This is a genomic window from Streptomyces jumonjinensis, assembly GCF_009600885.1.
In the GTDB taxonomy this organism is placed as follows: domain Bacteria; phylum Actinomycetota; class Actinomycetes; order Streptomycetales; family Streptomycetaceae; genus Streptomyces; species Streptomyces jumonjinensis.
In genome coordinates, this window is sequence record NZ_VCLA01000011.1 from 1 (window position 1) to 52,825 (window position 52,825).

Genomic DNA, 52,825 nt, shown 5'->3' on the forward strand with positions numbered 1-52,825 from the left:
CTCCGCGAGGCCGCGTACGGTCGGCAGCCGGTAGCCCACCGGCAGCGCACCTGAGCGCGCCTCCCCGGAGATCTGCGCTCGGAGCTGTTCGAAGGGGGCGGCGGCCGATGCGGCGTCGATGGCGATCTTCAGAGTCACCCTCCGATTCTCCCCCGGCCGCGGCCCGCCCCGGCGGGAAATGGGGAGGCGACACGGCGGGGTGGGCCGTATCGTCCGGGCCGTGAGGGATTCCATGGAGATACAGCTGGTCAAAGCGGGTGCGACCAAGATCCGCTATCCGGCGTCGCCGCTGGCGGACGACGGCGTCCACATCGTGGTGCGCGCCCCCTGGGCGGGGGCCGGGGTCCGCGACTTCGGCTTCGTACGGTTCGAGCCGGGCGATGTGTTCACCGAGCACTACTGGCGCGACCGGTGGTACGCGGTGAAGGAGGTACGGACCGGGGACGGGACGCTCAAGGGCTGGTACTGCGACATCACCCGCCCGGCCCGGCTGGAGGGGGGCGCGCTGCGCGTCGAGGATCTGGATCTCGATCTCTGGGTGTCGGCGGACGGATCGTCCGTGCTCCGTCTCGACGAGGACGAATTCGCCGCGAGCGGGCTCGCGGAGCGCGATCCCGAGGCGGCGGAGCGGGCCCTGGAGGCGCTGGACGAGCTGGACGCGCTCGCCCGTGCGTCCGGCCTCGGCGGGCTGCTCGCCCACTGACGCCGGCGGGCCCGGGGCCGGTCTTCCCCGTCGGCCCGGGGGGATGAGCACGATGACTCCGCGCACCGGGTCCCCCGTGACGAACACCCTCCCCGCGGCTGCGTCGGCGGGCAGCGCGGGGAGGATGTCATGGATCACGCGGATGCGTTACGGCGGCGCGTGATCAGCTTCTTCAGCAGGGGCCAGGCCAGCAGGATCACGATCACGGTGTACACCGTCACCGAGAACGGGGTGTTGACCAGGCCGCTGACGCTGCCGTCGCTGATCTGGAGCGCGCGGCGCAGCTGCTGTTCGGCGGCCGGGCCGAGGATCACTCCGATGACGGCGGGCAGCACGGGCAGACCGTACCGTCGCATCCCGAATCCGAGCAGGCCGATGATCAGCAGGATGATCAGGTCGAGGGCGTCGCCGCCGACCGCGTAGGCGCCGACCCCGGCGAAGAAGAGGATTCCCGCGTAGAGGTAGGGCCGAGGGATGCGCAGCAGCTTGGCCCAGACCGGGGCGAGCGGCAGATTCAGTACGAGCAGCAGCACCATGCCGACGAAGAGCGAGGCGATCAGGCCCCACACCAGGTCGGGCTCGCGTTCGAAGAGCAGCGGTCCGGGCTGGATTCCGTACTGCTGGAAGGCGGCGAGCATCACGGCCGCGACCGCGGTGGTCGGCAGTCCGAGGGTGAGCATGGAGACCAGGGTGCCCGCGGCGGAGGCGGAGGCCGCCGACTCGGGGCCCGCGACCCCCTCGATCGCGCCCTTGCCGAACTCCTTCTTGTGCTTGGAGAGCCGCTTCTCGGTGACATAGGAGAGGAAGGTCGGTATCTCCGCGCCGCCCGCGGGGATCGCGCCGAACGGGAAGCCGATGAACGGTCCGCGCAGCCAGGGCTTCCAGGTGCGCTTCACATCGGCCTTGTCGAGCCAGGGCCGGCCGACGGGGACCGGCTCCGCGCTGTGGCGGCGGAGATGGGCGGCGACCCAGAGCGCCTCGCCGATGGCGAAGAGTCCGACCGCGACGATGACGACGTCGACGCCGTCGGCGAGCTGGAGCGAGCCGAAGGTGAGCCGCTGCTGTCCGGTCATCTGGTCCAGGCCGATCAGCCCGATGGTGAGGCCGATCAGCAGGGAGGCCAGTCCGCGGATCCGGGAGGAGCCGAGGACGGAGGTGACGGCGATGAAGGCCAGCACCATGATGGCGAAGTAGTCGGGCGCACCGATGTTCACGGCCAGGTCGGCGATGGTCGGGGCGAGCGCGACCAGCAGCATCGTACCGATCAGTCCGCCCGCGAAGTGGCCCACGGCCGCCGCGGCGAGCGCTTGGGCGCCACGGCCGGACTTGGCCATGGGGTTGCCTTCGATGGCGGCGACGACGGCCGCGCTCTCACCTGGGGTGTTCAGCAGGATCGAGGTGGTGGAGCCGCCGAACATCGCGCCGTAGTAGATGCCGGCGAACATGATGAACGCGCCGGTCGGCTCAAGGCCGTAGGTGACCGGCAGCAGCAGGGCGACCGCCATCGCGGGCCCGATGCCGGGCAGCACTCCGATCGCGGTGCCCAGCAGTACGCCGATCACCGCCCAGAGCAGATTGATCGGGGTCAGCGCGGTGCCGAAGCCGTCGATCAGGGAATTGAGAGAGTCCATCTGCTAGAGCACCCCCATCAGCGGGCCACCGGGGAGCGGAACGCCGAGCAGATTGTCGAAGACGTAGTAGGTGATCAGTGAGAGGACCGCGGCGATCAGCGGATCGCGGTGGTAGTGCCTGCTGCCGAGGGCGAACGCGGCTCCCCAGAAGAGCAGCGCTCCGGAGACGGGGAAGCCGAGCGGGCCGATGAGCACGGCGAAGCCGAGGAAGACTCCGGCGAGCAGCAGCACGGTGCGCCAGTCGCTGGGCTCGCTCAGATCGATGTCCTCGCCGCCCTCGGCCTCGCCCCGGCCGCCGCGCAGCACGTCGACGGCGAGGAGCAGGGCGATCAGGAGGAGTCCGACGCCGACCGTGATGGGGACGGTCTTGGGGCCGATGGGGCCGCGCTGGGAGATGTCGACTTCCATGGTGAGCGCGTCGGTGAGGACGAGCACGCCGATGGCGAACAGCAGGACGCTGACGCCGAGTTCGGAGTGCTCGCGCAGCCAGGAGCGGGTTCCGGCGGGCCGGTCCGAGGTCTCCGCCGACTGTGTCGCGGGTGTCTCCTGTGAGTTCACAGCCCCAGCTCCTTCAGCACCGTGTCCACGCGCTTGTCCTGTGCGTCCAGGAAGTCGCCGAATGCGTCGCCGGTGAGGAAGGCGTCGCTCCAGCCGTTGACCTTCATCGACTCCTGCCATTCCTTCGAGGCGTGCAGCTCCTCGAAGAGGGTGATGAGCTTGTCGCGCTCATCGTCCGAGAGTCCGGGCGGGGCGACGATGCCGCGCCAGTTGGTGAACTCGGTGTCGAGTCCCGCCTCACGGAGGGTGGGGGCGTCCAGGCCGGGGACCCTCTTGGGCCCGGTGACGGCGAGCAGCCGCAGTTCGCCCGATTTGATCTGGTCCAGGTATTCGCCGACACCGGAGACCCCGAAGGCGACGTTCTCTCCGAGGATGGAGGCAAGGAGTTCGCCGCCGCCGTCGAAAGGGATGTAGTTGACGGACTTGGGCGCGATCCCGGCGGCCTTGGCCATCAGCATGGGGGCGAGATGGTCGGGGCCGCCCGGGGAGGAGCCGCCGCCGACCGGGAGCTTGCCGGGGTTCTTCTTCCAGGCGGTCAGCAGATCGTCGATGGTCTTGTAGGGGGAGTCCTTGGACACGACCACGATGTCCTGCTCTTCGGTGAGCCGGGCTATCGGGGTGGTGTCGGCGAGAGTCTTGGGCGACTTGTTGGTGTGGACGGCTCCGACGACGCCGAGGCCCATGGACATGGCGAGCTTGCCGTTGCCGTGGTTCTCGACGAGCTGGGTCAGTCCGACGGTGCCGCCGGCTCCGGGAAGGTTGAAGACCTCGGTGTTGGAGGTGAGCTCGGCGTCCTGGGCGTTTCTGGCCGCGGTGCGGGCGGTGATGTCGTAGCCGCCGCCGGGGGTGTTGGGGACCATGATCCGCAAGCCGAGGATCTGCGTGCCGTCGTCGGAGCCCTTGCCTGCGTTGAGCAGTGGCGGCCCCACGAACACCAGCAGCGCCGCCCCGAGCAGGGCGAGGGGAGTGCGCAATCGCACGTGAGCCGCCTTTCGATGGGGTTACTGTGAAGTGGCCCACATGTTGCCTGCGCGTTAAGAAAGTGTCTCTCTTCCGGAATCAACGGACGTTGTGGTCATTGTGGTCACCGCTTAGCGTGTGCCCGTGATGAAAGTGCTGGTGGTGGACGACGACTTCATGGTCGCCAAGCTGCACAGCCGCTATGTGTCCGCGACGGAGGGGTTCCGGGTCGTCGGGGTGGCGCACAGCGGTGCCGAGGCGCTGCGTGCGGCGGAGCGGCTTTGGCCTGATCTGGTCTTGCTGGATATCTATCTTCCCGATATGGACGGGATCGCTGTGTTGCGGGAGCTGCGGGCTGCGGAGGAGCGCGACGAGTCGCGGGCCAGCGTGGACGCGCTCTTCATCACGGCGGCGCGGGACGCCGGTGTGGTGCGCGCGGCGCTGCGGGCGGGGGCGCTGCACTATCTGATCAAGCCGTTCAACCAGGCGTCGCTTCAGGAGCAGTTGAGGCATGTGGCGGCGCTGCGGTCGCGTTTCGAGCGGCTGGGCGAGGCACGGCAGGAGGATGTGGATCAGATCTTCGGCACCCGGCCGCCGGGGTCGCGCGAGCTGCCGAAGGGGCTGGCGGCGCATACCGCGGAGCTGGTGGAGCGGATTCTGCGGGAGCACCGGACGGATCTGTCGGCGACGGAGTGCGCGGAGGCGGGGTCGCTGTCGCGGGTGAGCGCGCGGCGGTATCTGGAGTACTTCGTGGAGACGGGCCGGGTGGAGGTGACCCTGCGGTACGGGGGCACGGGCCGCCCGGAGCGGCGGTACCGCCTGGTGGGCGGGGCATAGCCGGGGGTCACGGTGAGGGCGGCGCGGCCACAGGGGCGTAGCCGGGGGTCATGGTGAGGGGGCGGTACGGCCGGGGGTCGCGGTAGGGGCGATACGGCCCGGGGGCGCGGTAGGGGCGGTACGGCCCGGGGGGCACGGCAGGGAGGCGGCGCGGCCAGCCGGGGCCGACCGGTCCTGCGGGGTGCGTCCGGCGGCGGTATTCGCGATCGCATACGCCTACGGCGGGGCGACGAGCAGGGTCAGATCGGTCCGAGCTCCGCGCTGTTCCAGCGCTGGGGTCGCATATGGATGACGACCTGCTCGCCCAGCTCCTTCTCCGCGAACTCGACGTAGGAGGCGACCTTGCGGGCCGGGAGATAGCGCGCGGTGATCTCCACCAGCTGCTGCCGGGTCGCGGGGGCGGCGCTGACGACGGGCCCTTCGACGGACACGTACCGCACACTGGGCTCCACCCGGTCCACCAGCAGGGAGAAACGGCCCGCGCGGGCGATCAGCCGCTCCTTGCGGGAGCCCAGCCCGGTCATGATCCAGACGTCCCTCCCGGGTGCGTACTGGTACCAGACCGGCACGGCGAGGGGCGCCCGTCCCTCGTCTCCCGTCTCCACCGCCAGGGCCGCGATATGGGGTTCGGCCAGAAATTGCTGGCGCTCTTCACGGGTCAGGGTCACGGATGACTCCTTCGCTCGGTCCGCCGGTTGTGCCGGTCCGCGGCCGGGTCTGATCGTCGGCCGGAAAGTGGTCGGCACGATAGGACAAAGCTACAGGTCCCGGACGGGCGTCGAGTCCTGATTGACCATGCATCAGCCGTTTGGTTGACCGCTGTCATACCGCGTGGAACGAGAGCGTCCACGCGGTGGGCCGATGTCCGGCCGGGGGTGCGGACGGCGTGCGGCGCCGGCGGCGGCCGGGCTCCCGGGGGCCGGGCCGGAGCGTGCGGCCCCTCTCGTGAGGGACGGCCCGGCGCTGACACCCGGCGGGGCCGCCCTCGGCCCCCGCGAGCTCTCCGCTCTCCCGTGCCGGATCGGCCGGCCGTCGGCGTCCGCGCCGGGTTCCCTTACCGGCACCGGGGAGTGACGCCCCGTCAAGAGCCGGGCCGGACGGATTCATCCGCACGGGTGAGGGGCTCCCCTGTCGCCGCTGACGCGGGCGCGACCGTTCCGGAGGGCCTGAAGTACGGGGATCCGGGGAGGAGTCCGGGGATCAGGGGAGGTCCGGGGAGCCGCGCCCGGCGACGCGGTGCGGTGCGGGCGGCTCCGCGAAGTCCCGGACGCTCAGGTCCGCTTCACCCGCGCCGCCCTGCGGCTCGCGGCGATCGGGGCGGGGCGGGGCAGGGCGCACCGCCCCCGGCGGCCCCGGACCGTACCGCCGTACCGCCGAGGCACTGAGGCACTGAGGCACTGAGGCACTGAGGCACCGGACATCGCCTTCGCGAACACTCCGGAACCGGTCGCGAATCCCTCGGTCCGGCCGCCCGCCCCGGTTGCCACGGCCTCCGCCGGCGACGCCCGCGCACCACCCCTTCGGCGCGCGGTCCGGGTCCGTACTCCCGGCAGTGAGGGTCGCTTCGCCCCGGCTTCTCCCGGTGGATCCGCTCTCGTCCTCAGCCGGTTCTTAGCGCCTCCTTAAAGCAAGGATAAGGATCACGATCATCGCCGTCCGGGTGCGGACTTCGGGCTTCCGAGCGGCTAACTTGCTGCTCACCGGGGCCGGTTCGACCACCCACACCATCGGCGGCAGCGAGCCGCAGCCGCCGTTTCGGCCGGCCCCGGATCCCCCACCTGTACGCCGCATTGAGGAGAACTCCGATATGACCGCTCGACGTAAGGTCTCCCTGGTCGCCGCTCTCGGCATCGTGCCGCTCGCACTGACCACGCTGACCGCCGCGCCGGCCGTCGCCCACGGTTCGATGCTGGACCCGGTCAGCCGGATCTCCGCCTGTTTCGCCGAGGGCCCGGAGAGCCCGGACTCCGCCGCGTGCAAGGCGCTGGTCGCCGCGGGCGGCACCCAGCCGCTGTACGACTGGAACGAGGTCAACATCGGCGACGCCGCCGGCCGCCACCAGCAGATCATCCCGGACGGCAAGCTGTGCAGCGTGGGCCGTGAGAAGTACAAGGGTCTCGACGCGCCCCGCGCCGACTGGCCGTCCTCCAAGCTGGCCGCGGGCAACCACACCTTCCGCTGGCGGGCCACCGCCCCCCACCGGGGCACGCTGGAGCTGTACATCACCAAGGACGGCTACGACGCGACCAAGCCGCTGAAGTGGTCGGACCTTGAGGCCCAGCCGTTCGTCAAGGTGACCGACCCCCGGCTGGAGAACGGCTCCTACGTCTTCGACGGCAAGGTGCCGGCCAAGTCCGGCCGCCATCTGGTGTTCTCCATACTCCAGCGCTCGGACTCCCCCGAGGCCTTCTACACCTGCTCCGATGTGGTCTTCGGCGGGGCCGGCGGCGGCACGGGCTCCGCTCCGGTCGCCGAGGCCCCCTCCGATCAGGAGATCAAGCAGGGCGCCGGGAGCTCCACCGTCGACCACGGCGGCCACGGCGGCGACTCGCCCACCGAGCAGAAGGCGAACGCCGAGCACATCGCCCAGCAGACCTCCGCCGACTCGGACGGCGGCAGCGCCCCCGAGGCGCAGAACGCCGCCGCCCCCCAGGAGATCGCGGGCGAGAAGCTCGCCGCGACCGGCGGCGACAGCACCACCTCGTACATCGCGATCGGCGGCGCGGCGGCGCTCGCCCTCGGTGCGGCGGCCATGTTCGGCACCGCCCGCCGCCGGGCGACGGCCGGCGGTCGGAGCGCCCGCTGACGCACGGGCCCCGCTGAGACCCCGCCGCACCGGCCCCGCTGAGCCGATGACCAGACCTGCGCGTCCGTCAGTCGATGACGGACGCGCAGGTCGTCGGCTTCGCGTTCGCCGGGTCGAGGGCGTTCGCCACCTCGTGATAGGCGATCCGGTCGGTCGTGCCGACCGTGACATGCGCGGAGAGATCGAGCGGGCAGAGGTCCTGGACCGTGACGTTCCGTACCCCCGGTCCTGCCAGGAACTGGCTGCGGTACGGGGTGACGACCTGGTCGTAGCGGGTGGCGATCACCGTGTAGCGGACTCCGGGGACCGTGTCCCCGCCCGCGTTCAGCCGGGTCATGAACGGGGATCCGACGACCTGGTCGGTGAGGGCCGGGGTGTGCGAGCTGATCAGATCCTCGGCCCCGGGGAAGTACGGCAGCAGCCCGGTGAAGCCCGACAGCGTGGTGCCGTGATTGCTGGGCGCGATCCCGATCAGGGCGTTCACCTTCCGCGCGCCGCCGAGGAACTTGAGGTAGTGGCGCGGCATCATGCCGCCCTGCGAGTGGCCGACGAGATCCGCCTCGGCCGCGCCGGTCGCGGCGAGCACCTTGTCGACATAGACGTCGAGCTGTTCGGCGGACTTCGCGACGGGGCCGAGCCCGTGGAAGACGGGCACGCCGGGCAGCTGCCCGTAGTCGAGCGAGAAGACGCAGTAGCCGCGCCGGACCAGATAGGGCGCGAGGACGAGCCAGTTGTCGATCGAGTTCCCGAGGGTGCCGTGAACCAGGATCACCGGGCGCGGATGGGCGGCGGAGGGCTTGCAGGAGTAGTCGTTCCAGCCGCTGCCGGCCGCTGCCGCCGGGGCCGCGACGGCGGCGGCCGGGGTGACCGAGAAGGCGATCGCCAGCAGTAGCGCGATCAGCGGCCCGAGCGCTCGCTTCCAGCGCGGCGGCGCACTCTTCCAGGGCGTCATGGAGCGGTCTCCTCGCGGCTCAGGGCGAGAGGTGCTCGCCCGATGTCGAATACTTGTGGTGCTCACGCCAAGTGAGCCATGAGCCGCCACCGGCTGGGAAGTTACGCGTCGGTAAAATAACCGGCTTCCGGGAACGCGGGGCACGGCGCACGCCCCCCGCTCCCGAAGCCCGGCACCCGGGCGCGCACACCCGCCTGCGCCGAGCGCACATCTGTCCACGCCGAGCGCACGTCCGCGTACGCCTGCGCACGCCCGCCGCCTCAGCCATTCGGCCGCGTACCGCCTGCGTGAACACCGTTCGGCACGGAGCGTGGGGCCATGACGCGGACAACGGACGGTTCCCCCGAGGCCCCTCCCCCGGCGGGCGGCGGCGGTCCCCAGGGCTTCGCCGCCGAGGTGCGGGACGCGGTGAGTCTGCGGGCCGCGCTGCTGCTCTTCGGGGTGCTGGCGCTTCAGATCGCCTTCATCACCTCGTACATCGGGGCCTTCCACAAGCCCGAGCCGCATGAGATCCCACTGGCCGTCGTCACCCCGTCGGCCCCGCTCACCGAGGAGACGGTGACCCGGCTCGCCGCGCTGCCGGGCGATCCGCTCGACCCGCGCGCCACGGCTGACGAGGCCGTCGCCCGCGAGCGGATCGAGAACCGGGAGATCGACGGCGCGCTGGTGGTCGCTCCCCGGGGGACGACGGACCGGCTGCTGGTCGCCAGCGCGTCCGGCGCCTCGCTCTCCCAGGCGCTCACCGAGGTCGTCGCGGCGGCGGAGCGGGCCCAGGGGCGCTCCCTGGACGTGGTGGACGTGGTCCCCGGCTCACCCGGCGACGCGCGCGGGCTCTCCTCCTTCTATCTGGTGGTGGGCTGGTGCGTGGGCGGCTATCTCTGTGCGGCGATCCTCGCGATCAGCGCCGGAGCGCGGCCCGCCAACGGCCATCGGGCCCTGATCCGGCTGGGTGCGCTGCTGCTGTACTCCATCGCCGCCGGGCTGCTCGGCGCGGTGATCGCGGGCCCGGTGCTGGACGCGCTGCCCGGCGGCGTGCCCGCGCTCTGGGGGCTGGGGGCGCTGGTGGTCTTCACGGTCGGCGCGCTCACCCTCGCCTGCCAGGGCCTGGCGGGGATCGTCGGCATCGGTCTCGCGATCCTGCTGGTGGTGGTCCTCGGCAATCCGAGCGCGGGCGGGGCGTATCCGTATCCGCTGCTGCCCCCGTTCTGGCGGGCGATCGGACCCGCGCTGCCGCCGGGGGCGGGCACCTTCGCGGCCCGTTCGATCTCGTACTTCCGGGGCAATGGCGCGGGCGGTCCGATGCTGGTCCTGGCGGCGTGGGCGGCGGCGGGCTCGCTGATCACCGTGGTCTGCGCGCTGCGGCGCACCACCGGGACCACCGGGACCGCCGGGCGCTGACACGGGCCCTTGACCCTTGACCCTTGAACCGCAGCCCGCCGGCCCCGGTCCCAGCGGTCCGCAGCGGCGCAGAGGGCCGGTTCCGGACCGGGCGTCCGGCATTCGGCGGCCGTTCACGGCTCGTTCACCGCATATGTACGCCGGTTCGGCGGTAATCCACCGATGACGGCAAACGCAGGCCCGTTCGGAGCCGCCGATGGGTAGACCTCATGGGGGTGGGGAATGCCTCAGGCTCATGGGATCCCATCGATCTCATGGAAGCTTCCACGGGGCGCATACGGCGAAGGGGGCGGGTGTGCGACGTCGGGTGCACGCGGCGGACGGGCGGCATCTGATGGTGGAGCGGCTGGGGGACCCCCGGGGCAGACCGGTCTTTCTGCTGCACGGCACCCCCGGCAGCAGACTGGGCCCGGCTCCGCGCGGCATGGTGCTCTACCAGCGGCACACCCAGCTGATCGCGTACGACCGCCCCGGCTACGGCGGCTCGGACCGGCTGGCCGGGCGGACCGTCGCCGATGTGGCGCAGGATGTCCGGGCGATCGCGGATGAGCTGGAGCTCGAACGATTCGCGGTGGTGGGCCGCTCGGGCGGCGCACCGCACGCGCTGGCCTGCGCGGCGCTGATGCCGGAGCGGGTCACCCGCACCGCCGCGCTGGTCACGCTCGCGCCGAGGGACGCGGACGGTCTCGACTGGTTCGAGGGCATGGCGGCCTCCAATGTCATGGAGTTCACCTTCGCCTCGGACAATCCGGCCGTGCTCACCGAGCGGTTCATTCTGCGGTCGGCCGAGATCCGGAAGGATCCGATCAAGCTCCTTAACGATCTGCGCAGAGAGCTAACCGACTCCGATCTGATGGTGGTGCAGGACGCAGGCGTGCGCTTGATGCTGCTGCGTAATTATCAGGAGGCGCTGCGGACATCGGCGTACGGCTGGATCGACGACGCGCTCGCCTTCTGCAGCCCCTGGGGGTTCGACCCCGCGGACATCAAGGGGCCGGTGATGCTCTGGCACGGCGAGAAGGACGTCTTCTCACCGGTGGGGCACTCGCGGTGGCTCGCGCAGCGGATCCCCGGCGCGACGGCGGTCCTGGAGCCGACGGCGGCCCATTTCGACGCGCTGCACGCGCTGCCGCGCATTCTGACCTGGCTCCTGGACGAATAGCGACGAACAGGGACGAACAGCCCGGTGTCCGCGTCCCGGGACCTCCTGAGGTCCCGGGACGCGGACCTCAGGACGCCCCGGGACGCCCCGCCGTCAGACCGCGAGCGGCTCCAGATCCCGGTGCACCCGGCGCTCGTCCCGGGAGATCCTCGTCAGCGCGTGATCGTCGCCGAGCTGCCTGCCCAGCTCGTCCACCGTCTCCGTACGGAGCTGCGCCGCCTCGTTCTTGCGCCCCAGCATCCCGAGCGTCACCGACAGATTGGACGCGACGCCCAGCACCTCGGGGTGGTGCGCCCCCAGCACCTCGCGCAGCCGGGCCACCGCGCGCTCCTCGATCTCCAGGGCCTCCTCCAGACCGCCCAGGTCCGCCGTCGCGTTGGCGAGGTTGATGGTGCTGTAGAGGTAGTGCGGATGGCTGTCCCCGAGGACGTCGCGCATCCTGGAGCTCACCTTCAGCAGCAGTTGCTCGGCCGACTCCGGGTCACCGCACGCCCACTGGAAGATGCCCAGATTGTTGATCGCGGCGAGCGTGTAGGGATGCCGCTCCCCCGGCACCAGCATGTACTGGTCGACGACCTCCTGTGCCAGATCGCGCGCCGCGACCGGCTCCCCGGACGCGAACAGGTCCGCCGCCAGATTGAGATCGCAGGCGAGCGAGTCCGGGTTGGCCGAGTTGTAGCGGGCCCGGTAGCGGTTGCGGGTGGCCGTGGTCAGCCGCCGCGCCTCCTCCAGCCGACCCGCCCTGCGCAGCGAGACCGCCAGGCTCTTGCCCGCGGCCAGGGTGCCCGGGAAGGTCCGCCCCAGCCGCTCCTTGTAGAGCTCGTACGTCCGGCTGAGCAGGGTCACCGAATCCTCGTACCGCCCCACTTCGCGCAGATCGCGGGCGAGCGACGCGGCGGAGGAGAGGGTGTACGGATGGTCCGGGCCGTGCACCTCGGTACGCCGGTCGAAGACGTCCTGGTCGATCTCGCGGGCCCGGGAGTACTGGCCGACCATCCGCAGATTGAGCGCCAGGTTGTTGGCGGCGGCCAGCGTGCGCGGATGCGACTCGTGGAAGATCTGGCTGAATCCCTCGTGCGCCTCCCGCGCCAGCTCCATCGCCCTGCCGTACTGGCCGAGGGTGCCCAGGTCCATGGCGAGACCGCTGGTGGTCATATACGTATGCGGATGGGTGGCGCCGAGCACCAGCCGCTGGCGCTCCAGGGTCTCCTCGTCCAGCGTCTTGGCCTCTTGGTAACGGCCCTGGGAGCGGTAGAGGTTGGAGATGTGGAAGCAGAGGTAGAGGTACTGGAGGTCATCGGTGCCCAGCATGGTGCGCCAGGTCTCGCGCACCTCGTCGGCGAGGGTCCGCGCGGTGACCCAGTCGCCGCGCTTCCAGAGATAGCGCACCCGGTCGATGAGGAGCCTGCGGGTCTCCGGCTCCTTGCAGCGACGCGCCTCCGATGTGGCCAGATGCGGCCAGATGGTGGAGAACTGCGCCCAGGTGGCGGGGTTGTCGATCGGCTCGTCGTCATCGGGCCGGGCGCCCGCGAGAACCCGGTGCACGGCGTGCCGGGCATCGCGCTGCTCCTGCTCGCTGAGCTGGGCCCGGATGACGGCCTGCACCAGCCGGTGCACCTGGATGCTGTTGTTGACCTGGTCGACCTTGGCCAGCGCGAACCGGCCGATCTCCCGGATGACCCGGCCGAGCACCAGCTTCTCCTGGAGCGAGGCGTCGTACGGCTTGAGCGCGTCGATCATCTCCTTGCTGTAGAGGAGGTTCGCCGAGATCGGCTCGGGCGCGAAGAAGGCGCAGAGCTGGAGGAGGCGCACCGCGGCGGGCGAGCGCTCCTTGAGCTTCTCGATGGAGACGTTCCAGGTCGCGGCGACCGGCTCGGGGTAGCCCGCGGGCTGGTTGAGCGCGAGGACGCTGGTGGCCTGTTCCCTGAGCCGTTCCAGATAGTCCGCGACCGGGGTCGCGGTCTCGGCGATCCAGGCGGCGGCCTGCTCGACGGCGAGGGGGAGATCGCCGACCGCGGTGGCGACCTGGTCGGCGTCGGTGACGGTCAGTCCGCGGGCGCGGCGCTGGAGGTGCTCGATGGACTCCTCGCGGGTGAACACGTCGATGGCCAGCGCGTCCCCGTACTGGGACCAGGTCTGGTTCCTGGAGGTCACCAGGATGTGCCCGGGGCCCTGGGGCGGGAAGAACCGCTTGAGCTGCTCGGGGTCGTCGGCGTTGTCGAAGACCAGCAGCCAGCGGGAGTGGGGGATGCCGCGCCGCAGCAGATCGATGGCCTCCTTGGAGGCGGCGCCCATGTCCTCGCCGCCCTGGGCCCCGAGCCGGGCGGCCAGTTCGGCGAGGCCCGCGATGACGTCGTCGGGCTGTTCCGCCGAGATCCACCAGACCAGGTCGTAGTCGGCCATGAAGCGGTGTACGTACTCGATGGCGACCTGGGTCTTGCCGACGCCGCCGAGTCCGTACAGGGTCTGCGGCTGTGGCAGCACGGCGGCCACCGACATGCCGCCGCCGAGCCGGTCGCGCATCTGCTCCAGGGCGATGGAGCGGCCGGTGAAGCCGGGGTTGCGGGGCGGCGCGTTCCAGATCTTGGGGACGGTGCCGGGGAAGCGGGGCCCCGGGGACTGTCCGTCCGGCGGCTGTACGGGGCGTTCCAGCGCGCGCAGCAGGGCGCTGGTGGCCTGGACCTCGTCCAGGCGGAAGAGATCGACCGGGTTGCGGTCGATATAGGGGGTGGTGAGCCGGACGTCGCCGACCCGGATCGGCAGCAGATGGTTCCGGGCCCCCTGGGCGTCCTCGGCCGAGGCCCGCTGCCACAGGCTCACCGCCCGGGGCGATTTGAGATACGCGCTGGAGAGCAGCACCACGGTGCGTGCGGCGTGGCCGGTGGCGAGGTCGTCGTCGCCGGGTTCGCGCTCCATGGAGGCGTCGCGCGGGACGACCCGGAAGCCGGCCTGGGTGAGGAGGGATTCGATCCAGTCGGCCCACATCCGGTTCTCGGCGACATAGCTGAGGAAGAGGTCGGCGGGGAGGGAGGGCCGGCGCCGGGTGAAGGCGTCCTTGATCCGGAGGCGGGTCTCGTCGGCCACCGCGGGCATGGCGGTGATCTGCTGCTCGGTGATGACGGATGTGAGCCGTTCGAAGGCGGAGAGCAGCGAGTTGGTCAGCCCGGTCTCGTCGCCGAAGGTGGCGAGGGTCTCCTCGTAGGCGTAGTAGGGCCGGTAGGGGATCTCGACCGCGCCCCAGTAGGCGGTCAGCTCCTCGCCGGTGAGCCCGGTGGGGAAGCGGTCGAACTTCACCCGGGCCAGCGCCCGTCCGGCGTCGGCCTTCTCCTTCTCCCCCTCGTCGATCCGCATGGGCACCGGGTAGATCCTGATGCCCCGCCCGCCGTAGCGCTCGTCGATCTGCCGGGCGACGGAGGCCGCGCCGTCGATGGACTGGTCGCTGAGGGTGAAGCAGTCCACCAGGACGTCGGGCAGATGGACGGTGCAGATGTCGGCGATGTCGCTCAGTCCGGTGCGGCTGTCGATGAGGACGTAGTCGTAGTTGGCCTTCATGTCGTCGCGGAGCGCGTCGAAGAAGAGGCCGCCGCCGAGGCGGTCGTAGAAGTTGTCCCAGTCGAAGGTGGAGACGGTCGCGGAGTACTCGCGGTTCTGCCGTCCGGCGGAGACGAAGTCGAGGGTGCCGCCGCCGGGGAACTCCCAGCCGAGGCTCTCCGGGGAGAGGGAGACGGCGTGCGGCTGGATACGGGCGTAGTCGAGATGCCAGTCGTCGCGGCGGGCGGTGTCGGGGGTGATGGCGGCCCAGGCGTACTCGGTGATCAGATCGATGACCCCGGTGGTGGCTCCGAGCGTGGAGGGATCGAGGAAGGGGTGGAAGAAGCGGTGCAGTCCGGGGGCCTCCAGGTCCCAGTCGACCGCGAGCACCTGCTTTCCGTTGGCGGCGAGAATCCAGGCCGTGTTGGCCAGGGCCATGGTGCGGCCGGTGCCGCCCTTGTACGAGTAGAAGGTGACGATGCGTCCGTCACGACTGGCCGTCATCCGTGTCCTCCGCATCGGGTTCCGTATGGCTCGGGTTCGGGGCAGGGCGGGGGGTTCCGCCGCCGGCCATGGGGCCGGTGAGCCGGAACCGGGTGGGGCGGGACGCCCCGGAGGGCGGTGCGGGCGGGAAGACCGCGGCGTTCTTCAGATACTCCTGGGCCGCCGATTCGACGACCTCCGGGAGGATCTGTCCGAAGGACTCCATGGTGAACACGCCCCGGGCCGCGATCCGGCAGGCGGGGCGGCCCTGGCGCATCTGGTGCGGCATGGTCCGTTCGAGCCGCTCGATCAGCTGGGCCTCGGACATCCGGCTCTGGGGGTCCTCTCGGTTCCAGGCGACGACGAGACCGACCCAGGGGCGCGCTTCGGCGTCGAAGGCGGCGAGGCGGGCGCAGCGCTCGTCGTCCGCGAGGGCCCAGCGGTCCACCAGGAGTATCTCGGGCCGGGCGGGCGGCGCTCCCGGGTCGGGGGGCGCCTCGTGGTCGAAGGAGGAGATGGTGGCCTGGTAGTCGAGCGAGCGGACCAGGTCCTGGGCGGTATAGGCCAGGGGTCTGGCCGAGTCGGGGTAGTAGGGGTTCCAGTCCTGGGACTGTTTGCCGTAGTAGTCGGGCGCCCGGCCCTCGGGGAGGTCGTGGCGGGTGGGGGCGGCGATGGTGAGATGCATGGGGCGGGGGCCGCCGGGCCGGCCGAAGGCGCTGGGGGCGTGCCGGTAGTCGACCGGGCTGCCGGAGGCGATGCGGGTGCTGTCGGCGACGCTGACGATGCGTTTGGCCAGTTCGTAGACGGCCGTCTCGTACTCCTCGCCGAAGATCCGGAGTTTGATCAGACCGTAGAGCCCGTCCGTGACATAACGGTCGCCGAAGGCCTGGTGGTTGAATTGGAGCCGCTCGGCGGGGCCCGGCAGCTGTTCGAGCGGCACCGGGAACCAGAGCGCGGGCACGATCGCCTCCGCGAGCCGGTTGCTCTTCGCCTGGTGGTAGATCGCGCGCTGGGCGAAGGCGTACCACTCCTTGCCGCACATCTCACTGGCGAAGTAGCGCGGCGAGAAGAGCGGCACGAAGACACGGCAGTTGGCCAGCGCGTCGCCGAGCCGCTCCGACCAGCCCTCTCCCGAATGGATCTCCCGGTCCATGAATCCCGCCGGGGCGCCGGCCGGCAGATCCGTCATGGCCATCACATGGTCGCAGAGATCCCGGAACAGCTTCTCCACCCACATATCCGGGTCCGGGCCCCCCGCCCCGTACCTCGGTGTGTGCGCGTAACTCAGAAAGAAGTACGGCCGATGGTCCGCCGTACGTTGCGCTGAATCCGACACACGACCCCCGTCCTGTGTGAACACCCGCCTGCGCACCTGGCATCGATCAGAGATGCGAGTAAATCACTCTGGAGCCCGACATGCTCCATACCTCACGTCCTTTGGTCGGTCAGCGCCTCTTCTCGGTCATCCACGCCACCGCGTGATCAACTGCGGCTCTGACCGAGAACAGCCTTGCGGGCCTTCCGCCGAGCAGGCCCTTCCGCTCCATCCCCCAGGTGAACGCGGCACCGATGGCGCCGAAATCGCTCTCGTCCAGCCGGACGTCCTCGTACTCCGTCCATTTCTTACCCCCGTCGGGCAGCAGAACCACACAACGATACGTCCGAACGGGAGCATTGGTCCGGTACTCGGCGAGATGAAAGGCGGTGCAGACGTCGAAATCCACATTGATCATCAAAACCTTTGCCCCGACCCGGTAGAGAGCACCGAGAGGGGAGTTCTCACCGAGGTGGGAGGAGAGGGTGTGATCGGAGAGCAATTCCTCCGCCCGGCCGCCCACCGCCGCGAACGAGGTCTGCGGATGGGCGCTGCGCACCGCCCCTTCGGCGGCGCGAATGGACTCGGCCAGCCGGCCCATTCCCTGGCTCGGCGTGGCCGCGGGATCGAAGGCGGGCATGCTCAGCCGGAAGGTCTCCGCCTGCTCGGGCGTCATCGTCGCCACCAGGGCGCGATAGGCGTCGGAGGTGTCGGAGTTGGCCTCGGTGAAGGCGGGCGTCACCAGGGTGCCGCGCTCGCCCAGCGCCTCGATCAGGGCGTCGCGCAGGGCGTCCGAGTGGATTCCGGTGGCCCGCAGGGCGGCGTGCACCAGCAGGGTCATGCCCTCCTGGACGCCCAGCTTCCGCAGGGACCTCACCAGCCGCGCGTGGTCCCCCGGCTCAGTCATGGTCACGCTCCTCGACCCGGGCGGCGTCCTCCCGCCCCAGCCCGGCCACCAGCCGTCTTCCTGCGGCCGTCAGCTCCGGCGCGCTCGCGAGAGCGGTCAGCGCGCGCCTGGCGCGATCGGCTCCCTCGGGGTCGAAGGCGGTGAGACCGGCTCTCTCCCAGAGACCTGCCAGCAGTCCGGACACCGGGACCTCCCCCTCCTGCCAGGGCGCCGGATGGCGCCACCAGCCGTCCTGTGCGTAGAGATCGCTGACTTCGAGCAGCGCGTTCAGCTTCGCGCGCCGGAATCCGCGCAGCAGCAGCATCGCCAACTCCCGGGGGGCGGGCGGCAGGGCGATGCCCAGCGCTCCATAACCGTGCCCGCGTACGCCCGGCGCATGGGTGGGCGGCCGGCCGGAGAGCGGCGGTTCGGCCGGGTCCCGGGGTGCCGGTGTCCCGGCCGGGTGCCGGAGCGCCAGTGGGTCGGCCGGGTCCCGGGGCAGTGGTGTCCCGGCCGGGTCCGGGAGCATCGGCGTCCCGGCCGGGTCCCGGGGCGGTTCGGGCGCCAGCGGGGTCAGCGTCGTCAGCGCGCCCGCCGCCTCCGCCGCCTGGTCCGGGGCGTAGCGGCGCAGCAGGGCCCAGGCCGCGGTGAACCGCCGGTCCCATTCGGCGCTCTCGCGCTCCGAGAGCCGTGGCCGCACGGGCACGCCGAAGCAGTCCCGGTGGGGGTCGAGGTCGTCCAGGCGCAGCGGGGGCGCCCCGTCCCGGCCGCCCACCAGGCGTACGGGCCGCCAGCCTTCGGCCGGCCGGCCGTCCAGGGCCACCCGGCGCGGCGCACGGCCCGCCGCCGTCACGGCGAATCCGCCCGCCACGGCCCGCACCTCGGCCTCGCCGCTCTCGGCGGGCCCGCCGACGTCCAGTTCGCCCAGCGTGGGCAGCCGGAGCAGACCGTGTGCGTATCCCACGGCGACGGGGGTGCGCTCGCCGGCGGTGACGAGCGCGGCGGCGAGATACGACGGCAGGGCGAGCGCCCCGGCGACGGCCCCGGGCCGTCCTTCGGCGAGGGCGGCGAGGGTGTGGTGGAGCCAGGTGCGGGTGTAGGGGTGGGCGAGGATCCCGTCGAGCGGTCCGCCGTCCAGGGCGACGGCCAGCCGCCAGGCCCGCTCCCAGACCGCGCCGCCCCGCCCGTCCAGTTCGCGGTGGAGGGAGGCGAGGAGGGCTCTGGTGAGCTCGTGCTGCTCGGCGAGGAGCGCGCCCGGGTCGGTCACCGCGGGCGGTACGAGCGCTCCGGCGGCGCGCTTCTCCACGCCGTGGATCAGGGCTTCGAGGTCGGCGCAGTAGACGGAGGGGTTGTCGAAGCCGTCCGGGGCCCGGTAGCGGTGGGTGTAGAGCCCGCCGCCGCAGGAGCGTACGACCGGACAGCGGCGGCAGGTCCCGCTGACGCCGGCGAGCCCGCGCTGCCGCGCCCGGACGCCGGGGTGGGCGGCCACCTCGTCGAGGGTGTGGGTGAACACGTCGAAACCGGTGGCCGCGGCCCCGTCGTAGGCGCTCTTGAGGGAGTCGACCTGCTCCAGGGCGCCGTCGGTCTCCACCACGACCAGATCGGCGGGGGCGAGGCCCAGCGACTCGGTGAGGCTGGGGCCGCCCGCGAGGGTGGAGAGCACGGATTCGAAGAGCCGTACCGGAACGGTCCCGCCGCCCGCGCTCCAGCGGTCGAAGACGGCGAGCAGCCAGTCGGCGTAGGCGGTGGGCGAGCTGTCCGGCCGGGCGGGCGGGGTGTCCCAGGTGGCGTGCGGCAGCAGGAAGTCGATGCGCGGGGGGGCCAGTGCGACGAGCGCGTCATGGACGGCGACGGGGTCGTTGGCCAGGTCGACCGTGCAGAGCAGGCCGAGATAGAGATGGCGGTAGCGCTCCTCGCGGAGCAGTTCCACGGCTCTGAGGACCAGTGGGTGGCTGGTGCGGCCGTCCGCGAAGCGGCGGTGCCGGTCGTTGGCGGCGCGGTCCCCGTCGAGGGAGATCCCGACCCTGACGCCGAACTCGTCGAAGAGGTCGAGATAGCGGGGGCTGAGCTGGAGTCCGTTGGTGTGGACGCGGAGATCGAGTTCCGCGACGCCGTCGAGGGCGGCGGTCAGCTCCTCGCAGACGCGGCGCAGCCGCGCCGGCCCGGCGAGCAGAGGCTCCCCTCCGTGCAGGATCACTGACACGGAGGGCAGAGCGTGGCTCTTGGCGTGCTCGGCCAGTCGCAGAGCTGTCCAGGAAATCGCTTCGTCGGTGATCGCTTTAGGGCGGGTACGCCAGCTGTGATCAGCGTGTTCATAGATATAACAGTGGTCACAGGCAAGATCACATCTGCTGTGAACCTTCAGCACGATCTCGCGGAAGGGGACCAGTGGTCCTGTCATTCCGCCAGTCTAGGGCCCGGCCGGGGCACCGCGGGCGGCCCGGACGCCGAAGACACGACCTAGGACACCGCAGGCGGACGGGGCTGTGAAGACACGCCCTAGAGGGCGGAGTTGAACGTCGAGTCGCGCAGGGTGCGTCCGGCCGTGCGGGGAAGGATCCGCGCGAGCTTTTCGGCGGTTTCCCCGGAACGGACGTCGAGCTGGGCGAGAGGCACTCGATTCTTCTTCGCGACAGCGAAGGATGCGGTGGTCTGAAGCGTCATAGGGGCCGTCCTTGATCTTGTTTCCAGCGCTGTTCACCACGCACCATTGCGATGGCGGCGGCTCGACTTTACTCTCATGGCCACTCGCGGCAACGCGGCATGTGGACAGGTGAAGCGCTACTTCGTCACATTCTCGCAGCCGAGTACGGAACGAACTATTCCGCCTAACGAGTGAAGGCATAACCGCAGTCAGGGGGTTAAATGACCGGGATTGCCGAACCATCGGGCAGCATCGTGTTCCGAAACAGTGATCTGCCCGACCTCTTCCACCACACGGACACGATCGCCATCGCCCGCCAGCGGGAGTCCGTCACCGCCACCCGCGGACAACTGCTGCTGCTGGTCGCGGGAGCGGCGGCGGCGGTTCTGCCCGCGTCCCTGGAATGGGGCGGCGCCGTCCAACCGGCGGGCGCGCTCTCCGCATTGTCGTACGCCGGAGTGCTCCTGCTGGGCTATCGCGCATCCAAGCGCGGCGCAAAGTCGCAATGGCAACTGAATCGTTCGGCAGCCGAGTTCATCAAGTCGATGTGCTGGCGCTATTCCGTGCATGCGACACCTTTCGATACCCGCTCCGTCGACGCGGACCGACTCTTCACCACACGGCTTGAGGAAGGCTTGCGCGAACTCCGGAAAGTGGGCTGGGAGGATCCACGCCCCGCGCTGCCCGCGCTGGCCTCCCGGGAACTGGTGACCCCGGCCATGCGAAGGCTGTACGCGGAACCGTTCAGCATCCGCAAAGAGACCTACATCAGGGACCGGCTGATCGAACAGCGCAATTGGTACCACCGCAGTGCGGACAACTCCCGCAGGGCGACCCGGCTCTGGTCCTCCTCGATCGGTCTGCTCACCCTGCTGGCGCTGTTCTTCTCGCTGCTGCGGGCCTTCTCGCTCACCGGGTCGCTCGATGTGGCGGGGCTGCTGTCGGCCGCGGCGGCCGGCGCGCTGGCCTGGAGCGAGATCCGCCGCCATCAGCCGCTGATCGCCGCGCACTCGCTGGTGGAGGAGGATCTGGCGGCGATGCACAAGGCGATGGAGACCTCGGTCACCGAGACCCAGTGGCCTTCGGCGGTCTACGAGACCGAGCGCATCGTCTCCCCGCAGCACACGGACTGGCTGGCGAGACACCGCAGCTGACGGCGGGGACGGGCGGGGACTGCTGTGGCGGCAGATCGGCTGTGGCGCAGGACTGCTGTGGCGACAGGTCGGCTGTCGCACGGGGATCAGGGGCCCGGGAGCGGGGCGGCACGGCGCGGAACGCCGCCCCGCCCGGAGCCGGGTCAGAGCCGGCGCAGTCCCTCGCGCCAGACGACGGTCACCGGAGTGCCCCGGTCACGGGCGTAGCGGACGATGTCGGCCGTGCCCCCGAGCCCGCGCGCCGGACAGCCGTCCCAGACCGCGATCAGCCGGTTGCAGCTGTCGGCGATATACGCACCGGCCGCGTAGTACGCCTCGTCCGTGGCGTGCGGAAAACCCAGCCGCACCTCGCGGGCGGCCCGCCCCCTCAGCTCCTCGAAGCGCGCCAGCTCCCCCGGCTCGGTGAAATCGTCCGCGTAGTCGTCGCTCGGGATCACCGCCGTCAGCTCGGCCCCGCAGTCCAGCGCCACGTCCGCGAAGAGCTGGTCCGCGCCGACCGCGAGACTGGAGAACGCCTCCAGCCCTCCCCCGTGCGCGCTCAGCGCCGCGCGCAGCCCGGAGCGGATATGGCCGTGGGCCTCCAGGGGAATGAACCGGTGACCGGTGATGCCGATGCGTTTCACGTGCCCATGACCCCCACCTCCACCGGTCCGCCTCCGGCACCATGGTCCCAGACCGCGCCGGGGCGCCGAAGCCCCGTCCGGATGGAGGACGGAGGCGCACCGCGGGCGGATGCGTACGCCAGGCGCGCTCGGGCCCGGCCCGGCGACCCGAAGGCTCTGGCTCAGCCGCCGATGAGCCGGCGCTCCCCGGCGGGCACGGCGAAGCCGAGGGTGTTGCCGGGCGGCGGGAAGGGGCAGATGAAGTGACCGGCGAAGGCGCACGGCGGCAGCAGCGCCCGGTTGAGGTCCACGGTCACCGTCCCGTCCGCGGCGGGCGCGAAGGGCCGCAGAAAGCGGAAGCGGTAGCTGGTGTCACCGCTGGTGGCGTCCGCGAAGACGATGCCGAGCGAGCCGTCGCCCTCGACGACGGCGCGCAGCGTGCGCTCCGCGCCGTCGTACGCGAAGACGACCTCGCCGGAGAGACCGAGCCCCCGCTCCCGGCCGTCGGCGCTCCGCACCCGGACGCTGAGCTGCTCCGGATAGGGGCGGAAGCGCCCCGGCAGCGCCCAGCGGGGGTCGTACGGGGTGGCCTCGATGCCCTGGAACGCCGAGCGCGCGGCGGCGTGCGGGTCGAAGTCGCGTACCGCCCGGAGCCCTTCCCGGCGCAGGACCACCAGCCGCCGGTCGCCGTGGGCGAGCGGGGATTCGGGGATGGGGCCGTGGTGGGCGGTGAGCCGTACGGAGCCGCTGAGGAGCTCGCCGTCGTGGGTGAGCCCGTCCGCGGCGGCGGCGGTGAGGACGATCTCCTCGCCGTCCTGGACCCAGACGCCCGGCACTGCCGGGATGCGGCCGTCCGGATGGTCGTCCAGCCAGTGGGTGCCGGTGAGGGAGAGCGGACCGTACGGCGCGGTGATGGTCTCCAGCCGCCGTGCGTGCCAGCTCCGCCACTCCGTGTCCGGTGCGCGTCCCCGGCCGCTCTGAGCGCCCTCGGGGGTGGGGTGTGCGTCCGTACTCATACGGTCAACCATTCCACACCGGCTCGGGCAGACCGAGATGCGAGCGGAGGGTGGCGCCGGTGTACCGGGGGCGGAAGACGCCGCGTTCCTGGAGCAGCGGCACCACCTGCGCCACGAAGTCGTCGAGCCCGCCCGGCGCCGGGCTGGGCGTGAGGACGAACCCGTCGGCCGCCCCCCGGGCGACGGAGTCCGCCATCGCGTCGGCGACGGCGCGCGGGGTGCCGATGAAGGACTGACGGCCGCTGGTCTCGATGACGGTCTGCCGGATGGACAGGCCCTTGGCCTCGGCGAGCGCCCGCCAGCGGGCCGCGGTCCCGGAGGGGCCGCCCGCGCCGGGGGCGGCTGCGGGGCCGGGGTCGATCGCGGGCAGCGGCCCGTCGGGGTCGTAGGCGGACAGGTCCCGGCCCCAGATCCGCTCCAGGGCGCGGATCGCGCACTGCGGGGATATCCGCTGCCGCCGGATCTCGGCGGCGCGCTCCTGGGCCTCGGCGTCGCCGGACCCGAGGACGAAGGCCGCCTTCCGCAGGACCCTGAGACCGCCGGGGCTCCGGTCCTGGGCGGCCCGGCTCCGGTCCGGACCGGGGGCGCGGGCGTCCGGACCGGAGGCGCGGGAGATGCGGGAGGTGCCCGCGGCCGGGGGCCCGTGCCGGGTGACGAGCACATCCGCCGCCGACGCGGCGAACTCGCGGGCGTCGGCGGAGTCCCCGGCGTGGATGACGACCGGGTGCCCCTGGGGTGAGCGGGGCACGGTGAACTCGCCCGCGATGGTGAAGTGGCGGCCGGAGTGGGCGAGGCGGCGGGGGACGCCGTCCGGCGTCCAGGAGTCCCACAGCCGCCGGGCCGCGCGGACGAACTCCTCGGCGTGGGCGTAGCGGTCGGCCCGGCCGGAAGGGCCGTCGCGCCGGAAGTTCTCCCCGGCCCGGGGGTCGGCGGCGGTGGCCACATGCCAGGCGGCCCGTCCGCCGCTGAGATGGTCCAGCGAGGCGAGTCTGCGGGCGAGTTCATAGGGCTCGTTGACGGCGGGAGCGGCGGTCGCGGCGAGACCGAGCCGTTCGGTGACCGCCGCGAGCGCGCTCAGTAAGGTGATCGGCTCCGGCCGGCCGACCGGATCGGGGCTGTCGCCGCGCTCCCCGTGCTCGGGCGGACACAGCCCTTCGCCGCCGGTCAGGAGTTCGCCTCCGGTCAGGAGGAGGAAGTCGAACAGTCCTCGCTCGGCGGTGCGGGCGAGCCGCTCGAAGAAGGCGAAGTCGATCCGGCCCGCGGAGCGGGGGTCCGCCGGGACGGCGGCGTCGTCCGCCCCCGGGCAGAGGACGGCCAGATGCATCGGGCGGGGCACGGCGGTCATACGGAGACTCCCCGGGTGGGTGCGGTGGTGTACCGGTTGGCGGGCCGGGCGAGCCCCAGATGCTCACGGAGGGTGCCGCCGGGGTGGAAGGTGCGGAAGAGGCCGCGGTGCTGGAGCAGGGCGACGGTGCCGTTGACGATCCGCTCCAGGTCGCGGTGGGGTGCGATGGGCGCGAGATGGAAGCCGTCCACGGCTCCGCCCCGGTGCCAGCGGGCGAGCTGCTCGGCGAGCCGGACCGGGCCGCCGCTGTAGTACGAGGCGGGGCCGCGTCTGCGGCGTCCGGCGTCCAGCCCCGGGCCGGGGGCCGACTCGCGCCCGCCGAGGTCGACGGCGAGCGAGAGCAGCACCCGGAGGGACTCCGGGTCACGGCCCCGGGCGGCGGCCTCCCGGCGGAGGGCGGTGCGCAGGGCCGACGCCTCCTCCGGGTCGCGGGCCCGGACGAGGACGACATCGGCATGGCGCCCGGCGACCCGGCGGCCCGCGTCGCCCGCCCCGGTGAGGTCCACGACGGTGACGGGGCGGCCCTGGGGCGGTCTGGGCACGGTCGAGGGGCCGCGCACCCGGAAGGCCGCGCCCTGGAAGTCGATCCGGTGCAGTCCGCTCCGGCCGCCTGCGCGGTCCGGCGCGGGGGTACGGGCCCCGGTGGCGTCCTCCCGGCTGTCCCAGAGCCGGGCGACGGCGTCGGCGACCTCGCCCGCCTCGCGCCACAGCGCCTGACAGGGGGCGGCGGGCCGGCGGCCGAAGAGCCTGGCCTCCGCATCGGTCGCGGAGACCCCGACCGACCAGCCGGCCCGGCCCTGACTCACCCAGTCGAGGGTGGCGACGGCGGTGGAGACATGGAAGGGCTCGGTGTGGGTGGTGGTGACGGTCGGCACCAGACCGATCCGGTGTGTGGTCGGCGCGACGCACGCGAGCACGGCGAGCGCGTCGGGCCCCGGGCGGGCGAAGGAGTCCCCGAGGGTGACGAAGTCGAGGGCCCCGCGCTCGGCGAGACCGGTGAGACGGGCGTAGTGCTGGGCGTCGTACCGCGCCGGACCGTCGAGCGCGACGGCCAGATGGAGCGGGCGGGTGGGGGACATGATGGCCTCTCCGGGGGGTGGGGCGGCTTCGGCACGAGCTGCTCGTACGAGTACGAGTACGGGTACGGGTACGGGTACGGGTACGGGACCGGGTACGGGTACGGGTACGGGACCGGCGGCTGTCGCGAGCCCGGTCGTCGGCGGGCTCCGGGCTGGCGGGCTCCGGACCGATGGACCTGTTGGACTCGGGGTCCCTGCGCGGCCGTGTACGGCGGGGGCGTACGGGCGGGCCGGCGGCGGTCCATGGATGCCGCGCGGCCGGGAGAGCCGGGAAGGCCGCCGGGAGGCGTCTCGTCGCGGAGACGCCGGGGCATCACCGGGGGATTCGCGGTGTGGCCGGATCCCGTTGTCGTGCTCGGGCCGGGCGGCGGGGACGCGTGGCGGAGATCTGCGGGCACAGCCATGGGAAGGCTCCGTGGATGCTGAGATCCCACACGGGCCTGTCTTCACCGGGGCGCCGGAGGGCGCCGCACGGTCGCGAGCGGACCGTGCCCCTCAGCACGACCCACGCTGCGAGGCTAGGCCGTGAACACGGCCCGCTGTCAAGGGTGTCCATACTGTGAACGCCGCGTCTCGGGACGGTTGACGCCGCCGCGGATGCCTGCTCCACTTGGGCCATGCATTCACAGCAGCCGCTGGTCAGGCGCTCCCACATCGACTTCGGTCGCGTGTGGTCCTCGTCCTGTTGAGCCGCCCCGGCCGCTGCCCCGCGTCCGCGCTCCCCCTGTCCGGGAGCGCTGTACGCGTCTGACGGGCGCGAGAAGCCGTCATCGTGACCTCCGAAGCGGCGTCAGCCTCTTTCCCGCTGACTCCCCCTTCGCCCCGCCCGTTCACCCCGTTCGCCCCGTTCACCACCGGAACGTCCTGCGCACCGCCTGTCCTCATCACGCATCGCGATACGCACCCCTCCCCTCACCGCACACGCCGCCGGAACGCCGCCGGAACCACCGGAGCCCGACCCGCTCCCCGACGTCCCGGAGAACGGGTGCGCCCCCGCCTTCGAGCACACGCGGGCCGCCGATCAGTCGCAGGGACAGCAGCAGCCGTCCCCGCAGCCGCAGTCGGGGCAGTCGCAGTTGCGGCAGCACCCCTCGCGCTTCTTGCGCGACCAGGGGCCCTCGTACTCCTTGGCACAGCAGATCCGGCAGGTGCAGCAGAGCAGGGTGAAGGCGGCGCAGCCGGCGAGGAAGCCGCGCGGCTGGGGTCCTTGGGGGACAGCGGGCCCGCCGGAGCCGCCATGACCCCCGGGTCCGCCGTGTCCACCGTGTCCGCCATGGCCCCCGGGGCCACCCGGCCCGCCGGAGCCGTCATGCCCGCCGCCGGGCCGACCGTGGTCTCCGGCTCCCCGGGCCGGGCCGCCCGGGGCCGAGTCGCCTCCGTACGGATGATCACCGTGGGGACCGTGTCCCCCGTACGGGTTCGTCCCCGAAGCGTGCGCACGAGCCGCGCAGCCCGTGGCGCCGAACGCCCGGTTCACCGAGACGGCCAGCTCATGGGCGAGCAGCACATGCACCAGCCTGCCGTCGGTGAAGTGCGCGTCGCGCAGCGCCAGACGCACCCCGTGGACGGCGTCGTCCGCAAGTCTGCGGGCCTCCTCCCGTGAGGTGCCGGTGGCGGTCAGCGGGTTCCAGGCGCCGCGGGCCGCGTCGGCCGTCTGGTCCTCCACGGCGTCCAGCAGATGGGCGAGCCGCCCGAAGAGCCGTCCGGCCTCCGCGAGCGGAGCCGCGTTCCCGGGGCGTCCGGCGAGACGGGCGGTGTGCGCGAAGGCGGCGGCGGTGGCGGTCTCGGTGGGCTCGGTGATCGTCAGCAGCGAGGTGCCCGGCCCGGCGACGGCCTCGATCCCCGGCTGTCTGTCGACCGCGTCGAGCAGTACGGCGGTGTCGAAGCCCAGCTCCGCACCGGCTCGCGCGCCCGCCCGGTCCCAGCCCGCGGCGACCCTGCGCGCGGCGGCGGCGACCGGTCTGCGGGCCAGCGCCCCGTCCCGGTCGGCGACATGGTCGCGCACCTTCGCCGACGCCAGCACGAGCGAGACGGCCGCCGCCAGCCGCGCCCCTTCACCTTGGGCGACCGGTGCGGTGCGCAGGGCGCGGAGGGGGCAGGGGCCGGCGGTGCGGCGGGCGGCGGGGTCCCGTTCGGACTGAGCTTCCGTCAGGACCGATACGATCAGGCCGTCATAATTGGTGACCACCCGGGCGAACTGACCATGGCCGGATCGAAGCGCCAGACAGAGACCGCAGAGATGAGCCAGCCATTCGGCTTTCAGACCGTCGGTGAGCCGATGGCCGCAAGGCCGGACTATTCCGAACACTATGATCCCCCGTGATGTCGATCAGCTGTGCGGCAGGCATCGTATCGAGCCATTCGCTCACCAGTACGTCTCCGACATCACCCATCTGGGCCGACTTTCATATTTTGTGCAGATCATCCTCCAGGTACGGGAAGAAAGCTGACGAACCAACACATCTTCTGCACCAGTCCCGTCACGAAACCCCGATGCGACCGCTATCCACTTGGCGCGCGATCCGCATGATGGACCACGATAGGGACAGGAAAGACGAAAGACCGCTAGTGAGCGGACCACAGTGGAAGGAGGCGTCCATGGGATCTGTGCGCAAGGCGAGCGCCTGGCTGGGACTCGTCGAGGACAATGACGAGCGCTACTACGCCGACGAGTACGCCGAGTACTCCGAGGGTGCCGAGACGGGCGACGCCTGGGTGACCGACCCCCGGGTCCGCGTGGCCTCCGACACCGCCCAGGAGGTCGGCCGCAGGATCGCGACCGTCTCGCCCACCTGCTTCCGCGACGCCCGCGGCATCGGCGAGCTGTTCCGGGAAGGCATCCCGGTCATCGTCAACCTCACCGCGCTGGAGTCCCCTGACGCCAAGCGGGTGGTGGACTTCGCGGCCGGGCTGACCTTCGGGCTGCGGGGCTCCATCGAGCGCGTGGCGACCCGCGTCTTCCTGCTGAGCCCCGCGCATACGCAGGTCGTCAGCGGCGAGGGCGCGGGCCGCCCCCAGGACGGCTTCTACAACCAGAGCTGAGCAGGGCGCTCGCCGGTCACCGCCGGCGCACGAGCCGCCGGAGTACGAGCCACTGGCGCACGAGCCGCCGAAGCACGTCACCGCTTGCGCACGAGCCGCCGGAGCACGTCACCGCCGGCGCGCGAGCCGCCCGGACCACGAGCCGCCCGGACCACGAGCCGCCGGAGCAGATCACCGGAACGCGTCGAGACCGGTGAGCGCCTTGCCCAGCACGAGCTGGTGCATCTCGACGGTGCCCTCGTAGGTCAGCACCGATTCCAGGTTGGTCGCATGGCGCATCACGGGGTACTCCAGTGAGATCCCGTTCGCGCCGAGGATGGTGCGCGCGGTGCGGCAGATGCCGATCGCCTCGCGCACATTGTTCAGCTTCCCGAAGCTGACCTGCTCGGGGCGGAGCCCGCCCGCCTCCATCCGCCGCCCCAGATGGTGCGCGAGCAGAATGCCCTTGTGCAGCTCCACCGCCATGTCGGCCAGCTTGGCCTGGGTGAGCTGGAAGCCGCCGATGGGCCTGCCGAACTGCTCGCGGGTACGCGCGTACTCCAGCGCGGCGGCGAAACTCGCCCGCGCGGCCCCCATGGCGCCCCAGACGATTCCGTACCGCGCGTGGTTCAGACAGCTCAGCGGGCCGCGCAGCCCGGTCACCTCCGGAAGCACCGCGTCGGCGGGCAGCCGGACCTCGTCCAGGACGAGTTCGCTGGTGACACTGGCCCGCAGAGACCACTTGTGCCGGATCTCGGGCGCGGTGAAGCCGGGGGCGCCGGCCGGGACCAGAAAGCCCCGGATGCCGTCGTCGGTGCGGGCCCAGACGACCGCGACCCCGGCCACCGAGCCATTGGTGATCCACATCTTGCGGCCCGTCAGCACCCAGTCGGAGCCGTCCCGCCGGGCGCGGGTGCGCATGCCCGCCGGGTCGGAGCCGTGGTCGGGCTCGGTCAGCCCGAAGCAGCCGATGACCTCGCCCGCCGCCATATCGGGCAGCCACCGCAGCTTCTGCTCCTCGGAGCCGAAGCGGTGGATCGCGTACATGGCGAGCGAGCCCTGGACGGAGACCAGCGAGCGGACGCCGGAGTCGGCCGCCTCCAGCTCCAGACAGGTCAGTCCGTACTGGACCGGGGTCGCGCCCGCGCAGCCGTATCCCGTCAGCGGCATGCCGAGCGCACCGAGCGCGCCCAGCTCACGGGTGAGCTCACGGATCTGCGGCAGCTCGCCGCGCTCGTACCAGTCGGCGATGTACGGCAGCACACGATCGGCCGCCCAGGCGCGTACGGAGTCACGGATCGCCAGATCCTCCGGATCGAGGAGATCGTCGACGCCGAGCGGGTCCATGGGGTCGAAGGCGGTGTACTCCGAGGGCTTGGGCTGGGACATGGGGCGGCCTCCGCGAACGTACGGAAAACTAGCAGCGCTAGTCGTGGTTTCCGACGTTACGGTTCAGTGTGCCGCCCGTCCAGACCCGCTCGCCTCGGCGTGCTCGCGGCTCGCCGGGCCGTTCACCGCGCCGTTCACCGCGCCGTTCACCGCGCCGTCCGTGTCGCGGCCGGTGTCGCGGCTCGTGCCGCCGTCCGTCTCGTCCGGCAGCGGATACGGGGACCGGGCCCGTCCGGCGGTCTCGGGGCGCCGGGGCTGCGGGCACTTCTCGTCCAGCGCGACGGCCCGCCGTCCCGCCGGGCTCCCGCCCCGCTCCCCGTCCGGCCGTGCCCCCGGTCCGTCCTGCGTGCAGTCCATGATGGTCGGCAGTTTCAGCGCGGCGAGCGCGCCGAGCAGCAGCAGCCCGGCGCTGACCAGCAGCGTGACATGGAGGCCGTGGACGAAGGAGTCGCGCGCCGTGGTGCGCAGCAGGTCCCCCGTGCCGCCGCCGAGCCGCTCCGCCACCTGGTACGCCTCGCCCAGCGAGTGGGCGGCGGCGGAGCCGGCGGACCGGGGCACCTCGTCCAGCGACTGAAGGGCGGGCGCGTAGGCCGCGTTCATGACACTGCCGAGGAGGGCGATGCCCATGCCCGCGCCCAGCTGGTAGGAGGTCTCGCCGATCGCCGCCGCCCCGCCCGCGTGCTCGGGCGGAGCCTCGCTGAGCATCGACTCGTACGCCGCGAAGAGCGTGGTCTGGAGCCCGAAGCCGAGCAGGACGAATCCCGCGGTGAGCAGCAGGGGCCGGTCCTGCTGGCCCATCAGGGTCAGCAGCAGCACGGCCGCTGCGGTCAGCACGAAGCCCCAGCCGACCATCCGGCGCGGTCCGACCCGGCGCAGGGTGTACGAGCCGGTCGCGCCCGCCGCCATCGCGGCGAAGGTCAGGGGCAGCAGCCGCAGTCCAGTCTCCAGCGGGCTGAGTCCGAGGATCAGCTGAAGGTACTGAACCGCGATCAGCTCCAGGCCGACCAGCGCCAGCATGGCGAGGACGATGCAGCCGACGGAGGTGGAGAAGGCCGGCACGGCGAACATCCGGATGTCGATCAGCGGATGCTCGCGGCGTCTCTGCCGGCGGACGAAGAGGATCAGCAGCGCCGCCCCGGCCAGCAGCGGGCCGGCCGTCGCCGGTTCGAACGGATGGTGTCCCACGCCGAGCCGCTTCACCCCGAGGACGACGCCGAGCACTCCGGCCGCGGCCATCAGCGCGCCGAGCACATCCCAGGGGCCGTCGAAGTCGCCTCTGGACTCGGGCAGCAGCCAGCGGCCCAGCGGCAGGATCACCGCCATCAGCGGGATGTTGATCAGGAAGACCGAGCCCCACCAGAAGTTCTCGACGAGGAAGCCGCCGACGACCGGTCCGGTCGCCGCGCCCACGGCCGCGACCGCGGTCCAGATGCCGATCGCCATGGCCCGTTCCCGGCGGTCGGGGAAGACCGTACGCAGGATCGAGAGGGTGGCGGGCATGATCATCGCACCGCCGACGCCGAGCAGGGCGCGGGCCGCGATCAGCACTTCGGGGGTGGTGGCGAACGCGGCCAGAGCCGAGGCCGCGCCGAAGATGCCGTAGCCGAGGAGCAGCACCCGGCGGCGGCCGACGCGGTCGCCGAGGGTGCCGAAGAGGATGAGCAGCGCGGCGCAGATCAGCGGATAGGCGTCCACGATCCACAGCAGCTGTACGCCGCTGGGGTTCAGATCCTCGGTGACGGCGGGCACCGCGACATGGAGGACGGTCGCGTCCAGGGCGACCAGCAGCAGACTGACGCAGAGGACGAGAAGAACGACCCAGCGGTTGCCACCGCCGGCCGCCGCACGCAGTCGCGCCGCGGCCGTGGCCGTCCCTGACATGCACCTACCTCCAGTGATCCCCTCGCGCTCGGCGGGCCAGCCGGGGACGGGGGACAGTCCCTCAGGGCGGTCCGGCATCGACGGGCGAGGAGCCGTCAGAGTACGCGAGTTCCAGCCGTTGGCGCGTGGTGCAGCTCTCACCACTTCGCGCCGGAAGGTGTGGCGTACGCCACGCGACTGACCGGCCGGTAACAGCGCTCCGGGGCCCGGGAACCGCTCTCAAGGATGAGAAAGAATTCATACAGTCAGGCGGTGAACGGTAATTTGCGCAACAGAAAGGGTCCTTCGGCAGGAGAGTCAACGCAATAGGGCAGATTCCCTCCGTGATTTCCGAGTCGGCTCAAAACAATCGTCGCTGGCCTGAGACATACTCCACATCACATCGTCATCACAAAGACGCTGGATCGGTCTGGCTCCACACTCACTCGCTGTAACGTCGATAGGGTGCGTACCGACATCTTCGCCCGCTTGGACCGAGAGCCGGAACCGCCGAAGATAGAGATCCCGCGGATGAGCCGCACACGACTCGTCCTCTTCGGCGGGACGTCTGCGTTCTATCTCGCCATCGTCGTCGCCGTGCTGGCGTCGACCTGGCTGGTGGTGATCGACTGGAAGGTCATGCTGTTCCGGCCCTATCAGCAGTGGCCCGAGTTGCATGCCTTTCTCGACTACTTCGTGGTGCTCGGCCAGCGCGGCCCCACGGCCGTGATGGTCGCCGCCTGGCTGGGCTGGCGCTCCTGGCGTCAGCACACCCTGCGGCCCCTGCTGGTGCTCGGCGTGTCGCTGTTGCTGCTCAACTCGACCGTCGGCGCGGTCAAGATCGGCCTCGGCCGGCTCGGCCCTCACTACGCGACCCAGATCGGTTCCGCCGAACTGTTCGCCGGCGGCGATATATTTCCGTCCGGGCATACCGCCAACGCGGTGGTGACCTGGGGGATCCTGGCGTATCTGGCCACCACTCCGAAGACCCGGCGCTATCTGTCGGCGCTCTCCGCGACGGTCTCGCTCGGGGTCGGCCTCACCACCGTGTATCTCGGCACGCACTGGCTGAGCGATGTACTGCTCGGCTGGGCGGCCGGGTTGCTGATCCTGCTGGCGCTGCCGTGGTGCGAGCCGCTGATCGGACGGACGGAAGCCTGGATCTTCGAGCGGCGCGAGCGGTGGCGCGCGCGTCGCAGGCTCGCTCCCTCGCTGCCGGTGGCGGCGGGCGGCCCGAGGCCGGCGCTGGTCACCCAGCGCGCGCCCGCGGAGGAGACCGCCTCCTGTGCGCCGGGGGCCGTCGGCGGCCGGACGGCCCTGCCGGGATCGTCGGCCGGGGCCGGCGGCCGGGTCAGCCGGCCCAGAAAGCATCCGGTGCGCCCGGAGCGGCCGTCGGTCGCCCCGGGCGGCGGGGGGCGGGCGACCGCCTCGCGGCAGACGACCGGCGGCTGAAGACCGCGCGCGGCACCGGAGAGCACAGAGACCAGGGCCCCGGCCGATTCGGCCGGGGCCCTGGTCATGGCCGGTTCACCACGGCGGACAGCGGACCCGGGCCACCGTCGCCACGGCCGGCGATCGTCACCCCGGCCAGGAGCGGATCCGGGCCCGTCACCCCGACCAGCAGCGGATCCGGGCCCTGGTCATCGCCCGGCCGCTCCGGCCGGGAACAGATCCGGGCCCCGTCACCGCCTCATCACCCCGACCAGCAGCGGATCACGGTGCCGCTCTCGACCTCGAAGTTCAGCCGGCCCGCCAGATACTCCAGGGTGACGATCGCGCCCGGCGGCAGGGACCGGACCGTGGTCCAGCCGCGCCGCCTCGCGCGTTGCTCCGCGCTCTCCTCGGAGAGGCCGACATAGGCGGACGTGGCGTCGTCCGGGTGCGCCGCCGAGCTCGGTGTGGGTGCCATGGCCACCACGGTAGGCGGCAGCGGACGGTGACGGAAGCGGAGCGGCCGTACCCCTCAGCGCCCCCATGTACCCCATCGGTCACGCTTCTGTCACAGGTCCTCGACACGCGTTCGGCTCAATCCCCGTCACTCGAACGAGCACTTCGACACCCACTCCCCGGTCATTCCACCGGGCCTTCGGATCATGCAGAATTCCGGAGTGGAATTGAACAGGGGAGAGCGTCGCAGGGCGAATGGGCGAACCGTCCGGTGAGTGTTTCCCATACCCCTGGGGAATTCATGGGCTGCTGGCGGGAACTCCCCGCCCGTGCGGGTCCCGCCCGCGGAGCCCATCCCGTGCACGGCAAGGGGACAGCGAGGGGGCGGTGATGGGCGCGGAGCCGGATACGGACACGGATACGGACCCGACGGCACGGACCCCCCGGGCCGGGCGGCCCCGGGCGCGGGAGCGGCTGCTCGTCAAGGTGCTGGTGGACTGGCTGACCACCACCGATCACAAGAAGATCGGGCACCTCTATCTGATGACGTCGTTCGGCTTCTTTCTGATCGCCGGGCTGATGGCCATGCTGATGCGCGCCGAACTGGCCCGGCCCGGACTCCAGCTCATCAGCCACGAGCAGTACAACCAGGCGTTCACCCTGCACGGCACGATCATGCTGCTGCTCTTCGCGACCCCCGCGTTCGCCGGTTTCGCCAACGAGATCATGCCGCTTCAGATCGGCTCGCCCGATGTGGCCTTTCCCCGGCTCAACGCGCTGTCGTACTGGTTCTATCTCTTCGGCGGGCTCATCGTGCTGGGCTCGCTGCTGACCCCGGGCGGGCCCGCGTCCTTCGGCTGGTTCGCCTATGCCCCGCTCAACTCGCTGGAGCATTCGCCCGGCGTCGGCGTGGATATGTGGATCATGGGCCTCGCGCTGGCCGGGTTCGGCACCATCCTCGGCGCGGTCAACTTCCTCGCCACCATCGTGGGGATGCGCGCCCCCGGGATGACGATGTTCCGGGTGCCGATCTTCACCTGGAATGTGCTCTTCACCTCGGTTCTGGTGCTGTTCGCCTTTCCGGTGCTGGCGGCTACGCTGCTGGTGCTGGAGGCCGACCGGCATTTCGGCGCGCTGGTCTTCGAGGCCGAGTACGGCGGAGCGCTGCTGTGGCAGCATCTCTTCTGGTTTTTCGGCCATCCGGAGGTCTATGTCATCGCACTGCCGTTCTTCGGGATCGTGACGGAGATTCTGCCGGTCTTCTCCCGTAAACCGATCTTCGGCTATCTCACCCTGGTCGGCGCGACCATGGCGATCACCGGGCTCTCCATTGTGGTATGGGCACACCATATGTTCGCCACTGGGGCCGTGCTGCTGCCCTTCTTCTCTTTCCTGTCGTTTCTGATCGCGGTGCCCACCGGGGTGAAGTTCTTCAACTGGACGGGCACGATGCTCAAGGGCTCGCTCTCCTTCGAGACCCCGATGCTGTGGTCCGTCGGATTTCTGGTGTCGTTTCTCTTCGGCGGGCTGACCGGGGTGATCCTGGCCTCGCCGCCACTGGACTTCCAGGTCACGGACTCCTACTTCGTGGTGGGGCACTTCCACTACGTCGTCTTCGGTACCGTCGCCTTCGCGACCTTCGCCGGTTTCTCCTTCTGGTGGCCCAAGTTCACCGGCAGAATGCTGGACGAACGGCTCGGCAAGATCCATTTCTGGACGCTCTTCGTGGGCTTCCACACCACCTTCCTGGTCCAGCACTGGCTGGGGGCCGAGGGCATGCCCAGGCGGTACGCGGACTATCTGGCCGCGGACGGGTTCACCACACTCAACACCGTCTCGACAATCGGCTCGTTCCTCCTCGGCATCTCCACGCTGCCCTTCCTCTACAACGTCTGGAAGACCGCGAGATACGGCAAGAAGGTCACGGTGGACGACCCCTGGGGATTCGGACGCTCGCTCGAATGGGCGACCTCGTGCCCGCCGCCCCGGCACAACTTCACCGCCCTCCCCCGGATCCGCTCCGAGTCCCCCGCCTTCGACCTCCACCATCCGGAGTTTCTGGCGCTGGAAGAGCCACGGGAACGGCCGGTCAGCCCAGGGCCCGCGAAAAACGATCCCGGGCCGTCCTGATGTGGTCCTTCAGCTCCTCGGGCTCGATGACATCGAAGTCCACGCCCATGAGCAGCACATGGATCACCATCACCTTCATGTTCGCCGCCCCCGTACGGAGCAGACAGCTGTGCTCGTCGACCGGTTCGAGAACCCCGTCGGAGGGGCCGACGACCTTGGCCGCCTCCTCGGCCGGGAGATGCAGCCGGACGACCGCCTGTGCGGCATAGGCGCGGGTGGACACTCCCCGGGAGACATATTCGGCCAGATCCTCGGCGGGCGGGGTGCGCGGAGCGAAGCGCGGGCCGTGCGGAGGGCTCGGGGTGATCCGGTCGGCCCGGAACGTACGCCAGTCGCTCCGGTCCACGTCCCAGGCGACGAGATACCAGCGGTGCTCGGTGCAGACCAGCCGGTGGGGCTCCACGGTGCGGCGGCTGGCGGCGCCCGCGTGGTCGCGGTACTCGAAGCGGAACCGCTCGCTGTCCCGGCAGGCGTTGGCCAGCCCGGTGAGGACGGAGGCGTCGGTCTGGGCGCTCGGGGACCGCAGCATCGGCACGGTGAAGGCGTTGAGCGCGCTCACCCGCCGCCGCAGTCTGCCGGGCAGCACCTGCTCCAGCTTCGCCAGGGCGCGTACGGAGCTCTCGCCGATGCCCTCGATGCCCTGGCCGGCGGCGGTGCGCAGCCCGACCGCGACGGCCACCGCCTCCTCGTCGTCGAGCAGCAGCGGGGGCAGCTCGGCGCCGGCGCCCAGCTGATAGCCGCCGCCGGTGCCGGGGCTGGCGTTGACGGGATAGCCCAGTTCGCGCAGCCGGTCGACATCACGGCGCACGGTGCGCGGGGTGACGCCGAGCCGTTGCGCCAGATCGGCGCCCGACCATTCGCGATGGGCCTGAAGGAGTGAGAGCAGGCGCAGCAGCCGTGCGGAGGTCTCCAGCATGGGGGCAGTCTGCCAGCGATCGCGGACAGCTTGTGTCCGCGATTCCGCTCCGCCGTCCCGGGCGGGCCGCCGTCCCGAGCGGGCCGCCGTCCCGAGGCAGGCCGCCGCTCATCCCGGACAGGCCGGCTCCCGGACACGCCGCTGTCCCGCGCGGGCCGCCGTCCCCGACACGCCTACTCCCGGACGGGCCCGTGCCGCTCCGCCGCCTCAGGCGCTCCCCCGGCGCAGGGCCCTGCGGGCGAGCGCACGGGCGGCGCAGGCCGCATCCGAGAAGGCCCCCCGGGCGCGGAAGAGGGCGTCGCGCCCGGGACGGCGTCCGGCGCCGCTCCCGGCGCGTCCCGCCAGCTCCCCGAGGAGGGCCTCATGGCGTGCCGCGATCCGCTCGGGGTCGAAGCGCTCGGAGGCGGCGAGCGCCGCCGCCCCGGCACGCCGCCGCAGTTCGTCGTCGTTGATCAGCCCCAGCAGCGCGTCCGCGATGGCGTCCACATCGCCGACCGGCACCAGCCGTCCGTCCACCCCGTCCTCGATGATCTCGCGCGGACCGTGCGGGCAGTCGGTGGCGACCACGGGCAGCCCGCAGCGTATGGCCTCGACGATGGTCATCCCGAAGGACTCGCGCTCCGAGGTGACGGCGGCGATCGAGCCCTTGACCCACTCCGTCTCCAGGGTGCCCGCGTTCCCCATGAGACGGATCCGCCGCTCCAGTCCGTGTTCCGCGATCAGGGCGGTGAGCGCGTGGTGCTCATCGCCCGTCCGGTCGCCGCTCCCGTAGATCCGCAGCCGCCAGTCGGGCCGGACGGCGACCACCTGCGCGAACGCCTTCACCAGGAGGTCGTATCGCTTCACCCGGGTCAGCCGGCCCGCGGCGATGACACAGCGGGCGGCGCCGTCGGCCGGTGAGAGCGCCGGTGCGGGCACACTGTTGGGCACGGCCTCGATCCGCAGTCCGGGCAGACCGAGTGCCCGGTACGCCGCGGCGTCCGCCTCGGTGACCGTGGTGAGCGCGTCGAGCAGCGGATAGCGGCAGCCGATCTCCCGCCGTATCCGGTAGCCGTGGCTGTCCAGGGCGAGATGCTCCTGGCCGATCCTGAGCGGGCCGGGGCGGGTCTGGCGGGCGATGTGCACATTGAGCCCCGGCCGGGTGCCGATGACGGCGTCGGCCTCGACGGAGCCCAGATATCCGGCGATCCGGGCGTCGGTGAGCCGGCTGTACTGCCGGTGCCGCCCGTCGCCGCGCGGGAAGACCCGGGCGGGCCGCTGGTGCTCGGGGCGGTCCCCGTCGTACTCAGGGCTGCCGGGGCGCAGATCCACGAGATGGCTCAGGGCGACGCCGGAGGGCGCTCCCATGATCGGCGTGTCGCGATGGCGGAAGACCGACACGATGCCGACCGTGTGCCGTGCGGCGAGCGCCTGGGCCAGATTGAAGGTCGTACGGATCGTTCCCCCGATCCCGTACGCGTTGTGGAGCAGAAACGAGATGCGCATGCGCCGTGTCGTCCATCCCTCCGGAAGGAGCTGCAATACGACTGAATCCCTCATCGGTGCGAGGAGCCCTCTGGAGGCAGTGGGCGAGTTGCGAGGAAAGCGGGAGAATCGCCCGGGGCACCCGGGACGTCAGGGGCGGTGGCGCGGTCTCAGTCGGGGAGGGCGAGCATCATCCCGACCGAGATCCGGTCCGGTGAGCTGCCGATGACCTCGCGGTTGGCCTCGTACAGCGCCTGCCAGCCGCCCACGACGCCGAAGCGGCGGGCGATCGCGTAGAGGGTGTCACCGGGCTGGACGGTGTGCACCCGGCCGCTGAGCCCGTACCGCTTCGAGCAGACGGGCCAGGCGCCCCACCCCTGGGTGCGCAGCACCTCCTCGGCGACGGTGATCTGCTGCTCGCGGGTGGCGAGGTCGGCGCGCGGGGCGTAGACGAGCCCGCCGTGGTCCTCCCAGGTGGGCTGCCAGAACTGGAGCCCGCCGTAGTAGCCGTTGCCGGTGTTGATGTGCCAGTCGCCGCCGCTCTCGCACTCGGCGACGCAGTTCCACGGCCATCCGGTGGTGGCGCAGGCAGGGGCCGTGGCCGCCTCGGCGGCGGGTTCCTGCGCCGGGAGGCTCTCGGCGGCGGGCGGGGGCGGCTCGGGCGCAGCCGCCGCCCCGCCCCGCGGCACCAGACAGAGCAGTACGGCCGCGGCGGCGGCGAGCATCACGGGCCTCGGGCGGATGAGAGGTGAGCTGATGGTCGGCATTGGCGTCACGGTAGGCAGCACGGTCGGGGCGGCCGGGCCGCCGCGCGGCTGCGGACCCGCGGCCCCACCCGGTCGGACCGGGCGGGGCCGCCAGATGGCCGCCAGATGGCCGCCAGGGAGCGTCGTCGAAGTAGCGTCGTCCGCCCGGATGGGGTCCCCCCGGGCGAAGCCCAGGGGGAGGGTCTGGCGGGATCTGGTCGGGGGGCACCGCCCGTGCCCCCAGGGTTACGGGGGAGAGCGTGCGCGCCAGGGCACGGCAGACGGACGGGACTTCGACGACACGACCTCGGGACCCGGGGGCTCCGGCGGCAACAGCTCGCCCGTCGCCCCAGGCCAGTTGGAGATTACCGAAGGTAGCGGCGAAATCCGGCCACCCATTAGATTCGCTGATTTCCTGCTTTATTCACCCGCTGTCGGCTAAACCTGTGAGGCTGTTCACTGCGTGAACTTGCCTGCACTCAGCAGCCATTGACAGGGAGTAGCCGATTCCGCCGCTCTCCTCACCCCCTGCGCCGGATGGTTCGATTCCGTTCCCCTCCGGGCGTGACTCCGGACACAGACACCCGTTGAACCCTTTATGAGCCGGGACCCGCCCGGCGCACGACATCAAGTCCGAGGAGCCACCCGTGCCGCCTATGCTCGACGTCAGCGAGGACGTACGCGCCGAGATCGGTGACGAAGAAGCCGAACGGCTGCTGGCCGGAGAGAACGCCCCGGGCAGCTATGACTGCACCTCCTGCCGCACCCCGGGCGACTCGGCGCAGGAGCGCACGAGCACGGTGCTGTTCGTCGGCGAGGAGACCGCCGTTCTCGCCTTCGCCCACGCCTCCTGCATTCCCTCGCAGGTCGTCCAGGTGGCCGAGGCCGAGTTGCAGGGCGCCGTACGGTCGATCACGGGCGAGCGGTCCGGCTCCCCCCAGGGCGCCCCCGCCCCGAGCGCGCCCATGGCGCCCGCCCCCGAGCCCGCGCCGGGCCAGGCGGTTCTGGGCATCACCAGCGGCCTGATCCTGGTCAACGGCGAGCTGCACCCGGCCCTGGTGGTCGAGCCCACCGCGCCGATCGCCCGCCCCGGCACCCTGGGCAACGGCGGGGACGACTTCCTCACCCTCCTCATCGAGCAGGGCTTCGCCCCGGTCCACGATGTGAACCAGCCGCCCGTCCACCTCCCCGGCTGGTCGGTGCTGCTCGCCATGGGCCAGCTGCACGCCGTGCTCCAGCCCGGCACCGGCGGCGGCAGCCCGGTCGCCTGGTGGCAGGCCCACCAGCCGCTCCAGGTGGCCGACAGCTGGCGCACCACCGCCAACAAGACCCATACGGTGCTGGTGTACGCGGCGCCGGTCGGTTCGATCGGCCAGCAGCCGCGCGAGGATCTGCTGCGGGACGCGCTGGAGAAGGCGGCGGCGAGCGGTCTGCTGGTGGCCGCCGCGATGCCGCTCGCAGGCACCTCCTGATCCACCGCCCCGGGCCCGCCCGGGGCGGCCGACCACCAGGCAACAAGGCAACAGGGCAACAGGGCAACAGGGCAACCGAATACAGGACATTCACCCACAGGAAGCCTGATCACCGGATCTCTCCCACCGGAACACCCGAACCCAGCACATGAGATCCCATGACATCCGATCCCTGGACAGGTCTCCCATCAGCGGGACAGTGACGGGCCGGGGCCATGCCTCGTTGCAGGTACGTGCACTCATACGACCCCCGCCACCAGCTCCCCTACCAGAGCCATATCCCCGCGATGCGCCCCGCGCACGAGATGGCTCCGGACCACTCCCTCACGCCCATCTACGAGACCCTGTGCGCCGAGTACCGCCGGGCCTTCCGGACCCTGCCCGGAGACCGGAGCGGTGAGGAGGACCTCGGCTTCAGGGCCTTCGGCGCGGGTCCGGCCGGAAACCGCGGATACGGGGCCGTCACCCACACCCAGTACCCCGGCATGGGCTGGCAGCCCTACCCCATGCCCCGGCCGCACATGGGACATCACCCCGCGGCCCTGCCGCCCGCTCCCCGCCGGGGCATCTGAGGGGGCCGTACGCGACAGGGGCGCTGCCCGGGTCCGGATGATCCGGTCCCGGGCAGCGCCCCTGTCGGTCCGCGCGTCAGTGCGCGCGTCCGGTCACTTCTTGCGTCCGCGCTTCTCCCGCACCCGCACGGAGATATGGATCGGCGTGCCCTCGAAGCCGAACTCCTCGCGGAGCCTGCGCTCCACGAAACGGCGGTAGCCGTGCTCCAGGAAGCCGGAGGCGAAGAGGACGAACCTCGGCGGCTTGGTGCCCGCCTGGGTGCCGAAGAGGATACGGGGCTGCTTGCCGCCGCGGACGGGGTGCGGGTGCGAGGCCACGATCTCGCCGAGGAAGGCGTTCAGCCGCCCCGTCGGAACCCGGGTCTCCCAGCCCGCGAGCGCGGTCTCGATCGCCGGGACCAGCTTCTCCATATGACGGCCGGTGAGGGCCGAGACATTGACCCGGGGGGCCCAGGCGATCTGCGCGAGCTCGGTCTCGATCTCGCGCTCCAGGTAGTAGCGCCGCTCCTCGTCGAGCGTGTCCCACTTGTTGAAGGCCACGACCATCGCCCGGCCCGCGTCCACGGCCATGGTGATGATCCGCTGGTCCTGGACGCTGATGGATTCACTGGCGTCGATCAGGACGACCGCGACCTCCGCCTTCTCCACGGCGGCGGCGGTGCGCAGCGAGGCGTAGTAGTCGGCCCCCTCCTGGAGGTGGACCCGGCGGCGGATGCCGGCCGTGTCCACGAACTTCCAGGTGACCCCGCCCAGCTCGATCAGCTCGTCGACCGGGTCACGGGTGGTGCCCGCGATCTCGTTGACGACGACCCGCTCCTCGTTCGCCACCTTGTTGAGCAGCGAGGACTTGCCGACGTTCGGGCGGCCGATCAGGGCGATACGGCGCGGTCCGCCGACCACGCCGCCGAAGGTCTGGGCCGGGGCCTCGGGCAGCGCCTCCAGCACCGCGTCGAGCATGTCGCCCGTGCCCCGGCCGTGCAGCGCGGAGACCGGGTGCGGCTCGCCGAGTCCGAGCGACCAGAGAGCGGTGGCGTCCGCCTCGCCGCTGGGCCCGTCGACCTTGTTGGCGCAGAGCACCACGGGCTTTCCGGCCCGGCGCAGCAGCTTGACGACGGCCTCGTCGGTGTCGGTGGCGCCGACCGTGGCGTCCACCACGAAGACGACCGCGTCGGCGGCCTCGATGGCGTACTCCGCCTGGGCGGCGACGGAGGCGTCGATGCCGAGGACGTCCTGCTCCCAGCCGCCGGTGTCGACGACCTTGAAGCGGCGGCCCGCCCACTCGGCCTCATAGGTGACCCGGTCCCGGGTGACGCCCGGCTTGTCCTCGACGACGGCCTCACGGCGGCCGATGACGCGGTTCACCAGGGTCGACTTACCGACATTGGGGCGGCCGACGATGGCGAGGACGGGCAGCGGGCCGTGACCGGCCTCGCCGATCGCGTCCTCGACCGTCTCCAGGTCGAAGCCTTCTTCCGCGGCGAGCTCCATGAACTCCGCGTACTCGGCGTCGCCGAGTGCTCCGTGGTCGTGCTGGTCGTTCATGAAGTCCGTTCCTCAATCGTCAACCGGATCACCTCGGGGGTGGTCCGCTCTGCTCAAGTCTTACCCGGTGCTCTTACCCGGTGCGCCCGGTCAGGCGCCTGGCGTTCTCCAGATGGGCGGTCAGCCGCTTCTGGATGCGTACGGTTGCCTCGTCCAGCGCCCCGCGGGTGCGACGGCCGGTCCCGTCCCCCGCGTCGAAGGCGTCGCCGAAGACGACGTCGACCCGCCCGCGCAGCGGGGGCAGCGCCTTCACCAGCCGTCCGGGCCGGTCGCCGCCGCCCAGGACCGCCACGGGGACGATCGGCGCGCTGGAGCGCAGCGCGAAGTAGGCGAGCCCGGCGCGCAGTGAGGCGAAGTCTCCCTCACCCCGGGTGCCCTCGGGAAATATGCCGAGGACTCCCCCGTTCGCCAGCGCGCCGAGCGCGCCGGTGACGGCCGTGCGGTCGGTGCCGGAGCGGTCCACCTTCAGCTGACCGATTCCCAGCAGGAACGGGTCGAGCGGGCCGATGAAAGCCTCTTTCTTGATCAGAAAGTGCACCGGCCTGGGCGCGGTCCCCATCAGCATGGGCCCGTCCACGATGTGCGAGTGGTTCACCGCGAGAATCACCGGCCCGGCCGAGGGTACCCGCCAGGCGCCGAGCACCCGGGGTTTCCAGAGGCCGTACATCAGGCCGATGCCGATGCGCCTTCCGATCACCGCGCCCCTGGCGGAGGGAGCGGTCACGTCACCGCCCGCTTCGCGCTCTCCCCGGCCGCGCCCGCGGCCCGGGCCCGCGCGGCCTCCGGGTCGCGCCGCTCCTCGACCAGGGTCACCACGCACTCGATGACCTGCTGAAGGGTCAGCTCGGTGGTGTCGACCTCGACGGCGTCGTCGGCCTTGGCGAGCGGGGAGGTCTTACGGCTGGAGTCGGCGGCGTCCCGCTTGATCAGGGCCTCTCGGGTGGCCGCCACGTCCGCGCCCTTCAGCTCGCCGCTGCGGCGGGCGGCGCGCGCCTCGGGGGACGCGGTCAGAAAGATCTTGAGGTCGGCGTCCGGCAGCACGGTCGTGCCGATGTCCCGGCCCTCGACCACGATGCCGGTCGCGGCGGTCGCGGCGATGGAGCGCTGGAGCTCGGTGATCAGGGTCCGCACCTCGGGGACCGCGCTGACCGCGCTGACCTTGGAGCTGACCTCCTGGGTGCGGATGGGGCCCGAGGCGTCCATGCCGTCGACCGTGATGGTCGGGCCGGCGGGGTCGGTTCCGGAGACGATGGACGGCTTGCCCGCGGCGGTGGCGATCGCGGCCGGGTCGGACACGTCGACACCGTTGCTGATCATCCACCAGGTGATCGCCCGGTACTGCGCGCCGGTGTCCAGATAGCTCAGCCCCAGCTGGGCGGCCACGGCCTTGGACGTGCTCGACTTGCCCGTGCCGGCGGGGCCGTCGATGGCGACGATCACGGATTCCACGGTGTCGGACACCTTTCCCAAGATGAGGAGAGGCCAGGCGGAAGTGCGGTGGGCCCCGAACAAGGTTACCGATTGCTGGGACCCTCTCGGGCACCTATACGCACAGCCACCGCCCGCTACGGTGTGTGCCCTCGATCACTGGCGCAGCGACCAGCCCCGCTGCCGCAGCGCGGCCGACAGCACGGTGGCCGCCGCGGGCTCCACCATCAGCTGGACGAGACCCGCCTGCTGGCCGGTGGCGTGCTCGATCCGGACATCCTCGACATTGACCCCCGCACGGGTCGCGTCGGCGAAGATCCGCGCCAGCTCGCCCGGCTGGTCGCTGATGAGCACGGCGACGATCTCGTACGCGGCCGGGGCCGCACCGTGCTTGCCGGGGACCCGGGCCCGGCCCGCGTTGCCTCGGCGGAGCATGTCCTCGACGCCCTCGGCCCCGGCCCGCCGCTCGGACTCCTCCGGGGACTGGAGCGAGCGCAGCGAGCGCACGGTCTCCTCCAGGTCGGCCGCGACCCCGGCGAGCACATCGGCGACCGGGCCGGGGTTGGCGGAGAGGATCTCCACCCACATCCGGGGGTCGGAGGCCGCGATCCGGGTGACGTCGCGGATGCCCTGGCCGCAGAGGCGTACGGCGGTCTCGTCGGCCTCCCGCAGCCGCGCGGCGACCATGGAGGAGACCAGCTGCGGGGTGTGCGAGACCAGGGCCACGGCCCGGTCGTGGGCCTCGGCGTCCATGACCACGGGCACGGCCCGGCAGAGCGCGACCAGTTCGAGGGCGAGGTTGAGCACCTCGGTGTCGGTCTCGGGGGTGGGGGTGAGGACCCAGGGCCGCCCCTCGAAGAGATCGGCCGTCCCGGCCAGCGGGCCGGAGCGCTCCTTGCCCGCCATGGGGTGGGTGCCGATGTAGGCCGACAGATCGAGGGAGAGCTCGCGCAGCTCGCGCCGGGGGCCGCCCTTGACGCTGGCGACGTCGAGATAGCCCCGGGCGAGCCCGCGGCGCATGGCGTCGGCGAGCGTGGCGGCGGTGTGCGCCGGGGGCACGGCGACGATCACCAGGTCGACGGGGCCCTCGGGCGGATCGTCGGTGCCCGCCCCGAGCGCGGCGGCGGTACGGGCGCGCTCCGGGTCGTGGTCGGCCAGATGGACCGTGACCCCCCGGCCCGCGAGGGCGAGGGCCGCCGAGGTGCCGATCAGACCGGTCCCGATGACGAGCGCGGTTCTCACTGGGCGATGTCCTTGCGCAGCGCGGCGGCGGCGCCGAGGTACACATGAGTGATCTCGGACCGGTCGAGGGGGGACTCGATATGGGCGAGTATCCGGACGACCCGGGGCAGCGCGCCCGCGACATCGATCTCCTGGGCGCAGATCAGCGGCACGTCGACGATGCCGAGCCCGCGGGCCGCGGCGGCCGGGAAAGCGCTGTGCAGATCGGGCGTGGCGGTGAACCAGACGCTGATCAGATCGTCGGCGGCCAGGGAGTTCCGCTCCAGAATGGCGGTGAGCAGCTCGCCGACCCGCTCGTCCATGTGTCCGGCGTCGTCCCGCTCCAGCTGGACGGCTCCGCGGACCGCTCGTACCGCCACGTCGTACTCCTCGTCTGGGCGTTTCTCCTACAGGGTGCTGCGATCAGCCTAGTCAGTGGCGCGAACCCGGCGCGCGGCCGACCGCGGGCCGGGACGGGGCCGGGAGGCAGGCTCCAGGGCCTGTCTGCTGGATCAAGGCTCTAGCCTGGGCGGATGTCCCCCGACGAGCTGATACGCGACCACACCGTCTACTCGTGTGTGATGGGGTCGCGGGCCTTCGGGCTCGCCACCGATGAGAGCGACACCGACCGCCGCGGGGTGTTCCTCGCCCCCACCCCGCTGTTCTGGCGCTTCGGGAAGCCCCCGACGCATCTGGACGGACCGGCGGACGAGCAGTTCTCCTGGGAGCTGGAGCGGTTCTGCGACCTGGCGCTGCGGGCGAATCCCAGCGTCCTGGAGTGTCTGCACTCCCCGCTGGTGGAGCGGGTCGACGCCACCGGCCGTGAGCTGCTCTCCCTGCGGGGCGCGTTCGTCTCCCAGGAGGTCCACCGGACCTTCGTCCGGTACGCGATGGGGCAGCGGCGGAAGCTGGAGGCCACCGTCCGGGAGCGGGGCACGCCGCGCTGGAAGCACGCCATGCATCTGCTGCGGCTGCTGCTCACCTGCCGGGATCTGCTGCGTACGGGGGAACTGGTCCTCGACGTGGGCGAGGAGCGCGCCCGGCTGCTCGCGGTGAAGCGGGGCGAGGCGTCCTGGCGGGAGGTCGAGTCCTGGATGGCCCGGCTGGGGGCGGAGACGGACCGGGCGGCGGCCCGTACCCCGCTCCCGGCGGAGCCGGACCGCGCCCGGGTGGAGGACTTCCTCGTCCGTGTCCGCCGTGCCTCAGCTCTCCAGCCGTACCCGTACGGCGAAGTCCGCGAGCGCGGCACGGGCGGTGGGCGCGGCGGGCAGGGGTGAGTCCAGCCGGGCCCGGTCCAGCTCGGCGTGGAGCGCCTCGATGTCGGCGAGCACCCGCTCCTGGTCGACGTCTTCGGCCGCCGCGTGCTCCGCGTACGCCTTGGCCGCGATCAGCTCGGGCAGATAGCCCGGCGCGTCCACCTCGGTGAGCAGCGCCGGGAGATTCGCCTGGAGTTCGGCGCTGCGCATGAGGTGGATGCCGGTGAGCAGGGCGCGGAAGGTGTAGAGCAGCGGCTTGAGTTCGCCGGTCCGCTCGAACAGCCGCTGCTGGGTGCCGGCGAACCCCCGGTAGTGGTGCGCGTGGTGGGTGGTGAGGACGCCGGGCGCGAGGGCGGCGAGCTCGGTGTGCGCCTCGGTGGTGTGGACGACGAGCGGGGAGAGCAGCTGCTCCAGCACATAGCCGTTGCGGCGCAGCATGAGCCGGATGAACTTGCGCAGATCGTGGGTGACCAGGTCCAGTTCGACGCCTTCCCGCTCCCATATCCGGGAGTGGGTCTCCTCGGGTTCGTCCAGTCCGATCAGCTCCGCCACCGGCAGCAGATGGCTGCCGCGCAGATCCACGTCCGAGTCGCGGGAGGGGAATCCATACAGATGCGCTCCGGAGACGGTGGCGAAGAGCAGGCGATCGCCGGTCCCGGCGATGGCGGCGGCGAGGTCGAGGGCGGGAAGTCCGGTGGCCGGGGATTGAGTCATGGAGCAATAATCACAGGTCAGGCTTGTTGCGAAGGGGGTCGGCCGGTCCCCCGTGGTGGGTCAGGAGTCCCAGAGCGCGCCGAGTACGACCAGATCGCCGCGGTACTCGATCCGTTCCGCCCATTCCTGGGGCCAGGCTCCCGCGCCCAGGTGCGCGCCCGCGAAGGCCCCGGTGAGGGCGGCGATGGAGTCCGAGTCGCCGCGGGTGCAGGCGGCCCGCCGCAGGGCGGTGACGGGCTCCTCGGGGAAGAGCAGGAAGCACTGGAGCGCGGTGGCGAGCGCTTCCTCGGCGATCCAGCCGTCGCCGGTGGTCAGACAGGGGTCGGTCTCGGGCGACGGGGTGCGCACCGCCGTCACCAGCCGGTCCAGGGCCGCCAGGCACTCGTCCCAGCCCCGGGCGATGAACGCCTGGGGGGTCGGGTCGTCGCAGCGGGTCCACAGATCGCCGAGCCAGCGCTCGTGGTAGCGGGTGCGGCTCTCGTAGGCGTAGGAGCGCAGCCGTCCCACCAGTCCGGTCGGCTCGGCGCCGCACGCGAGCAGGAAGACGGCGCGGGCCGTCAGATCGCTCGCGGCCAGCGCGGTGGGGTGGCCGTGGGTGAGCGCGGACTGGAGCTGGGCCGCCCCGGCCCGCTGCTCGGTGCTCAGCCCGGGGGCGAGCCCCATGGGCGCGACCCGCATATTGGCCCCGCAGCCCTTGGAGTCGATCCGGCTGGCCTCCGCCCAGGGCAGCCGTTCGTCGTCGAGCAGCATGCAGGCGGTCATACAGGTGCGGCCCGGTGCGCGGTTGTTGTCCGGGGAGTGGTACCAGGCGGTGAACTCCTCGCGCAGCGGCCGGAGCAGCCGGGAGGCGGTGAGCAGTCCCCGGTCCATGGCGGTGCGGACGGCGCGGGCGACCGCGAGGGTCATCTGGGTGTCGTCGGTGACATGGGCGGGGGTGGGCAGGCGCATCTCCCGCCAGGGGCCGCACTTGGCGAGGATCTGCGGTACGTCGTTGAACTCGGTGGGGAAGCCGAGCGCGTCGCCGAGGGCGAGCCCGGTCAGCGAGCCGGTGGCGGCCTGCTTGGTGACGGTCCTCGGGGTGCTGAGCGCGGTCATGGCTGCCGTCCTTCCGGTCGCAGGAGCGGCGGATGCAGCGTGGCCGCCGCACCCGCCCGGTAGAGGGCGGCGGGCTTCCCCCGGCCGCCGGTGCGGCGCGGCGGGCCCTCGACGGCTTCGACGAAGCCGGGTGTGGCGAGGACCTTCCGCCGGAAGTTGGGGCGGTCGAGTTCGACGCCCCAGACCGTCTCGTACACCTGCTGGAGCTCGCCGAGGGTGAACTCGGCCGGGCAGAAGCCGGTGGCCAGACAGGTGTACTCAAGCTTGCTGCTGACGCGGTCGTGGGCGTCGGCGAGGATGCGGTCGTGGTCGAAGGCGAGCGGTGCGGCGGCCTCGCGCGGCGTCCAGCGGGCGAGGGCCGCGTCCCCGCCGCCGCGTGGTTCGGGCAGATCGGGCAGGAGCGCGGTGTAGGCGACGGAGACGACCCGCATCCTCGGGTCGCGGTCCGGTTCGCTGTAGGTCCGCAGCTGTTCGAGGTGGAGCCCCTGGACGGTCCGGTGGGAGAGCCCGGTCTCCTCGGACAGCTCCCGGCGGGCGGCGAGCCCGGCGGACTCCTCGGGCCGGACGAAGCCGCCGGGCAGCGCCCAGCCGCCCCGGTAGGGCTCCTCGCCGCGCTGGACGAGCAGGACGTGCAGCCGTGACGCGCGGACGGTGAAGATCGCGAGGTCGACGGTGACCGCGAAGGGCGGGAAGGCCCTCGGGTCGTACTCCTGGGTCGTGGGCCGCATCAGGGGCGCTCCCCGAGCTCCGGGGAGCCGACGGGACCCGGGGAGCCGACGGGATCCGGCGGGCCGGGGCGGTCCGGACAGCCGGGCCGGTCGGGCCTGACCGGGAGGCCGGGCCGGGCCGAGAGGTCCGGCAGCGGGTCGGCGAGGCGCGGGCCCTCGGCGAGCAGCCGGTCCACGGCGGCGACCGCGTCGGCCAGCCGGCGCTCCCGCGGCCCGGACACCCGCACGGTCCGCCGTCCGGTCCGGGCGAGTTCGGCCGCGAAGCGGCCGGTCATCCAGGGCCGCAGCTCCTCCTGGTCGCGCAGTCCGTCGTCCTCGAAGGGGACGCCGCGGTCGTCGGTGAGCAGCCAGAGGCTCTGCCGCCCCCGGGCGGCGATCCGCCGGACCTCCTCGCTCGGGAATCCCAGATACCGCTCGTGCCAGACGGTGGTGGCGAACGCGTCGGTGTCGCAGAACAGGACCGGCGAGCCCGCGCGGGCCGCGGCCTCCTCCCGTTCGGCCTGGACCCGGGCGATCAGCGGGAACTCGTCCGACGCGAAGGCGACGTCGCTCCACCGGGCCTCGGTCCGCTCGGCGCGGAGCCGGGCCAGTTTCCGTTCGCTGAACTCCCTCCCGTACTCCGGAACCCAGCGGGTCCGGGCCCAGACGCCGCCGCGCCGCCGGTAGTGGTCGGCGAGGTCCCGCGCCAGCGTCGTGGTGCCGGTGGACTCCGCGCCGAGGACGACCACCCGGCGGGTGAGCGCGGCGCGTACGGGCGGGCGGAGGAAGTCCCAGCAGGCGGCGGGGGACTCGCGGACGGCGGTCCCTGACACGGGGAAGCGGGTGCGCTCCGGGTCGACGCACACGGACTCCGCGCCGAAGCGGCGGCCCAGCTCCGCGCCGTAGGGCTCCGAGGTGAAGACGGCGTCGACGGGTTCGGGGACGGCGGCGCGGAAGACGGCCATATGCGCGTCCCAGACCGCCGGGTCGTCGACGTTGACCGGGATGTCGTCCACCGCGCCCACGACCCGTACGCCCGGGTGCTCCTCGCGCATCCACGCGACCCGGTCGGCGAGGGGAAGGGACTCCACGGAGGCGGCGCACACCAGGACGGTCAGCGTCTCGCAGCGGTCGGCCGCGGTGGCCACCAGATGGTGGTGTCCGGCGTGCGGCGGATAGAACTTCCCGAGGACGAGCCCGTGCCCGTAGCGCCTCATACGGCCGCCTCCGCCGTCGCGTGCACGGGCGCCGCCGGGCCCAGGTCGCGGGACCAGTTGCGCAGTCCGAGCACGCAGAGCGTCAGAAAGCCGGCGTAGAGCAGCGAGGTGAGATAGAGCCCCTTGTGCGCGTAGAGCGGGATGTAGATCACATCGGCGGCGATCCACAGCCACCACGACTCCAGGCGTTTACGGCACTGTCCGTACGTCGCCGTCAGCGACAGGGCGGTGGTGAGCGCGTCCCAGAAGGGGACGGTGGAATCGGTGGCGCGGGCGAGCAGCAGGGTGATCGCCGCGGTCCCCACCGCCCCCGCCACGGCCAGCCCGGTCCACTCGGTGCGCGAGGTGCGCAGCACCGGTGGACCGGCGGAGCCTGGGCCACCCCCGTGGGTCCAGGTCCACCAGCCGTAGGCGGCGAGGGCGATGAAGACGATCTGGAGGCCGGCGTCGGCGTACAGGCCCGCCTGGGCGAAGAGCACGATGAAGAGGAGGTTGTTGGCGATGCCGATGGGCCAGTTGGCGATGTGCTGACGGGCGACGAGCCAGACGCAGAGCGCGCCGCTGCCGAATCCGAGGACCTCGGTCCAGCTCACCGGGGTGTCGAGCACGGTGAACAGCGGCTGCTGAAGACTGCCCAGTACGTCCGCGAGACTCACGCCCGCCTCCTTCTTAATAGTCACTCTGACTATAAATAGATCCAGGCGTCCGCACAAGACGCGCGGGACAGGCGGACAGCGGAACATGAGGAAGCCCGCGACCGGTGACGGTCGCGGGCTTCCTCATGCCATGCCCGGTACGGGCCTCACGGGGTCTTACGGGTCTTACAGACCGACTTCCTTCATCAGCATGCCGACCTCGGTGTTGGTCAGCCGGCGCAGCCAGCCGGACTTCTGGTCGCCGAGCCCGATGGGCCCGAAGGAGGTGCGGACCAGCTTGTCCACCGGGAATCCGGCCTCGGACAGCATCCGGCGCACGATGTGCTTGCGGCCCTCGTGGAGCGTGACCTCGACCAGATAGTTCTTGCCGGTGTTCTCGACCACCCGGAAGTGGTCGGCGCGGGCGTACCCGTCCTCCAGCGGGATGCCGTCCTTGAGCCGCTTGCCCAGCTCACGCGGCAGGGGCCCCTGGATGGCGGCGAGGTAGGTCTTCTTCACCCCGTACTTGGGGTGGGTCAGCCGGTGGGCCAGCTCACCGTGGTTGGTGAGCAGGATGATGCCCTCGGTCTCGGTGTCGAGCCGGCCGACGTGGAAGAGCCGGGTCTCCCGGTTGGTGACATAGTCGCCGAGGCACTGGCGGCCGTCCGGGTCCTCCATGGTGGAGACGACGCCCGCGGGCTTGTTCAGCGCGAAGAACAGATGCGACTGGGTGGCGACGGTGAGACCGTCGACCTTGATCTCGTCCTTGTCGGGGTCGACCCGGACGCCCTGCTCGATCACGATCTGGCCGTTGAGCTCGACCCGCCCGGCCTCGATCAGCTCCTCACAGGCGCGACGGGAGCCCATGCCGGCCCTGGCGAGCACCTTCTGAAGCCGCTCGCCCTCTTGGTCGCCGGCGGTCTTGGGGGTCTTGACCTGCGGCTTGTCCGCGTAACGCTCGCGGTTGCGCTCCTCGGTACGGGCGTCGTACTCACGGGAGCGGGCCGGCGCGGTACGCCGTCCCGAGTCGCGCTGCGGGGACTGCCTGGGGCCGCCCTTCGCACCGCCGCGCGCCGCCGCGCCACGGCCCTTCGCCGGGCCGCCCCTGGAGCCCTCGGAGGAGCCGCCCACGTCGTAGCGGCGCTCCTCGGGACGGGGCTTGCCGGTGCGCTTCTGCTTGTCGTCGCGGTCGCCCCCAGCCTTCGGCCGGGAGGCGCCCCCACCGGCGCCCCGGAAGTTCCCGCGACCGCCGCTCTTGCCGCCGCCGCTGTTCCCGCTGCTGTTCCTGCCGCTGCTTCGCATCAAAGTTCCGTCGTCGTCGTGTCGCCTGCATCAGTGTCCGGAGCGTCCGGATCGAACGACGGAACGCCTTCCGCTGTCTCGGCCTCGATCGCCTCGGCCTCGGGGAGGAAGGGCGCCGGCTCCGGCAGCTCGTCCAGGCCGCGCAGGCCCATCCGCTCCAGGAAATAGTTCGTCGTCCCGTACAGGATCGCACCTGTTTCGGGTTCCGCGCCCGCCTCCGCCACCAGACCGCGCTGGAGAAGGGTGCGCATGACCCCGTCGCAGTTCACTCCGCGCACGGCTGAGACCCGGGAGCGGCTGACCGGCTGGCGGTAGGCGACCACCGCGAGGGTCTCCAGCGCGGCCTGGGTGAGCCGGGCCTGCTGGCCGTCGAGGACGAAGCGTTCGACGGCCCCGGCGTACTCGGCCCGGGAGTAGAACCGCCAGCCGCCCGCCACCAGCCTCAGCTCGAAACCGCGGCCCTGGACGGCGTACTCGTCGGTCAGCTCGCGCAGGGCGTCGGCGACGGCCCTGCGGGGCTGCTCCAGCACCCTGGCGAGGTGCTCCTCGGTGGCGGGCTCGTCCACGACCATCAGTACGGCTTCGAGGGCGGGCTTGAGGTCGCTCATGCCGTCTCCTGGGGGGCGTCGGGTGCTCGGTCGGACTCAACGGACTCATCGAACTCATCGAACTCAGCGGGGACGGTCGCGGGGCCGTCGCCGCCGGTCCAGGTGACATACAGCTCACCGAGGGCCTCCGCCTGGTCGAGCTCGACCGCCCGGTCCCGGTAGAGCTCCAGCAGGGCGAGGAAGCGGGCGACGACGGTGAGGGTGTCGCCGGCCTCCGCCACCAGCTCCCGGAAGGCGGTCCGCCCCCGCTCCCGCAGCAGGGCCGCCACGATCCCGGCCTGCTCGCGGACGCTGACCAGCGGGGCGTGGATGTGGTCGAGGTGGACCTGCGGCCTCGGCCGGGGCCGTGCCGCCTTGACCGCGAGCCGCGCGAAACCCTCCGCGCCGATGCCGATGACCACCTCGGGCAGCAGCTCGGCGTGGCGGGGTTCGAGCCCGACGGTACGGGGGTGTCTGCGGCCCTCGGCGTCGAGCCGCTCGCCGAAGAGGTCCGCGATCTGTTTGTACGCGCGGTACTGGAGCAGCCGGGCGAAGAGCAGGTCGCGGGCTTCGAGGAGCGCGAGATCGGCTTCGTCCTCGAC

The 52,825-nt window shown here is 71.9% G+C and carries 45 protein-coding genes and 2 pseudogenes; 12 read left to right on the forward strand and 35 right to left on the reverse strand.

Annotated features, from left to right (window positions below; translation table 11 throughout):
* A pseudogene (locus FF041_RS01655) lies at positions 1–138 on the reverse strand (GntR family transcriptional regulator); the annotation flags it as partial.
* A gap of 94 nt (positions 139–232) precedes the next feature.
* Here FF041_RS01655 and FF041_RS01660 point away from each other — a divergent pair.
* Positions 233–703 (forward strand): DUF402 domain-containing protein, encoded by a 471-nt coding sequence (locus FF041_RS01660; RefSeq protein WP_407698093.1) that lies wholly within the window; start codon positions 233–235, stop codon positions 701–703.
* A 134-nt stretch (positions 704–837) separates the two neighbouring features.
* On the opposite strand, the gene FF041_RS01665 is transcribed toward FF041_RS01660, so the two are convergent.
* The 3 genes from FF041_RS01665 to FF041_RS01675 are packed head-to-tail and all read right to left on the reverse strand — an operon-like array spanning position 838 to position 3,872.
* Positions 838–2,334: a tripartite tricarboxylate transporter permease gene (locus FF041_RS01665; RefSeq protein ID WP_153481314.1), complete on the reverse strand. Its 1,497-nt coding sequence runs from the start codon at positions 2,332–2,334 to the stop codon at positions 838–840.
* A 3-nt stretch (positions 2,335–2,337) separates the two neighbouring features.
* Positions 2,338–2,892, reverse strand: coding sequence for a tripartite tricarboxylate transporter TctB family protein (locus tag FF041_RS01670; protein WP_323371167.1), 555 nt, complete (start codon positions 2,890–2,892; stop codon positions 2,338–2,340).
* Positions 2,889–3,872: a Bug family tripartite tricarboxylate transporter substrate binding protein gene (locus tag FF041_RS01675; protein WP_153481317.1), complete on the reverse strand. Its 984-nt coding sequence runs from the start codon at positions 3,870–3,872 to the stop codon at positions 2,889–2,891. Before FF041_RS01675 ends, FF041_RS01670 begins: the two co-directional genes overlap by 4 nt.
* Positions 3,873–3,999: 127 nt before the next feature.
* On the opposite strand from FF041_RS01675, the gene FF041_RS01680 reads away from it, so the two are divergent.
* Positions 4,000–4,689 carry a response regulator gene (locus FF041_RS01680; RefSeq protein ID WP_153481320.1) on the forward strand — a complete coding sequence of 230 codons (690 nt, stop codon included), beginning with the start codon at positions 4,000–4,002 and terminating at the stop codon, positions 4,687–4,689.
* 239 nt (positions 4,690–4,928) lie between these two features.
* Here the strand turns inward: FF041_RS01680 and FF041_RS01685 are convergent, their stop codons facing one another.
* The gene (locus FF041_RS01685) at positions 4,929–5,357 is read right to left on the reverse strand and encodes a pyridoxamine 5'-phosphate oxidase family protein (RefSeq protein WP_323390950.1); all 429 of its coding nucleotides are present in this window, start codon (positions 5,355–5,357) and stop codon (positions 4,929–4,931) included.
* Between the two features lie 1,139 nt (positions 5,358–6,496).
* On the opposite strand from FF041_RS01685, the gene FF041_RS01690 reads away from it, so the two are divergent.
* Positions 6,497–7,495: a lytic polysaccharide monooxygenase auxiliary activity family 9 protein gene (locus tag FF041_RS01690; RefSeq protein ID WP_153520693.1), complete on the forward strand. Its 999-nt coding sequence runs from the start codon at positions 6,497–6,499 to the stop codon at positions 7,493–7,495.
* 67 nt (positions 7,496–7,562) lie between these two features.
* Here FF041_RS01690 and FF041_RS01695 read toward each other — a convergent pair whose 3' ends face one another.
* Positions 7,563–8,447, reverse strand: coding sequence for an esterase/lipase family protein (locus FF041_RS01695; RefSeq protein WP_153520694.1), 885 nt, complete (start codon positions 8,445–8,447; stop codon positions 7,563–7,565).
* 318 nt (positions 8,448–8,765) lie between these two features.
* Here FF041_RS01695 and FF041_RS01700 point away from each other — a divergent pair, with 318 nt between their 5' ends.
* The gene (locus FF041_RS01700) at positions 8,766–9,845 is read left to right on the forward strand and encodes an ABC transporter permease (RefSeq protein ID WP_153520695.1); all 1,080 of its coding nucleotides are present in this window, start codon (positions 8,766–8,768) and stop codon (positions 9,843–9,845) included.
* Between the two features lie 295 nt (positions 9,846–10,140).
* Entirely contained in the window at positions 10,141–11,007 is an 867-nt protein-coding gene (locus FF041_RS01705) for an alpha/beta fold hydrolase (protein ID WP_323371119.1), read from the forward strand.
* 93 nt (positions 11,008–11,100) lie between these two features.
* Here FF041_RS01705 and fxsT read toward each other — a convergent pair whose 3' ends face one another.
* From fxsT to fxsA, 5 genes are all read right to left on the reverse strand, one after another.
* On the reverse strand, positions 11,101–15,042 hold the full coding sequence (gene fxsT, locus FF041_RS01710) for an FxSxx-COOH system tetratricopeptide repeat protein (RefSeq protein ID WP_153520696.1): 3,942 nt from the start codon (positions 15,040–15,042) through the stop codon (positions 11,101–11,103).
* A complete protein-coding gene (locus FF041_RS01715; RefSeq protein ID WP_323390951.1) occupies positions 15,026–16,381 on the reverse strand; it encodes a TIR-like protein FxsC in 1,356 nt (451 codons plus the stop codon). The genes fxsT and FF041_RS01715 overlap by 17 nt, the downstream gene beginning before the upstream one ends.
* 85 nt (positions 16,382–16,466) lie before the next feature.
* Positions 16,467–17,243 carry an aminoglycoside N(3)-acetyltransferase gene (locus tag FF041_RS01720; protein ID WP_153520698.1) on the reverse strand — a complete coding sequence of 259 codons (777 nt, stop codon included), beginning with the start codon at positions 17,241–17,243 and terminating at the stop codon, positions 16,467–16,469.
* Positions 17,236–19,623, reverse strand: coding sequence for a radical SAM/SPASM protein FxsBH, inactivated beta-hydroxylase extension form (fxsBH, locus tag FF041_RS01725; protein WP_153520699.1), 2,388 nt, complete (start codon positions 19,621–19,623; stop codon positions 17,236–17,238). The genes FF041_RS01720 and fxsBH overlap by 8 nt, the downstream gene beginning before the upstream one ends.
* 98 nt (positions 19,624–19,721) lie before the next feature.
* On the reverse strand, positions 19,722–19,886 hold the full coding sequence (fxsA, locus tag FF041_RS01730) for an FxSxx-COOH cyclophane-containing RiPP peptide (protein WP_153520700.1): 165 nt from the start codon (positions 19,884–19,886) through the stop codon (positions 19,722–19,724).
* A 201-nt stretch (positions 19,887–20,087) separates the two neighbouring features.
* On the opposite strand from fxsA, the gene FF041_RS01735 reads away from it, so the two are divergent.
* Positions 20,088–21,020 (forward strand): DUF4231 domain-containing protein, encoded by a 933-nt coding sequence (locus tag FF041_RS01735; RefSeq protein ID WP_153520701.1) that lies wholly within the window; start codon positions 20,088–20,090, stop codon positions 21,018–21,020.
* 143 nt (positions 21,021–21,163) lie between these two features.
* Here the strand turns inward: FF041_RS01735 and FF041_RS01740 are convergent, their stop codons facing one another.
* The 5 genes from FF041_RS01740 to FF041_RS01760 all read right to left on the reverse strand — a co-directional run bounded on the left by FF041_RS01740 (position 21,164) and on the right by FF041_RS01760 (position 27,370).
* Positions 21,164–21,643, reverse strand: coding sequence for a hypothetical protein (locus FF041_RS01740; protein ID WP_323390953.1), 480 nt, complete (start codon positions 21,641–21,643; stop codon positions 21,164–21,166).
* 161 nt (positions 21,644–21,804) lie between these two features.
* Positions 21,805–22,638, reverse strand: coding sequence for a DUF1684 domain-containing protein (locus tag FF041_RS01745; RefSeq protein WP_153520702.1), 834 nt, complete (start codon positions 22,636–22,638; stop codon positions 21,805–21,807).
* 4 nt (positions 22,639–22,642) lie between these two features.
* Entirely contained in the window at positions 22,643–23,983 is a 1,341-nt protein-coding gene (locus FF041_RS01750; RefSeq protein WP_153520703.1) for an NtaA/DmoA family FMN-dependent monooxygenase, read from the reverse strand.
* Positions 23,980–25,062: an LLM class flavin-dependent oxidoreductase gene (locus tag FF041_RS01755; RefSeq protein ID WP_153520704.1), complete on the reverse strand. Its 1,083-nt coding sequence runs from the start codon at positions 25,060–25,062 to the stop codon at positions 23,980–23,982. Before FF041_RS01755 ends, FF041_RS01750 begins: the two co-directional genes overlap by 4 nt.
* A 1,021-nt stretch (positions 25,063–26,083) precedes the next feature.
* On the reverse strand, positions 26,084–27,370 hold the full coding sequence (locus FF041_RS01760) for a DUF5685 family protein (protein WP_323390955.1): 1,287 nt from the start codon (positions 27,368–27,370) through the stop codon (positions 26,084–26,086).
* A 290-nt stretch (positions 27,371–27,660) separates the two neighbouring features.
* Between FF041_RS01760 and FF041_RS01765 the strand changes: the two genes are divergently transcribed.
* Positions 27,661–28,104, forward strand: coding sequence for a cell division protein SepF (locus FF041_RS01765; RefSeq protein WP_153520705.1), 444 nt, complete (start codon positions 27,661–27,663; stop codon positions 28,102–28,104).
* Positions 28,105–28,275: 171 nt separating this feature from the next.
* Here the strand turns inward: FF041_RS01765 and FF041_RS01770 are convergent, their stop codons facing one another.
* Complete coding sequence (locus FF041_RS01770) at positions 28,276–29,472, reverse strand: acyl-CoA dehydrogenase family protein (RefSeq protein ID WP_153520706.1); 1,197 nt, start codon at positions 29,470–29,472, stop codon at positions 28,276–28,278.
* A 63-nt stretch (positions 29,473–29,535) separates the two neighbouring features.
* Positions 29,536–31,353 (reverse strand): MFS transporter, encoded by a 1,818-nt coding sequence (locus FF041_RS01775; protein WP_153520707.1) that lies wholly within the window; start codon positions 31,351–31,353, stop codon positions 29,536–29,538.
* A gap of 444 nt (positions 31,354–31,797) precedes the next feature.
* Here FF041_RS01775 and FF041_RS01780 point away from each other — a divergent pair, with 444 nt between their 5' ends.
* The gene (locus FF041_RS01780; RefSeq protein ID WP_323390958.1) at positions 31,798–32,784 is read left to right on the forward strand and encodes a phosphatase PAP2 family protein; all 987 of its coding nucleotides are present in this window, start codon (positions 31,798–31,800) and stop codon (positions 32,782–32,784) included.
* 241 nt (positions 32,785–33,025) lie between these two features.
* Here the strand turns inward: FF041_RS01780 and FF041_RS01785 are convergent, their stop codons facing one another.
* Positions 33,026–33,241, reverse strand: a complete 216-nt coding sequence (locus tag FF041_RS01785) for an I78 family peptidase inhibitor (RefSeq protein ID WP_153481087.1) — start codon at positions 33,239–33,241, stop codon at positions 33,026–33,028.
* Between the two features lie 368 nt (positions 33,242–33,609).
* Between FF041_RS01785 and ctaD the strand changes: the two genes are divergently transcribed.
* On the forward strand, positions 33,610–35,349 hold the full coding sequence (ctaD, locus tag FF041_RS01790; protein WP_228387973.1) for an aa3-type cytochrome oxidase subunit I: 1,740 nt from the start codon (positions 33,610–33,612) through the stop codon (positions 35,347–35,349).
* On the opposite strand, the gene FF041_RS01795 is transcribed toward ctaD, so the two are convergent.
* The 3 genes from FF041_RS01795 to FF041_RS01805 all read right to left on the reverse strand — a co-directional run bounded on the left by FF041_RS01795 (position 35,309) and on the right by FF041_RS01805 (position 38,496).
* Positions 35,309–36,265 carry a helix-turn-helix transcriptional regulator gene (locus FF041_RS01795; protein WP_153520709.1) on the reverse strand — a complete coding sequence of 319 codons (957 nt, stop codon included), beginning with the start codon at positions 36,263–36,265 and terminating at the stop codon, positions 35,309–35,311. The genes ctaD and FF041_RS01795 overlap by 41 nt on opposite strands.
* Before the next feature lie 207 nt (positions 36,266–36,472).
* Entirely contained in the window at positions 36,473–37,750 is a 1,278-nt protein-coding gene (locus tag FF041_RS01800) for a glycosyltransferase (RefSeq protein ID WP_153520710.1), read from the reverse strand.
* Positions 37,751–37,899: 149 nt separating this feature from the next.
* On the reverse strand, positions 37,900–38,496 hold the full coding sequence (locus FF041_RS01805; RefSeq protein WP_153520711.1) for a transglycosylase family protein: 597 nt from the start codon (positions 38,494–38,496) through the stop codon (positions 37,900–37,902).
* 626 nt (positions 38,497–39,122) lie between these two features.
* On the opposite strand from FF041_RS01805, the gene FF041_RS01810 reads away from it, so the two are divergent.
* Together FF041_RS01810 and FF041_RS01815 are read left to right on the forward strand one after the other, a co-directional pair.
* Complete coding sequence (locus FF041_RS01810) at positions 39,123–39,947, forward strand: hypothetical protein (protein WP_323390960.1); 825 nt, start codon at positions 39,123–39,125, stop codon at positions 39,945–39,947.
* Between the two features lie 233 nt (positions 39,948–40,180).
* Positions 40,181–40,519 carry a hypothetical protein gene (locus FF041_RS01815; RefSeq protein ID WP_323371125.1) on the forward strand — a complete coding sequence of 113 codons (339 nt, stop codon included), beginning with the start codon at positions 40,181–40,183 and terminating at the stop codon, positions 40,517–40,519.
* A gap of 93 nt (positions 40,520–40,612) precedes the next feature.
* On the opposite strand, the gene der is transcribed toward FF041_RS01815, so the two are convergent.
* The 5 genes from der to aroH all read right to left on the reverse strand — a co-directional run bounded on the left by der (position 40,613) and on the right by aroH (position 45,090).
* Positions 40,613–42,061, reverse strand: a complete 1,449-nt coding sequence (der, locus tag FF041_RS01820) for a ribosome biogenesis GTPase Der (RefSeq protein WP_153481092.1) — start codon at positions 42,059–42,061, stop codon at positions 40,613–40,615.
* A 73-nt stretch (positions 42,062–42,134) separates the two neighbouring features.
* Positions 42,135–42,728, reverse strand: coding sequence for a lysophospholipid acyltransferase family protein (locus FF041_RS01825; protein ID WP_153520724.1), 594 nt, complete (start codon positions 42,726–42,728; stop codon positions 42,135–42,137).
* 53 nt (positions 42,729–42,781) lie between these two features.
* Entirely contained in the window at positions 42,782–43,522 is a 741-nt protein-coding gene (cmk, locus tag FF041_RS01830) for a (d)CMP kinase (RefSeq protein WP_323390962.1), read from the reverse strand.
* 123 nt (positions 43,523–43,645) lie between these two features.
* On the reverse strand, positions 43,646–44,731 hold the full coding sequence (locus FF041_RS01835; RefSeq protein WP_323371127.1) for a prephenate dehydrogenase: 1,086 nt from the start codon (positions 44,729–44,731) through the stop codon (positions 43,646–43,648).
* Positions 44,728–45,090, reverse strand: coding sequence for a chorismate mutase (aroH, locus tag FF041_RS01840; protein ID WP_323371128.1), 363 nt, complete (start codon positions 45,088–45,090; stop codon positions 44,728–44,730). Before aroH ends, FF041_RS01835 begins: the two co-directional genes overlap by 4 nt.
* A 153-nt stretch (positions 45,091–45,243) precedes the next feature.
* Between aroH and FF041_RS01845 the strand changes: the two genes are divergently transcribed.
* Entirely contained in the window at positions 45,244–45,987 is a 744-nt protein-coding gene (locus tag FF041_RS01845) for a nucleotidyltransferase domain-containing protein (protein ID WP_153520713.1), read from the forward strand.
* Here FF041_RS01845 and FF041_RS01850 read toward each other — a convergent pair.
* The 8 genes and pseudogenes from FF041_RS01850 to FF041_RS01885 all read right to left on the reverse strand — a co-directional run.
* Positions 45,913–46,680, reverse strand: coding sequence for a nucleotidyltransferase domain-containing protein (locus FF041_RS01850; protein WP_153520714.1), 768 nt, complete (start codon positions 46,678–46,680; stop codon positions 45,913–45,915). The genes FF041_RS01845 and FF041_RS01850 overlap by 75 nt on opposite strands.
* Positions 46,681–46,740: 60 nt before the next feature.
* A complete protein-coding gene (locus FF041_RS01855; RefSeq protein ID WP_153520715.1) occupies positions 46,741–47,775 on the reverse strand; it encodes an ADP-ribosylglycohydrolase family protein in 1,035 nt (344 codons plus the stop codon).
* Positions 47,772–48,503: an NUDIX hydrolase gene (locus tag FF041_RS01860; RefSeq protein ID WP_153520716.1), complete on the reverse strand. Its 732-nt coding sequence runs from the start codon at positions 48,501–48,503 to the stop codon at positions 47,772–47,774. Before FF041_RS01860 ends, FF041_RS01855 begins: the two co-directional genes overlap by 4 nt.
* A gap of 125 nt (positions 48,504–48,628) precedes the next feature.
* Positions 48,629–49,699: pseudogene (locus FF041_RS01865) on the reverse strand (AAA family ATPase); the annotation flags it as partial.
* Complete coding sequence (gene pnuC / locus FF041_RS01870; protein ID WP_323390965.1) at positions 49,696–50,355, reverse strand: nicotinamide riboside transporter PnuC; 660 nt, start codon at positions 50,353–50,355, stop codon at positions 49,696–49,698. The gene pnuC and the pseudogene FF041_RS01865, both read right to left, overlap by 4 nt.
* 165 nt (positions 50,356–50,520) lie before the next feature.
* Entirely contained in the window at positions 50,521–51,636 is a 1,116-nt protein-coding gene (locus tag FF041_RS01875; RefSeq protein ID WP_153481103.1) for a pseudouridine synthase, read from the reverse strand.
* Positions 51,636–52,244 (reverse strand): SMC-Scp complex subunit ScpB, encoded by a 609-nt coding sequence (scpB, locus tag FF041_RS01880; protein WP_153481105.1) that lies wholly within the window; start codon positions 52,242–52,244, stop codon positions 51,636–51,638. Before scpB ends, FF041_RS01875 begins: the two co-directional genes overlap by 1 nt.
* A partial coding sequence (locus tag FF041_RS01885) for a segregation and condensation protein A (protein WP_194291894.1) occupies positions 52,241–52,825 on the reverse strand: 585 nt, incomplete at its 5' end. The genes scpB and FF041_RS01885, both read right to left, overlap by 4 nt.

What these genes read in the sequence shown, in the direction of transcription:
- FF041_RS01660 (WP_407698093.1), top strand. Translation starts at nt 233, where the DNA reads ATGGAGATACAGCTGGTCAAAGCGGGTGCGACCAAGATCCGCTATCCG.
- FF041_RS01665 (WP_153481314.1), bottom strand. Translation starts at nt 2,334, where the DNA reads ATGGACTCTCTCAATTCCCTGATCGACGGCTTCGGCACCGCGCTGACC.
- FF041_RS01680 (WP_153481320.1), top strand. Translation starts at nt 4,000, where the DNA reads ATGAAAGTGCTGGTGGTGGACGACGACTTCATGGTCGCCAAGCTGCAC.
- FF041_RS01690 (WP_153520693.1), top strand. Translation starts at nt 6,497, where the DNA reads ATGACCGCTCGACGTAAGGTCTCCCTGGTCGCCGCTCTCGGCATCGTG.
- FF041_RS01695 (WP_153520694.1), bottom strand. Translation starts at nt 8,447, where the DNA reads ATGACGCCCTGGAAGAGTGCGCCGCCGCGCTGGAAGCGAGCGCTCGGG.
- FF041_RS01700 (WP_153520695.1), top strand. Translation starts at nt 8,766, where the DNA reads ATGACGCGGACAACGGACGGTTCCCCCGAGGCCCCTCCCCCGGCGGGC.
- fxsT (WP_153520696.1), bottom strand. Translation starts at nt 15,042, where the DNA reads ATGACGGCCAGTCGTGACGGACGCATCGTCACCTTCTACTCGTACAAG.
- FF041_RS01720 (WP_153520698.1), bottom strand. Translation starts at nt 17,243, where the DNA reads ATGACTGAGCCGGGGGACCACGCGCGGCTGGTGAGGTCCCTGCGGAAG.
- fxsBH (WP_153520699.1), bottom strand. Translation starts at nt 19,623, where the DNA reads ATGACAGGACCACTGGTCCCCTTCCGCGAGATCGTGCTGAAGGTTCAC.
- fxsA (WP_153520700.1), bottom strand. Translation starts at nt 19,886, where the DNA reads ATGACGCTTCAGACCACCGCATCCTTCGCTGTCGCGAAGAAGAATCGA.
- FF041_RS01735 (WP_153520701.1), top strand. Translation starts at nt 20,088, where the DNA reads ATGACCGGGATTGCCGAACCATCGGGCAGCATCGTGTTCCGAAACAGT.
- FF041_RS01745 (WP_153520702.1), bottom strand. Translation starts at nt 22,638, where the DNA reads ATGAGTACGGACGCACACCCCACCCCCGAGGGCGCTCAGAGCGGCCGG.
- FF041_RS01750 (WP_153520703.1), bottom strand. Translation starts at nt 23,983, where the DNA reads ATGACCGCCGTGCCCCGCCCGATGCATCTGGCCGTCCTCTGCCCGGGG.
- FF041_RS01755 (WP_153520704.1), bottom strand. Translation starts at nt 25,062, where the DNA reads ATGTCCCCCACCCGCCCGCTCCATCTGGCCGTCGCGCTCGACGGTCCG.
- FF041_RS01765 (WP_153520705.1), top strand. Translation starts at nt 27,661, where the DNA reads ATGGGATCTGTGCGCAAGGCGAGCGCCTGGCTGGGACTCGTCGAGGAC.
- FF041_RS01770 (WP_153520706.1), bottom strand. Translation starts at nt 29,472, where the DNA reads ATGTCCCAGCCCAAGCCCTCGGAGTACACCGCCTTCGACCCCATGGAC.
- FF041_RS01775 (WP_153520707.1), bottom strand. Translation starts at nt 31,353, where the DNA reads ATGTCAGGGACGGCCACGGCCGCGGCGCGACTGCGTGCGGCGGCCGGC.
- FF041_RS01785 (WP_153481087.1), bottom strand. Translation starts at nt 33,241, where the DNA reads ATGGCACCCACACCGAGCTCGGCGGCGCACCCGGACGACGCCACGTCC.
- ctaD (WP_228387973.1), top strand. Translation starts at nt 33,610, where the DNA reads ATGGGCGCGGAGCCGGATACGGACACGGATACGGACCCGACGGCACGG.
- FF041_RS01795 (WP_153520709.1), bottom strand. Translation starts at nt 36,265, where the DNA reads ATGCTGGAGACCTCCGCACGGCTGCTGCGCCTGCTCTCACTCCTTCAG.
- FF041_RS01800 (WP_153520710.1), bottom strand. Translation starts at nt 37,750, where the DNA reads ATGCGCATCTCGTTTCTGCTCCACAACGCGTACGGGATCGGGGGAACG.
- FF041_RS01805 (WP_153520711.1), bottom strand. Translation starts at nt 38,496, where the DNA reads ATGCCGACCATCAGCTCACCTCTCATCCGCCCGAGGCCCGTGATGCTC.
- der (WP_153481092.1), bottom strand. Translation starts at nt 42,061, where the DNA reads ATGAACGACCAGCACGACCACGGAGCACTCGGCGACGCCGAGTACGCG.
- FF041_RS01825 (WP_153520724.1), bottom strand. Translation starts at nt 42,728, where the DNA reads ATGTACGGCCTCTGGAAACCCCGGGTGCTCGGCGCCTGGCGGGTACCC.
- FF041_RS01845 (WP_153520713.1), top strand. Translation starts at nt 45,244, where the DNA reads ATGTCCCCCGACGAGCTGATACGCGACCACACCGTCTACTCGTGTGTG.
- FF041_RS01850 (WP_153520714.1), bottom strand. Translation starts at nt 46,680, where the DNA reads ATGACTCAATCCCCGGCCACCGGACTTCCCGCCCTCGACCTCGCCGCC.
- FF041_RS01855 (WP_153520715.1), bottom strand. Translation starts at nt 47,775, where the DNA reads ATGACCGCGCTCAGCACCCCGAGGACCGTCACCAAGCAGGCCGCCACC.
- FF041_RS01860 (WP_153520716.1), bottom strand. Translation starts at nt 48,503, where the DNA reads ATGCGGCCCACGACCCAGGAGTACGACCCGAGGGCCTTCCCGCCCTTC.
- FF041_RS01875 (WP_153481103.1), bottom strand. Translation starts at nt 51,636, where the DNA reads ATGCGAAGCAGCGGCAGGAACAGCAGCGGGAACAGCGGCGGCGGCAAG.
- scpB (WP_153481105.1), bottom strand. Translation starts at nt 52,244, where the DNA reads ATGAGCGACCTCAAGCCCGCCCTCGAAGCCGTACTGATGGTCGTGGAC.